The 57,377-nt window shown below is 60.9% G+C and carries 55 protein-coding genes (2 of these 55 cut by a window edge); 29 read left to right on the top strand and 26 right to left on the bottom strand.

The window, feature by feature from the left end; translation table 11 throughout:
- Window positions 1-324: the 5' portion of a hypothetical protein gene (locus tag KUV46_15220; GenBank protein QYJ00664.1), read on the bottom strand. It extends 4,017 nt beyond the left edge of the window; only the first 324 of its 4,341 coding nucleotides appear in the window; it begins with the start codon at window positions 322-324; the stop codon falls past the left edge of the window.
- Window positions 325-508: 184 nt separating this feature from the next.
- Between KUV46_15220 and KUV46_15215 the strand changes: the two genes are divergently transcribed.
- A complete protein-coding gene (locus tag KUV46_15215; GenBank protein QYJ00663.1) occupies window positions 509-1,942 on the top strand; it encodes an amidase in 1,434 nt (477 codons plus the stop codon).
- Between the two features lie 61 nt (window positions 1,943-2,003).
- A complete protein-coding gene (locus tag KUV46_15210; GenBank protein QYJ00662.1) occupies window positions 2,004-2,282 on the top strand; it encodes a hypothetical protein in 279 nt (92 codons plus the stop codon).
- Between the two features lie 16 nt (window positions 2,283-2,298).
- Here the strand turns inward: KUV46_15210 and KUV46_15205 are convergent, their stop codons facing one another.
- Complete coding sequence (locus tag KUV46_15205; protein QYJ00661.1) at window positions 2,299-3,495, bottom strand: indoleamine 2,3-dioxygenase; 1,197 nt, start codon at window positions 3,493-3,495, stop codon at window positions 2,299-2,301.
- Between the two features lie 102 nt (window positions 3,496-3,597).
- Window positions 3,598-5,316, bottom strand: a complete 1,719-nt coding sequence (locus tag KUV46_15200) for a M20/M25/M40 family metallo-hydrolase (GenBank protein QYJ00660.1) — start codon at window positions 5,314-5,316, stop codon at window positions 3,598-3,600.
- Between the two features lie 202 nt (window positions 5,317-5,518).
- Here KUV46_15200 and guaB point away from each other — a divergent pair, with 202 nt between their 5' ends.
- A complete protein-coding gene (gene guaB / locus KUV46_15195) occupies window positions 5,519-6,973 on the top strand; it encodes an IMP dehydrogenase (protein QYJ00659.1) in 1,455 nt (484 codons plus the stop codon).
- Here guaB and KUV46_15190 read toward each other — a convergent pair.
- A complete protein-coding gene (locus KUV46_15190; GenBank protein ID QYJ00658.1) occupies window positions 6,955-7,569 on the bottom strand; it encodes a GNAT family N-acetyltransferase in 615 nt (204 codons plus the stop codon). The two genes, guaB and KUV46_15190, sit on opposite strands and share 19 nt — an antisense overlap.
- Window positions 7,570-7,582: 13 nt before the next feature.
- The gene (locus KUV46_15185; GenBank protein QYJ00657.1) at window positions 7,583-7,951 is read right to left on the bottom strand and encodes a hypothetical protein; all 369 of its coding nucleotides are present in this window, start codon (window positions 7,949-7,951) and stop codon (window positions 7,583-7,585) included.
- A 76-nt stretch (window positions 7,952-8,027) separates the two neighbouring features.
- On the opposite strand from KUV46_15185, the gene KUV46_15180 reads away from it, so the two are divergent.
- From KUV46_15180 to KUV46_15170, 3 genes are read left to right on the top strand one after another with little or no spacing between them, the layout of a single operon-like run.
- Window positions 8,028-9,335, top strand: a complete 1,308-nt coding sequence (locus KUV46_15180) for an RsmB/NOP family class I SAM-dependent RNA methyltransferase (GenBank protein QYJ00656.1) — start codon at window positions 8,028-8,030, stop codon at window positions 9,333-9,335.
- 36 nt (window positions 9,336-9,371) lie between these two features.
- Entirely contained in the window at window positions 9,372-9,890 is a 519-nt protein-coding gene (locus tag KUV46_15175; GenBank protein QYJ00655.1) for a hypothetical protein, read from the top strand.
- Entirely contained in the window at window positions 9,887-10,327 is a 441-nt protein-coding gene (locus KUV46_15170) for a hypothetical protein (GenBank protein QYJ00654.1), read from the top strand. Before KUV46_15175 ends, KUV46_15170 begins: the two co-directional genes overlap by 4 nt.
- Here KUV46_15170 and KUV46_15165 read toward each other — a convergent pair.
- The 3 genes from KUV46_15165 to KUV46_15155 form a co-directional block, all read right to left on the bottom strand.
- Entirely contained in the window at window positions 10,324-11,313 is a 990-nt protein-coding gene (locus KUV46_15165) for a hypothetical protein (protein ID QYJ00653.1), read from the bottom strand. The genes KUV46_15170 and KUV46_15165 overlap by 4 nt on opposite strands.
- A gap of 135 nt (window positions 11,314-11,448) precedes the next feature.
- Window positions 11,449-12,639: an aspartyl/asparaginyl beta-hydroxylase domain-containing protein gene (locus tag KUV46_15160; protein QYJ00652.1), complete on the bottom strand. Its 1,191-nt coding sequence runs from the start codon at window positions 12,637-12,639 to the stop codon at window positions 11,449-11,451.
- 142 nt (window positions 12,640-12,781) lie between these two features.
- Complete coding sequence (locus KUV46_15155; protein ID QYJ00651.1) at window positions 12,782-14,224, bottom strand: amidohydrolase family protein; 1,443 nt, start codon at window positions 14,222-14,224, stop codon at window positions 12,782-12,784.
- Between the two features lie 85 nt (window positions 14,225-14,309).
- Between KUV46_15155 and KUV46_15150 the strand changes: the two genes are divergently transcribed.
- The 7 genes from KUV46_15150 to KUV46_15120 all read left to right on the top strand — a co-directional run bounded on the left by KUV46_15150 (window position 14,310) and on the right by KUV46_15120 (window position 22,989).
- Window positions 14,310-14,549 (top strand): hypothetical protein, encoded by a 240-nt coding sequence (locus KUV46_15150; protein QYJ00650.1) that lies wholly within the window; start codon window positions 14,310-14,312, stop codon window positions 14,547-14,549.
- Between the two features lie 18 nt (window positions 14,550-14,567).
- A complete protein-coding gene (locus KUV46_15145; protein ID QYJ00649.1) occupies window positions 14,568-14,981 on the top strand; it encodes a hypothetical protein in 414 nt (137 codons plus the stop codon).
- A complete protein-coding gene (locus tag KUV46_15140) occupies window positions 14,978-15,166 on the top strand; it encodes a helix-turn-helix transcriptional regulator (GenBank protein QYJ00648.1) in 189 nt (62 codons plus the stop codon). The genes KUV46_15145 and KUV46_15140 overlap by 4 nt, the downstream gene beginning before the upstream one ends.
- 87 nt (window positions 15,167-15,253) lie before the next feature.
- The gene (gene guaA / locus KUV46_15135) at window positions 15,254-16,837 is read left to right on the top strand and encodes a glutamine-hydrolyzing GMP synthase (protein QYJ00647.1); all 1,584 of its coding nucleotides are present in this window, start codon (window positions 15,254-15,256) and stop codon (window positions 16,835-16,837) included.
- A gap of 294 nt (window positions 16,838-17,131) precedes the next feature.
- Window positions 17,132-18,397 (top strand): tyrosine-type recombinase/integrase, encoded by a 1,266-nt coding sequence (locus tag KUV46_15130; protein QYJ00646.1) that lies wholly within the window; start codon window positions 17,132-17,134, stop codon window positions 18,395-18,397.
- 780 nt (window positions 18,398-19,177) lie between these two features.
- On the top strand, window positions 19,178-22,285 hold the full coding sequence (locus tag KUV46_15125) for an SAM-dependent methyltransferase (GenBank protein QYJ00645.1): 3,108 nt from the start codon (window positions 19,178-19,180) through the stop codon (window positions 22,283-22,285).
- Window positions 22,282-22,989, top strand: coding sequence for a Fis family transcriptional regulator (locus KUV46_15120; GenBank protein QYJ00644.1), 708 nt, complete (start codon window positions 22,282-22,284; stop codon window positions 22,987-22,989). Before KUV46_15125 ends, KUV46_15120 begins: the two co-directional genes overlap by 4 nt.
- A gap of 9 nt (window positions 22,990-22,998) precedes the next feature.
- On the opposite strand, the gene KUV46_15115 is transcribed toward KUV46_15120, so the two are convergent.
- Genes KUV46_15115 through trbB form a run of 12 tightly spaced genes read right to left on the bottom strand, consistent with a single transcriptional unit; the run spans window position 22,999 to window position 32,989 of the window.
- Window positions 22,999-23,349, bottom strand: a complete 351-nt coding sequence (locus KUV46_15115; protein ID QYJ00643.1) for an AlpA family transcriptional regulator — start codon at window positions 23,347-23,349, stop codon at window positions 22,999-23,001.
- 12 nt (window positions 23,350-23,361) lie between these two features.
- Window positions 23,362-23,676: a DUF736 domain-containing protein gene (locus KUV46_15110; GenBank protein QYJ00642.1), complete on the bottom strand. Its 315-nt coding sequence runs from the start codon at window positions 23,674-23,676 to the stop codon at window positions 23,362-23,364.
- A 5-nt stretch (window positions 23,677-23,681) separates the two neighbouring features.
- Window positions 23,682-23,918, bottom strand: coding sequence for a DUF2274 domain-containing protein (locus KUV46_15105; GenBank protein ID QYJ00641.1), 237 nt, complete (start codon window positions 23,916-23,918; stop codon window positions 23,682-23,684).
- Window positions 23,915-25,192, bottom strand: a complete 1,278-nt coding sequence (locus tag KUV46_15100) for a conjugal transfer protein TrbI (GenBank protein ID QYJ00640.1) — start codon at window positions 25,190-25,192, stop codon at window positions 23,915-23,917. The genes KUV46_15105 and KUV46_15100 overlap by 4 nt, the downstream gene beginning before the upstream one ends.
- Before the next feature lie 4 nt (window positions 25,193-25,196).
- Window positions 25,197-26,243: a P-type conjugative transfer protein TrbG gene (gene trbG / locus KUV46_15095; GenBank protein QYJ00639.1), complete on the bottom strand. Its 1,047-nt coding sequence runs from the start codon at window positions 26,241-26,243 to the stop codon at window positions 25,197-25,199.
- Window positions 26,240-26,932, bottom strand: coding sequence for a conjugal transfer protein TrbF (locus KUV46_15090; GenBank protein QYJ00638.1), 693 nt, complete (start codon window positions 26,930-26,932; stop codon window positions 26,240-26,242). Before KUV46_15090 ends, trbG begins: the two co-directional genes overlap by 4 nt.
- A 3-nt stretch (window positions 26,933-26,935) precedes the next feature.
- On the bottom strand, window positions 26,936-28,252 hold the full coding sequence (gene trbL, locus KUV46_15085) for a P-type conjugative transfer protein TrbL (protein ID QYJ00637.1): 1,317 nt from the start codon (window positions 28,250-28,252) through the stop codon (window positions 26,936-26,938).
- A 6-nt stretch (window positions 28,253-28,258) separates the two neighbouring features.
- Complete coding sequence (trbJ, locus tag KUV46_15080) at window positions 28,259-28,978, bottom strand: P-type conjugative transfer protein TrbJ (protein ID QYJ00636.1); 720 nt, start codon at window positions 28,976-28,978, stop codon at window positions 28,259-28,261.
- A 12-nt stretch (window positions 28,979-28,990) separates the two neighbouring features.
- Entirely contained in the window at window positions 28,991-31,462 is a 2,472-nt protein-coding gene (locus KUV46_15075; protein ID QYJ00635.1) for a conjugal transfer protein TrbE, read from the bottom strand.
- On the bottom strand, window positions 31,456-31,710 hold the full coding sequence (locus KUV46_15070) for a VirB3 family type IV secretion system protein (protein QYJ00634.1): 255 nt from the start codon (window positions 31,708-31,710) through the stop codon (window positions 31,456-31,458). Before KUV46_15070 ends, KUV46_15075 begins: the two co-directional genes overlap by 7 nt.
- A complete protein-coding gene (locus KUV46_15065; protein ID QYJ00633.1) occupies window positions 31,710-32,045 on the bottom strand; it encodes a TrbC/VirB2 family protein in 336 nt (111 codons plus the stop codon). The genes KUV46_15070 and KUV46_15065 overlap by 1 nt, the downstream gene beginning before the upstream one ends.
- Window positions 32,042-32,989, bottom strand: coding sequence for a P-type conjugative transfer ATPase TrbB (trbB, locus tag KUV46_15060; GenBank protein ID QYJ02427.1), 948 nt, complete (start codon window positions 32,987-32,989; stop codon window positions 32,042-32,044). The genes KUV46_15065 and trbB overlap by 4 nt, the downstream gene beginning before the upstream one ends.
- A 314-nt stretch (window positions 32,990-33,303) precedes the next feature.
- Between trbB and KUV46_15055 the strand changes: the two genes are divergently transcribed.
- From KUV46_15055 to KUV46_15045, 3 genes are all read left to right on the top strand, one after another.
- Window positions 33,304-34,152, top strand: a complete 849-nt coding sequence (locus KUV46_15055; protein ID QYJ00632.1) for a DUF2285 domain-containing protein — start codon at window positions 33,304-33,306, stop codon at window positions 34,150-34,152.
- A gap of 358 nt (window positions 34,153-34,510) precedes the next feature.
- Window positions 34,511-37,291 (top strand): lactate dehydrogenase, encoded by a 2,781-nt coding sequence (locus KUV46_15050; protein QYJ00631.1) that lies wholly within the window; start codon window positions 34,511-34,513, stop codon window positions 37,289-37,291.
- Window positions 37,288-37,905 carry a hypothetical protein gene (locus tag KUV46_15045; GenBank protein QYJ00630.1) on the top strand — a complete coding sequence of 206 codons (618 nt, stop codon included), beginning with the start codon at window positions 37,288-37,290 and terminating at the stop codon, window positions 37,903-37,905. The genes KUV46_15050 and KUV46_15045 overlap by 4 nt, the downstream gene beginning before the upstream one ends.
- 51 nt (window positions 37,906-37,956) lie before the next feature.
- Here KUV46_15045 and KUV46_15040 read toward each other — a convergent pair whose 3' ends face one another.
- Window positions 37,957-38,310 (bottom strand): hypothetical protein, encoded by a 354-nt coding sequence (locus KUV46_15040; GenBank protein QYJ00629.1) that lies wholly within the window; start codon window positions 38,308-38,310, stop codon window positions 37,957-37,959.
- Here KUV46_15040 and KUV46_15035 point away from each other — a divergent pair.
- The 11 genes from KUV46_15035 (at window position 38,273) to KUV46_14985 (ending at window position 50,959) form a co-directional block, all read left to right on the top strand.
- Window positions 38,273-40,360, top strand: coding sequence for a DEAD/DEAH box helicase family protein (locus KUV46_15035; GenBank protein ID QYJ00628.1), 2,088 nt, complete (start codon window positions 38,273-38,275; stop codon window positions 40,358-40,360). The genes KUV46_15040 and KUV46_15035 overlap by 38 nt on opposite strands.
- Entirely contained in the window at window positions 40,353-41,534 is a 1,182-nt protein-coding gene (locus KUV46_15030) for a GIY-YIG nuclease family protein (protein ID QYJ00627.1), read from the top strand. The genes KUV46_15035 and KUV46_15030 overlap by 8 nt, the downstream gene beginning before the upstream one ends.
- Window positions 41,535-41,771: 237 nt before the next feature.
- On the top strand, window positions 41,772-42,338 hold the full coding sequence (locus tag KUV46_15025; protein QYJ00626.1) for an antirestriction protein ArdA: 567 nt from the start codon (window positions 41,772-41,774) through the stop codon (window positions 42,336-42,338).
- A 1-nt stretch (window position 42,339) separates the two neighbouring features.
- Window positions 42,340-42,816, top strand: a complete 477-nt coding sequence (locus tag KUV46_15020; GenBank protein ID QYJ00625.1) for a hypothetical protein — start codon at window positions 42,340-42,342, stop codon at window positions 42,814-42,816.
- 48 nt (window positions 42,817-42,864) lie between these two features.
- Window positions 42,865-44,637 (top strand): ParB/RepB/Spo0J family partition protein, encoded by a 1,773-nt coding sequence (locus KUV46_15015; protein QYJ00624.1) that lies wholly within the window; start codon window positions 42,865-42,867, stop codon window positions 44,635-44,637.
- Between the two features lie 504 nt (window positions 44,638-45,141).
- The gene (locus KUV46_15010) at window positions 45,142-45,465 is read left to right on the top strand and encodes a DUF736 domain-containing protein (GenBank protein QYJ00623.1); all 324 of its coding nucleotides are present in this window, start codon (window positions 45,142-45,144) and stop codon (window positions 45,463-45,465) included.
- Window positions 45,466-45,632: 167 nt separating this feature from the next.
- Window positions 45,633-45,866 (top strand): helix-turn-helix domain-containing protein, encoded by a 234-nt coding sequence (locus KUV46_15005; GenBank protein QYJ00622.1) that lies wholly within the window; start codon window positions 45,633-45,635, stop codon window positions 45,864-45,866.
- A complete protein-coding gene (locus KUV46_15000) occupies window positions 45,863-46,363 on the top strand; it encodes a S26 family signal peptidase (GenBank protein QYJ00621.1) in 501 nt (166 codons plus the stop codon). Before KUV46_15005 ends, KUV46_15000 begins: the two co-directional genes overlap by 4 nt.
- A gap of 218 nt (window positions 46,364-46,581) precedes the next feature.
- Complete coding sequence (locus KUV46_14995; GenBank protein ID QYJ00620.1) at window positions 46,582-48,507, top strand: DUF3363 domain-containing protein; 1,926 nt, start codon at window positions 46,582-46,584, stop codon at window positions 48,505-48,507.
- A gap of 114 nt (window positions 48,508-48,621) precedes the next feature.
- On the top strand, window positions 48,622-50,580 hold the full coding sequence (locus KUV46_14990; protein QYJ00619.1) for a conjugal transfer protein TraG: 1,959 nt from the start codon (window positions 48,622-48,624) through the stop codon (window positions 50,578-50,580).
- Between the two features lie 4 nt (window positions 50,581-50,584).
- Window positions 50,585-50,959: a hypothetical protein gene (locus tag KUV46_14985; protein ID QYJ00618.1), complete on the top strand. Its 375-nt coding sequence runs from the start codon at window positions 50,585-50,587 to the stop codon at window positions 50,957-50,959.
- Window positions 50,960-51,432: 473 nt separating this feature from the next.
- Here the strand turns inward: KUV46_14985 and KUV46_14980 are convergent, their stop codons facing one another.
- Window positions 51,433-51,771 carry a YnfA family protein gene (locus KUV46_14980; protein ID QYJ00617.1) on the bottom strand — a complete coding sequence of 113 codons (339 nt, stop codon included), beginning with the start codon at window positions 51,769-51,771 and terminating at the stop codon, window positions 51,433-51,435.
- Window positions 51,772-51,827: 56 nt separating this feature from the next.
- On the opposite strand from KUV46_14980, the gene KUV46_14975 reads away from it, so the two are divergent.
- A complete protein-coding gene (locus KUV46_14975) occupies window positions 51,828-52,007 on the top strand; it encodes a hypothetical protein (protein ID QYJ00616.1) in 180 nt (59 codons plus the stop codon).
- A complete protein-coding gene (locus KUV46_14970; protein QYJ02426.1) occupies window positions 51,941-52,117 on the top strand; it encodes a hypothetical protein in 177 nt (58 codons plus the stop codon). Before KUV46_14975 ends, KUV46_14970 begins: the two co-directional genes overlap by 67 nt.
- Here the strand turns inward: KUV46_14970 and KUV46_14965 are convergent.
- The 4 genes from KUV46_14965 to KUV46_14950 all read right to left on the bottom strand — a co-directional run.
- Window positions 52,114-52,344: an isoprenylcysteine carboxylmethyltransferase family protein gene (locus KUV46_14965; GenBank protein ID QYJ00615.1), complete on the bottom strand. Its 231-nt coding sequence runs from the start codon at window positions 52,342-52,344 to the stop codon at window positions 52,114-52,116. The genes KUV46_14970 and KUV46_14965 overlap by 4 nt on opposite strands.
- A gap of 282 nt (window positions 52,345-52,626) precedes the next feature.
- Window positions 52,627-52,917, bottom strand: coding sequence for a copper-binding protein (locus KUV46_14960; GenBank protein QYJ02425.1), 291 nt, complete (start codon window positions 52,915-52,917; stop codon window positions 52,627-52,629).
- 128 nt (window positions 52,918-53,045) lie between these two features.
- Window positions 53,046-56,252: a CusA/CzcA family heavy metal efflux RND transporter gene (locus tag KUV46_14955; GenBank protein QYJ00614.1), complete on the bottom strand. Its 3,207-nt coding sequence runs from the start codon at window positions 56,250-56,252 to the stop codon at window positions 53,046-53,048.
- 1 nt (window position 56,253) lies between these two features.
- A protein-coding gene (locus KUV46_14950) for an efflux RND transporter periplasmic adaptor subunit (protein QYJ00613.1) crosses the window boundary here: on the bottom strand, window positions 56,254-57,377 show its 3' portion. 721 nt of this gene lie beyond the right edge of the window; 1,124 of the gene's 1,845 nt are visible here — the last part of the coding sequence; its start codon lies off the right edge, out of view; the stop codon is at window positions 56,254-56,256.

Below are 57,377 nucleotides of genomic sequence, written 5' to 3'. Positions count from 1 at the left end.
ATAACCGATGTCGGCCTCTGACCGCCACTCGTTGAATAGGCGTTCTTGCTCAGGCCGCAAACACTCTTCGAAGGGTATTTCCGCGAGTTCTTCTATAGCGAAAAAGAGTCCCAATGATCCATTTGCCTGAAGTTCCGCTGCCTTGCTTTTAAACTCTTCAGTCTTTCCACTTCCGGCACTGGCAAGAACTACAACCTTCGAATGTTTGAGCAGGTCCTCCCAAGAATGCTCACCCGTGTGCTGCTTGGAATACAAAAGGTAAGAGTAATCATCTTCCTGTTTGCCGGGTCGTCCAAAAGAGCGCTGGAGTTGGACATATTGCATAGACTTAAAGCGCCTTCGTTCCTTAAACCAAGGATTTAGAACAACCGATGTTGACCAGAGTCGCAACCTTTGTTGTTCCGCCTGTCACCAACCCCACACTTGCCGCCGTCCCCCACTTCCGCCAAGCTTCCTCTCAAAACAGCGTCTGCCCATGAAGGTCGGCGCGTGATCAGGAGGAAAGCCAATGACCATCGAGAATTATGCAGAGCTTGATGCCACGGCGCTGGCGGGGATGGTGCGCTCTGGTGAGGTGAGTGCGCTGGAGGTTCTGGAAGAGGCGATTGCCCGGGCCGAAGCGTATAATCCAAAGCTCAATGCCATCACCTACAAGGCCTATGACGAGGCGCGGGCGGCGGCGTCTGGCAGCGGGCTGGCGGAGGGGCCGTTCCGGGGTGTGCCTTTCCTGATCAAGGATATTGCGAGCCCGGTGAAGGGCTGGCCGCAGACGAGCGGGTCCCGCTTTCTGGGCGATGACATTGCGCCTGAGGATGGCGCGCTGACCCGGCGCTTTCGCGAGGCGGGGCTGAACCTGTTCGGCAAGACCAATACGCCTGAGTTCGGCATCACCGGCACGACGGAGGGCGCGTTTCACGGGCCCTGCCGCAACCCGTGGAATACCGACTATATTACGGGCGGATCGTCCGGCGGAGCGGCGGCGAGCGTGGCGGCGGGCGTGTTGCCCATGGCGCATGCGAGTGACGGGCTCGGCTCTATCCGCATTCCGGCGGCGTGCTGTGGCCTCTTTGGCATGAAGACGACGCGCGATCGCAACCCGAACTCGTCCTATGATGATGCGGCCGCGATCGGCATGACGGTGGAGCATGTCGTCTCTCGCAGTGTGCGAGATAGCGCGGCGCTGCTCGATGCGACGGGGTATCCCGAACCGGGGGCGCCCTTTGCCTATCCGGGCAAGACGCGGCCCTATGCCGAGGAGGTCGGCGCGCCTGTCGGGCGGCTGCGCGTGGCTTTCCACTCCGAAACGCCGAGCGGGCGGCCTGTGCACCCTGAAATCCGTGCGGCGCTGGAGGAGACGACAAAGCTGCTCGAAGCGCTTGGCCATGATGTCGAGGAGCGGGGGTTGGGCGTTGATTACCGGCGGCTCTACCTCGCGCAGCGGGCCGTTTCGGGTAGCAACTTTGCAGCGACGGTGGATGGGCTGATCGAGGCGAAGGGGCGGGAGCCGGAGGCCGGTGAGATGGAGGCGCTGACATGGCGCAACTATCGCGGCTCAAAAGGGCTGACGGGGTCGCAGGCGATGGCAGGCTGGGCGACGCTGCGCAGTATGAGCCGGGAGATCCTGTCGCTGCATGAGACGTATGACGTGATCCTGTCGCCTGTGTTGGCCGAGCCTGTGCCGAGGGTGGGCGAGATCGACCCGGTGAACATGGCGCCGCGCGATGTCGACAAGCGCCAGGCCGAGGTGTTCCCGTTCACGCCGCCGCAGAACTTTACCGGTCAGCCGGCCATGTCCGTGCCGATGGGGCTCGATGGCAATGGCCTGCCGGTGGGGATGATGTTTGCCGGGCGGTACGGCGATGAGGGTACGCTGTTCCGGCTGGCGGCGCAGCTGGAAGAGGCGCGGCCCTGGCAGGCGGTGCGGCCTCCGCTCTGGGGGTAGTTGGCTGGCTCTGGCGGGCCAACTCTAGCGGGGATGCGGGGTCTCGTGCTATTCTGGCGTCATGTCCTATGACGTGAATGATGGCGATCTGGTGCTGTGCGTGAACGCTGCGCCGAACCATGTGACGGGCGAGCCTGTGCCGCTGGTCGAGGGCGAGACCTATCGTATCTGGGGCGTGTGGGAGTTCATGTGCCCGTGCGGGCGCGCCGACGCGCTGATCGATGTGGGCGTTGGCTTTGCCTGGTGCCAGTCGCGCTTTCGCCTGCTGCCGAAGCCGAAATCCCGCAAGAAGGTCGAGCGCAAGGTGAGCGCGCCGAAGCCGCTGGAGCCGGTGGAGTAGGGGCGGCGGTCCTGCTCTAGCTGACGGGTGCGCTTTCGACGCCCAGCAGGTGCGCTTCGGCTTCGTCGCGGTGCTTCTTCAGGTATTTCATGAAGGGCGTGCCGCCGGTGCCGACATCGGTGTCGTTGCCGGGCGAGTTGCCGGCCTGCTTGTTGATATAGGTCGCCGCATATTCGAGGTGGCGGGTGCGGAAGCGCGCAAGCTTCATGACATTGTCATTGTAGAGCTGGCGGATGGCCGCGTCGCCATGCTGGCTGACCCAGCCCCGCAGCGTGGAGGCAGCGCGCACATCCTCGATGAAGGCGCGGTGGCCCGTCGGGCGATAGGCGTGCAGCTCTTCGAGGTAATGGCGCAGCGGGTCGTCGGCGTGACTGATGGAGAGGAAGGCGTCCATGGTCGGCACGATGGAGGATTGTGAGCCGGTCTGGCCGCGGAAGGCCTGGGGCTTGTTCTCACCGGCCGGAACGCCCTCATAGATGAGGCCATCGCCAAGGGCGGGATTGTCCTTCCAGCCATGGATGTAGGGGCGCACGCGATTGAAGTAGATGTAAGGATCGCAGCGCTCCGGCATGCGGTCGAAGATGGCGTTGACGGCGTCCCAGCCCTCCGACATGCGCGCAAGGCCCGCAGTGACGGCGGGCGCGTCATTGGCCTCGCAGGCAGCGATCACTTCGGGGATGGTGGCCAGCATGTCGCCTGCGCGTGCCTCAATGGCGACGTGGACAAGAACGAACCAGGCCTCGTCCTCACCGGAGAGGAAAGGCTGGATCATGTAGACGTTGGAGAGGTCCACCGGCCCGTCCGCGTCAATCTTGGCCCAGTTGTCGAGGACGTAGGTGGCATAGGTCAGCAGCGGCTTGGAATCGAGCGCGTCGGCGAGCTGCCAGGCAGGCTTTGCGAGGCATTCGGGCAGGGAGGCCGGCGCGTCACGCTCGCCCCAGACCCAGGACTGGATCATGAAAGTGTAGTGCACGAAGGCCTTGCGGATCTGCTCATCGCTGGCGGTTTCGCAGAAGCTGGTGAGGTCGATGACGGGCAGGCGGGCGAGGATCTCACGCACGCGGCCTGTGACGATGGAGTGGGGGAGGGCCATGGCCGCGTCCACGGCGGGCTGCAGCTCTGCCGGAAGGGTGACGGCGCCCGCATCATGGCGGCAGAGAAAGCCGCGATCGCGCGAGATGTCGTACTGGTCGAGTGGTTTGAGCGTCGTCATTGTGTCCCCTTGATAGTTTCGTTTGAAACTATCTCACATCGAGTCGACGCAAGGTAAAGCCCCAGCCTTCAGGCCGGGGCTTTGATGGGGGGCGACGGTGTCCTAGTTGCGCGCGGCAGCGCTCTCATTGCGGATGTCCACGAACTCGGAGGTTTCCTTGATCGCGGGCCACTGCGTGGAGTTTGCAAGCTGGCGGGTCATCTCGAGGATAAGCTCAACATCCTGAGCGGCGCCGCGAAGGTCCCAGTCGGGGTCCCAGGCGTCGTTCTGGTTGTGGTAGCGGTTGGCGATATAACCAGCGACCCACGCTGCGCCGGCTTCGCGCCCGCCCTCGACGAGGTCAGGCCCGCCTGCAATGCCCATGATAAGGATGACCGGCACGCCGCGCCGGGCGAGCGAGAAATGGTCTGCGCGATAGAAGAGCCCGTTCTGCGGCAGGCCTTCGGGCGAGACATAGCGGCCCTGTGCGTCAGCGGCTTCGGCCATCATCTCTTCAAGCTCGCTCTGGCCTTCGCCGACCTGAATGACATCCTTTGCAGGACCGGCCGTGTTGAGGATGTCGAGCGTGAAGTTGGCGACCGTCGTTTCCAGCGGATAGATCGGATCCTGCGCATAGGCTTCCGAGCCGAGGAGGCCGCTTTCTTCAGCGGTCCAAGCAGCGACGACGACCGTACGCTCCAGCGGTTCACCGGCTTTCAGGATGCGGGCGATCTCCATGATGCCGGCCATGCCGAGCGCGTCGTCATTGGCGCCGGGCATGACGGTGCGGCCCTGCGCGTCAGCGATGCCCTTGCCATAGGCGTCCCAGTGGCCAGACAGCATGATGGTCTCATCCGGGCGCTCTGTGCCCGTGATCTTGCCGAGGACATTCTGGCTTTCGATCCACTCCACCTCGAGGCCGAGGTCTGCATTGAAGGTGAGGCCCTCAAGCGCGAAGGCTTCGAAATCCTCGCTGCGGGCGGCGACGCGAAGGGCGTCGAGGTCCTGACCAGCCGCTTCCATCCACTGCTTTGCCATGTCGAGGTGGAGCCAGCCCTGAAGGTCGACCGATGGTTTGCCGGATCCGTCGCTGGCGACGGCGTAATTGTCGCCCGGCCCGGAGGCGGCGACGTTCCAGCCATAGCCTGCGGCTTCTGTCTCATGGATAACGAGGGCAGCAGCAGCGCCGCGGCGGGCAGCCTCCTCGAACTTGTAGGCCCAGCGGCCATAATAGGTCATCCGGTTGCCACCAAAGCGGCCAGCCACCGGGTCATCCTCTGCAACGCCGAAATCAGGATCGTTGACGAGGAAAAGGGCGACCTTTCCGGTGAGATCGATATCGCCATAATCGTCCCAGTCGCGCTCCGGCGCGCTGGCACCGAAGCCGACAAAGACGATGGGCGCGTCAGTGATTTCAATCGTCTCGCGCGGATTGGCGGAGCTGATTTCGATGTCGCGGCCCTGACGCATATCGAGCGTCGTGTCCTCTGCCTCAACATTGAGGGTGCGAAGGTCGACGACGCGCGAATGGAGCAAGGTGACAGGATCGGTCCAGCCGCCATCGCGTCCACCAGGCTCCAGGCCGATTTCTTCGAACTGCTCGATCAGGTATTCGACCGTCTTTGTTTCACCTGGCGTGCCGGGGGCGCGGCCTTCAAACTCATCGGAGGCGAGCACCCTGACGATTTCAGAGAGGTTCTCGGTGCTGACGGCTGCGGCTTCGGTGGCGGCGTCGTCCGGTTGCGGGGCGGCGGCGGATTCGCTCTCTGGCTCATTTGCGGGCTGGGAGCAGGCGGCAATGAGGGCTGCCATGCCTATTGTGCTGATGAGTGTCCTGATCATCGGTGAAACCTCCGCTTGCGACCCGTCCGGATGGGTCAAACCACGAAGGTGTAACGGGTTTTTCGTGCGGGCCAAACTCCGGGCTGAGGTTTGATCGAAGCAAGCGGAAAGTCTTGGCCCCGATCGGTTTCAGTTTTCCTTGCAAAAGGGGGTTCCAGAAAGGCCGCGACTCTATTAAGGGGCCAAAAAGGGAGCTCCCCACATGAAAATCCGACAAGCCATTACTTTCGATGACGTGCTTCTGCAGCCCGGCCCGAGCGAAGTCATGCCCGCCAATGTGGACACGTCTACCTGGCTGACCAAAGCCATCCCCCTCAATATTCCGCTACTGTCCGCCGCAATGGATACGGTGACTGAAGCCCGTCTTGCCATTGCGATGGCGCAGGCCGGCGGTATCGGTGTCGTGCACCGGAACCTGACCGTTGAAGAACAGGCGGGACAAGTTACGCAGGTGAAGAAGTATGAGAGCGGCGTTGTGATGAACCCCATCACCATCGCCCCGACGGCCAGCCTGAAAGAGCTGAACGATATCAAGGCCCGCACCGGCTTCTCTGGTGTGCCGGTGGTCGAGGCCGATGGCACCGTGGTTGGCATCATCACCAATCGCGACACCCGCTTTGTTGATGACCTCAACGCCAAGGTCGCAGAGTTGATGACGCGCAATGTCGTGTCCGTCACGATGGAAGAGCCGATCGAGGCCGCCCGTCAGCTGCTTCACAAGCACCGCATTGAGCGCCTCGTCATCACCGATGAGGCTGGCAAATGCGTTGGCCTGCTGACCGTCAAGGATATGGAAAAGGCGCAGCTCAACCCGAACGCTGCCAAGGATGATCAGGGGCGCCTTCGCGTTGCTGCAGCGTCTACCGTGGGCGATGCAGGCTTTGAACGTACGCAGGCGCTGATCGAGGCGGGCGTGGATGCCGTCGTGATCGATACCGCGCACGGGCATTCGCAGTCCGTGCTGGACGCAGTGACGCGTGCGAAGAAGCTCTCCAACTCCGTCCAGATCATTGCAGGCAATGTCGCGACCGGCGACGCCACAAAGGCGCTGATCGATGCGGGCGCAGATGCGGTGAAAGTGGGCATCGGCCCCGGCTCCATCTGTACGACGCGCATCGTGGCCGGTGTGGGTGTGCCGCAGCTGACGGCGATCGAGGACTGCGCCAATGCGGCGGCAAAGTCCGGCACGCCGATCATTGCCGATGGCGGCATCAAATTCTCTGGCGACTTTGCGAAGGCGCTCGCGGCGGGCGCATCGACGGCGATGATGGGCTCTGCCTTTGCCGGCACTGAAGAGGCACCGGGCGAGGTCTTCCTGTTCCAGGGTCGCAGCTACAAGGCCTATCGCGGCATGGGCTCGCTCGGCGCGATGTCACGCGGCTCAGCTGACCGGTATTTCCAGAAGGAAGTGTCCGGCGACAAGCTGGTGCCAGAGGGCATTGAAGGCCAGGTCCCGTTCAAGGGCCCGATCGGCAATATCCTGCACCAGATGGTCGGCGGCCTTCGCGCAGCCATGGGCTATGTCGGCGCAAAGACGATCACCGAGCTTCATGAGAAAGCCGAGTTCGTCCAGATTACTGGCGCTGGCCTGTCTGAAAGCCACGTCCACGATGTGACGATGACGCGGGAAGCGCCGAACTATTCGATCGGGCGCTGAGGATCCCGCCACATCGGGGCCATGGGTGGGCTTTCATTTAGGACGCTGAACTCGCCGATCTTTTCGAAGCCGAACGAGGTGTAGAAACCGTGATTGGCGGGGTTGGAGTTTTCCAGATAGACGGGCAGGCCTTCCCGGTCGGCGGCGGCGAGGACAGGCGCTAGCATGGCTTTGCCGAGGCCTTTGCCACGTGCAGCTTTCCTTGTGCCGATCGTGAAAAGATAGATGTGCGGCGCGTGCGGGTGGTGCTTTTCCAGCGCTTCGCCTGCGGCCATGCCGCGCTTCATCGCGCCTTTCTTTCCGTGGATCATCTGGGCTGCCATGAGCTGGAACAGCGACAGCGGCGGGAAGCGCAGATTGGAGTCGTGGGTGGCCCACATGGTGGCGGCCTTATCGCCGTGCAGGTGGCAGAAGCCTTCCTTCAGATAGACGTCGCGCGCCATGATGCGGAAGAGGGGGCGCAGGGCCCGCCCGCCGCCGAAAAGCCAGAGATTGAAGGGGTCTTCTGAGAAGGCTTCGGCCGTGATGTCGCCAATCTGGCGCCAGTCGCGGCGGGCGGCCGGGCGGATGGTGGGAGTCAGATTTATTTCGATCATGACTTCGCCATTCCTATGCGCTGAGCAGTCCGGCCAGCCCGAGGGCGACCACGACACTGTTGAGTATGATGATCGGAAAGCGCAGCGCGCCGAGCCCGGACTTTCTAGCAACGCCCATTGCAAGCAGCGCAATCGCAGCTGCGAAACCGGTCGCGAAAAGACCGTATCCGACATAACCGGCGGCCGCGACGGCGAACAGGATGGCAGTTGCGCCAACCGCGACGGTCGCGACATGCCACATGAAATAGGCCATCCACCTAATCTCTGGCTCTAGTGAGCTTGCTAGAAGTGGACGCACGAACTGCCGGCCACCTGCGAAGACGTGAACGCAAAGCGCGAGCGCATTGACGAGAGACGCCGCACCGAAAAACCAGACCTGCACTTTGTGCCCCCCGCTGTTTCCTCGACCGCGATTGGACGCTAGGACGGGCGACTTCGCAAGAGAGGCTTTGAAAACCATGCGCGACGGTGGACGGATAGCGGCGGCGATTGATGTGCTGGGTGATGTGCTGAACCGGCACCAGCCCGTGAAGTCGGCTGCGCGCGACTGGGGCAAGCGGGCGCGTTATGCGGGCTCCAAGGACCGGGCCTGGGTGTCGGGGCTGGTGCTGGATGCCCTGCGCAAGAAGAACTCGATTGCGCATGCGATGGGCTCTGATGAGCCGCGCGCGCTGGTGCTTGGCGCGTTGAGCTTTGCCTGGGGCTGGGGCATCATGAAGATCGACTCTGCCATGGATGAAGAGCACGCGCCGTCCAAGCTGACGCTGGAAGAGCGCGAGCGTCTTGTCATGGCGCCAGATGTAACGGCTGAGCCCTGGGTGTCGGGCGACTATCCTGACTGGATGGAGCCGATGATGGACCGCGTCTTCGGTGAGGAGAAAGTGGTCGAGGCGCAGGCCATGGCGGTGCGCGCCGATGTCGATATCCGCGTCAATACGCTGAAAGTGGACGCCGAGAAGGCGGGCGGGCCGATGCGGTCTGCCAATGCTGAAAGTTCGCCGCTGCTGAAGAATGCTTATCATATTCCGGCGCGTGATCCTTCAGAGCGCGAGGCCTCTCTGGAGAGCATCCCCGCCTATTCGAAAGGCTGGGTCGAGGTGCAGGATGCGGGCTCGCAGATTGCGGCGGCGGCATCGAATGCAAAGCCGGGCGAGCAGGTGCTGGACTATTGCGCGGGCGGCGGCGGCAAGACGCTGGCCATGGCCGCGATGATGGAAGGCAAGGGGCAGGTCCATGCCTATGACATTGATGGGCGCAGGCTGTCGGCGCTGATCCCGCGGCTGAAGCGGTCTGGTGCGCATAATGTGCAGCTGGTCCATCCGAAGGAGCCTGAGGCGCTGGAGGCGCTGAAAGGCCAGATGGACGTGGTCTTTGTCGATGCGCCGTGCACCGGGACAGGCACCTGGCGCCGGCGGCCGGATGCGAAATGGCGGCTGAAGGACAAGCAGCTCGCCAAGCGGATCGAGGAGCAGACCGAGATCATCGCGGCGGCGTCTGCCTTTGTGAAACCGGGCGGGCGGCTCGTCTATGCAACGTGCTCCTTCCTGATGGAGGAAGATGAGGACCGCGTCGCTGATTTCCTCGCTGAGCACCCTGAGTTTACCGAAGAAAGCGCAGCCGATGCGGCGATTGCCTCTGGCCTGTTGACCGATGAGGGCGCTGCAAAAGTCAAAGCGGGCGCGAAGAACGGCAAGTCAGTCCGGCTGACACCGCGCACAGCTGGCACGGACGGGTTCTTCTTTGCAGTGATGCGCAAGGCCCGCTGATAGCGCGCGGGCCGGAATCAGTGCGATATGGGCGCCATGCTGAAACCGCTTCCAGAGACTGTGCACCTGCGCGCCACGAACCGGCAGTACCTTGTGCTGGCGAGCGCCAGCGCGTTGCTGGCGGCGATGCTGGCTTTTACCAACTGGACCGGCAATGGGCCGGCGGAAGAGATCAGCGTCTGGCTGACAGTGTTCTTTGCCATGACGACGCTGGTCGGGGTGTGTGCGGCGTTGTTCAGGCATGGCTGGCTGACGCTGGACCGGGACGGATTTGAATCGAGCGAGTTCAAGTCGCTTGGCAAGATCGGCTGGTCGGAAGTGTCAGAGTTCAGCCTGCACTATTCCGGTGGCAAAGGCATGCCTGCCTCAAGGCAGGTGGCGTTCAAGCTGACCGAGGAAAAGCGCAAGGCGCTGCCGCGCCTGTCTGGCATTCTGATGTATGGGCGGGTGCGCCTGACGGAGCCTTACAAGGTGCGCGGCTCTCAACTGGTGACGCTGATGAACCGGTTTCGTGAGCGCGCCCTTGGGACGTCTGGAGCCAGTGAGGCGGCATGATGGTGTGGGTCATCGTCCTCGCTTTCCCGGTTTTCTTCGGGGCGATGTGGGTGGGGATCGTGTCCTTCCTGTCCTGGGCGAGTGGATGGCGGGCGCTGGCGCGGGTCTATCAGGCAGAGCTGCCAGAGACATTTGCTGGCAAGCGGTTGATGCTAGTCACGCTGGGCCGGGGCCGGTTTCCGCGGGTGCACTATCGCGGCATGCTTTGGGCCGAGTTCGGCGAGGACACGCTGTGGCTGAAGCCGCATGTCCTGTTTCGCTGGGCCCATCCTCCGCTGGCGATCCCGCGCAATGTCATCACGCTGGAAGAGCGAAAGGGCCTGTTGCGTCGCTATGTCGATCTGAAGACGCGGGCCGATGACAAGATCAGCTTTCACCTGCATCCAAAACAGGTGAGCTGGATTGATCCGGATACTGGGAGCGGGAAGGCCAGCTAGGCCGTTGCGAGACCGCTGGCTTCTGCTGCCTGGCGGCGCGTGTTGAAGCAGAGCATCGAGACCTGCTCATCGGTCAGCGGGCGGGCAAGGCGGACGCCCGCATAGCAATCATTCACCCAGACCACATTGCCACGCAGCCAGACGTCATCGAGCTCGAACGAGATCGCGCGGCGGCGGGCAATCCTGCCATCATGCTTGATACGAAGGCCGCCGACATTGAAGTCGACAATGGTGAGGTCGTGAATGTCTCCGCCGAGGCGGACAGGGACTTCACGATAGCAGACATGACGCTCAGCCCGCTTTTTCCAGCGGCGGATGCGCGGGCGGAACCAGTAGGAGGCGCCGGCCAGCAATGCGAGCGTCACGAGTAGCGGAAATCCGAGAGAGGCAAGCGGGCCTGCGCCACCCCTGGAGGAGGTCTCTTCAAGGCCAGGTGCCGGGCGCGCAGAAGATTGGCGATAGGCGAGGCGGGCGCTCTCGCTTTCAAATTGCAGATTGTCCGTCGCGCGGGCGGCGTCGCCTATGCTTCCCGCCTTCATGGCATCAGGGCGCAGTGTTGGTTCTTCAGTCCACTTGTCGCTGACCGAGCACGACAGCTGCTTCTCGAGGCGCGCAATTTCGGCGCGGACGAGGTTTGGCACGCCCCGGTCGAGAAGCTGAAGGGCCGCATCCCCGTCAGCGCTGTCCAGCCGCTCCATCACCATGGATAGTTCTGCGACGAAGACGATCATCGCTGTCTGGCGGACATCAAGCTCGTCGGGATCCATGTCGCCATAGAGATCAATGAGTGAAACTTCGCCCAGGGATGCTTCCAACTCACCGACAAGCGGCATCTTGGCCCGGCGCGTTGGCGCATGAGAGATTTCGAACACCGTATTCACCGTGCGCAGCAGCGGGTTCAACGAGGCACAGGCGTCGTCGGCATGAGCTGCGCTGGCACCTGCGATCGTCAGCAGGAGGGCGGATATGAGGCGTGTAGCGAACACGTTTTTTATATACTGGCGAACAGTTTATAAAATATTGTTCTAAAACAACGCAGAGGGCGCCTACACTTCTAGTTGCGAAATGGCTTATGGTTACCGGGTTCTACGAAAAGTCCGCACCCTTGGGTTAGGAAGCGTTCAGCCTGCTGAGGAGACCTGGCTTTGGCCAAGCTTGAAGAATTCGGTGATGAGGCTGCGCTGACGCTCTGACAGGTCAGGGTGCCAGATCTCGAAGATCAGGACGTAGCGTGCCTTGTCACTGCGGTTCCAGGCTTCGTGCTCGATCGTGTCGTCGAAGACGAAAACCTCGCCATCCTTCCATTCGCGCGTCTCATTGCCGACCCTGAAGCCGCAATCGCCCGGCAGGATGATCGGCAGGTGGCAGATGAGCCTGGTATTGATCTGTCCGTGATGGGGCGGGATGGCTGCGCCCGGCTCCAGCCGCGAAAATAGAACCGATGGTGCAGGGGCCGGGTTTACGGCTTCGCCAATGGCTTCGATGGCCGCCCATGTCTTCGGGCAGCGGGCAATATTCTCTTCGACACGTTTGCCCTGCTTGATGAGGTAGAAAGCGCTCCAGTCTGGATTGTCGAGCAGAGGGTGGGAGACGCCGGCGCCTTCGCGGCCAGCCGATTCGACATAAGGGGTGAAGCCAGCCTCGGCGGCAGCCTTTTCGCTGAGCAGGGTTTCAAGTTCGCTGCGGATCGTGCCGGTCTCAGCGGCGAGGGCGTCTGTCCAGCTGAAGCCGTCCAATGGGTAGAATTGCCGGTTTGGCAGGCCCGGATAGAAGTAGCGCGTTGGTTGGGACGGATAGAAGGTCGCCTTGCCCGTCAGGAAATCGAGGCTCTGGCGGAATAGGTCGTCATCGGGCGCCGTGCCGAGATCGTGATCTTTCGCAAACTTGTCGAGCGTCGCAGAGAGCTCATCGGCGGGAGAGGGCGTCTGCTCACCGGGTCCGGCAAGGAAGGTTTCGGCCGCCGTGATGAGCTGATGGATTTCCTGCGTGCGGATGAGGTGGGGCGTGATGTCTGCGAGCCCACGTCGGAAGGCGGCTTCGGCATCTTTCGGCCTGCCTGAGCCAACGAGCGCCTGACCATAGTGGAGCCGCGCGCGCACGCTGGACGGGTCAACCTGTATGGCTTTTTCAAGCGAGGCGACGCGCCCGGCCATGTCGCCCTGAAGGGATTTCGCAAAGGAGAGCGCGACCCAGATATCCGGACCCGGCCAGCCAAGATCAATCGCGCGCTGCAATGCTGTTTCAGCCGCAGGGCCGTCCTGTCGCTGAAGCGCCTGCATCCCTTGCGCGGCGAAGTCTCTGGCTTGTGTCATCGTCTGCGTCCTTCGCGCCGTTTTGTTGGCTGTGAAGTCCCCGGCATTAGCGCCTTAGAGGCGCCATGACCAGTTCACCGGATGACAGAGCGCCCGATCCCTGCTTCAGAGACCGGGCTGTCGGAAAGACGGTCTGCACGCGCTAGAAGTCTTTGACGCTTTCTTTCCAACCGCTCGTCAGATCCTCAAAAGTGTAGGCGTCGCCGTTGTTTATGACGGTATCGACCTTCCCAAGAGCACTGATGTCTTCGACCGGGCTTTCTGTCAGAAAGACAATGTCGGCTTCGAGACCCCGTTCGATACGGCCTGTGCGGTCGGCGATACCGAGATGCTGCGCGGTCGAAGACGTCGCCATCTTGAGGACGTCCCAGACCGGGATACCCGCCTGCGTATAGAACCCGGCTTCCATCGCATAATAGGGCAGGCCACCTGAGGCGTCTGTGCCGATCATGATGGGCAGGCCCGCATCATAAAGGCGTTTGCCGAATTCTAGCACGCGCGGAAACGCGGCGCGGGCGCGCTCGAAGTCTTCCGGCGTCCAGCCATAGACGCTTGCGGTAGTAAACTCCCTGAAGCCTGTCAGGATTTCCGGATGGATGTAGGGCTCCCACGCAGCCGGGATGAGGTCCGGATCGTCGGCATTATAGACGAGGTGGTTCACGATGAAATTGAAGTTCAGGACCGTCTGGTTCTCGACGAGCGTGTCGACCAGTTCCTGAAAGAGCGGACCATCATAGTCGGCGAGTTCGAACCATTCGTACATGTACTTTGAATTGGGGCCGAACCCCGCGACGTATTCCTCGCGTGCGCCGGGTTCCAGAAGGTCCGGACTGGTCGGCAGGGCGTGTTCAATCCCGTGCAAGCCAAGTGCTGCCGCGTCCGTCCAGCTGACCATGTGGAGATGGGCGATGGGTTTCAAGCCGGCGCGTTCAGCTGCGGCGACGCCCTTGGCGAGCTCCTCCTCGGTCAGGCTGACATAGAGCTTGAAGTATTCCATGCCTGCGTCCGCCTGGCGCTGGGCTTCGACGTCCCATTCGGCGTCGGTTGTCGGATAGGCGAAGGCTGCGCCGCCCATCGGTGGGGGCTGGATGACTGAGCCTGCGTGGAAGGCTTCCGGGCCGATCCATTCGCCGCTGGCGATCTTCTGGTCATAGGCCTGATTGGCGAGCGTGCCGCCGCCCGGATTGCGCACTGTCGTGATGCCGAAGGCGAGGGCCATGCGGGCATTGAACTCAGTGATGTCGTCCCGGCTCTCAATCGTCACGAGCGGCGCGCCGTCGACGAACTTCGTCTCATGCGGCCCGGATGTGATGTGGGCATGCGCGTCGATCATGCCGGGCAGGGCGTAGAGGCCCGTCATGTCGTGTGTCTGAGCGAAAGTCCGGTCCGGCAGATCGCCTGTACCCGTCGCCGTGATCGATGAGCCGTCCACAATGACCCACGCATCCTCAATGACCTGTTCGCTGACCGGATCGACATGGGAAAAGCCGTAATAGAGCTCTGCGGTCTTGGGGGTGGAATTGGTCTGGCAGCCAACGAGCATCAGTGCACCGATGGCGGTACCGGAGAGGAGAGGTTTGAACATTGAGGGCTCCTTTGTTTGTAAAGAGCTCTTGACATCATGCCGAGCTGTCTGCATGTCAAGAGCTCTTTACAAAAGGAGTTTTGAAATGGGTTGGAAATCGATTGCGCTGAGTGTGATCTGGGCTCTGGTTATCGCGGCGTGGGTTGGCGTGTTTGCCTATAAGGCGACAGATCCATCGACCGAAGCGCTGGTCATCGCTGTGACAGCCCTTGCAGTTGGAACCGAGGCTGGCTTCTGGCTCACGGCAGGGATTCTGGGTATCGGACTTCTGGAGAGCCGCAAACGTGTCTTCGCGATGGTCTCACGACCGTTCAGACGCCAGTAGAGCAAAGGCAGGAATGACATGGATCCGGAAACGCAATCCTTTGAGGCAGGCCGGCGGCGCCAGAGCGCGATCTACTGGCTGACGGAATGCGTCATGGCGCTTCTGTTTCTCGGCGCGCTCATGGCCTCGCAGACTTGGTCGACAGGGGAGCAGTCGGTAAGCGATGTTGCCTTGGCGCTCCTGCCGGTTTTCGTGATTACGGTCTGGGGCGGCCTGGCGGCGCGAAGGGTGCTGGCGCTTGAGGAGTTCGAGCGCCGTGTGGCCGTCAATGCGCTTGCCATCAGCCTGCTGGTGACGGTGTGGCTTGTCACGGTCTGGTCGCTGCTGGCGCAGTTTGCCGGCATTCCGCCATTTGCGAGCATCTTCATCGCACCTGTCGCCGCGGCGATCTGGCAGGTCAGCTGGTTTGTCCTGCGGGCCCGCTACCTATGAAGAACCGGATGAAAGAGCTGCGGACCGAACGTGAGTGGAGCCAGGCAAAGCTCGCTGAGCTGCTTGGCGTCTCGCGGCAGAACATCATCGCGATCGAGAAGGAAAAGTATGATCCAAGCCTCGCCCTGGCGCTCAAGATTGCGAGGCTGTTCGAAACCTCTGTTGAAAGCATCTTTCTGGAATAGTGGACGCGCGATGACGTCTGCGGCGGCGCGCATGCTTACCGGCACGAAGGCCCTTCCAGCCCCCGCCATTAGCGGTTAGGAGGCTGCATGGCCAGTTCACCCGATTCCGTTGCAGACAAGCACGAGCACGTCCTGATTGTCGATTTCGGCTCACAGGTTACCCAGCTGATTGCGCGGCGCCTTCGCGAAAGCGGCGTCTATTGCGAAATCCACCCGTTCAACAAGGTGGATGGCGCGTTTCTGGACGGCTTTGAGCCCAAGGCGATCATTCTGTCCGGCGGACCTGCGAGCGTCACATGGGATGACAGCCCGCGCGCCGATCAGGCGGTGTTTGAGCGCGGCGTGCCGGTACTGGGCATCTGCTATGGCCAGCAGGTCATGATGCAGCAGCTTGGCGGGCGCGTGGAAAGCGGCACCAGCCGTGAGTTCGGCCGCGCCTTCATAGAACAGGTGACGGATAGCGAATTGCTGGAAGGCCTGTTTGGCGGTGAAGACGGCAAGGAAGAAGTCTGGATGAGCCATGGCGACCATGTCGCTGAACTGGCGCCGGGCTTTGGCGTCATCGCAAAATCGCCGGGTGCGCCGCTCGCCATCATCGCGGACCTTGATCGCCGTTTCTATGGCACGCAGTTCCACCCCGAGGTCGTGCACACGGTGCATGGCCGGGACATGCTGCGCAATTTCACGCACAAGATTGCCGGGCTTTCCGGCGACTGGACGATGGCGGCCTATCGCGAGGAAGCGATCGAGAAGATCCGCAAGCAGGTCGGCGACGGCAAGGTGATCTGCGGTCTTTCAGGCGGCGTGGATTCGTCTGTGGCTGCGGTCCTGATCCATGAAGCGATCGGCGACCAGCTGACCTGCGTCTATGTCGATCACGGCCTGATGCGGCTCAATGAGAGCGAGGAAGTCGTCGGGCTCTTCCGCGACCATTACAACATTCCGCTCGTTCATGTGGATGCGAGCGAGACCTTCCTCGGCGCGCTTGAGGGGATTTCCGACCCCGAGAAGAAGCGCAAGACGATTGGCGGGCTCTTCATCGATGTGTTCGAGGAAGAGGCAAAGAAGATTGGCGGGGCGGATTTCCTCGCGCAGGGCACGCTCTATCCGGATGTGATTGAAAGCGTGTCTGCGATTGGCGGGCCGTCCGTCACGATCAAGTCCCACCACAATGTTGGCGGTCTGCCTGAGCGCATGAACATGAAGCTGGTCGAGCCGCTGCGCGAGCTGTTCAAGGATGAGGTACGCGCGCTTGGCCGTGAGCTTGGCCTGCCGCAGAGCTTTATCGGGCGCCACCCATTTCCAGGCCCGGGCCTTGCCATCCGTATTCCGGGTGAGATCACGCGCGAGAAAGCCGACACGCTGCGCAAGGCGGACGCGATCTATATCGAAGAGATCAAGAATGCCGGCCTCTATGATGAGATCTGGCAGGCTTTCTCTGTGCTGCTGCCAGTGAACACGGTCGGTGTCATGGGCGATGAGCGTACATATGAGGCCGTTCTGGCGCTGCGCGCTGTGACGTCCACCGATGGCATGACAGCGGATTATTACCCCTATGACCACGCCTTCCTTGGCCGTGTTGCGACCCGCATCATCAATGAGGTGAAGGGCGTGAACCGGGTCGTCTATGACGTGACCAGCAAACCGCCCGGCACGATTGAGTGGGAATGATTCCGCGTCTCTCGCGGGCTATCGCGAGAGATCAATAAATCAAATAAATACAATAGCTTGACGCCGGTTTTCGTTCGGTATCTATCGCCCTTTATCGCGGGCCAACGGAACATGCTGACGGTATCGCCTGACGGTATACAAATTGCCACTTCCTGCCTAAAGTCAAAATACCGTCAGCCCTTTTTAGCGGCCTGACGGTATTGTTTCGGCGTAACGCATTGAAAAACAAGCGTTTCGTTGTCAAAAAATGGCCATTTTGGCCTGACGGTATTTTGGTTGAAATGGAGGTATTCTGTGCTGACAGATATTGCTATCAAGTCATTGAAACCGAAGGAAAAAATCTACAAGGTGGCTGATCGCGACGGCCTGTACGTCGCAGTGACGCCTGCAGGCAGCAAGATTTTTCGGTACGACTACCGTGTGAATGGCCGTCGGGAGACTCTCACCATCGGTCGTTACGGGCGGTATGGCATCTCATTGGCAGTTGCTCGCGAGCGACTAATTGATGCGAAGAAGCAGGTGGACGAAGGCATCTCGCCGGCCAAAGAGAAAAAGCGGGCAAAAGGAAAAGCCAAAGCAGAAGGGACCTTCGGAGAGCTTGCTCAGCGCTGGCTCGTTGAGAGCGAAATGTCAGATTCGACCCGCGACATGCGTCGTCACATTGTCGACCGTGATCTGATCCCGTCGCTGGGGAACTATACGCTGCGTGAAGTGACCAGCGAGGATGTCCGTCAGCTCTGCGACAAGATCAAGAAGCGGGGCGCGCCTTCAACGGCGCTTCATGCCCGTGAGTTTATCAAGCTGATCTACGCCTTCGCCAACTTGCACGGCATCCGCGTCGAAAATCCCGCAGAGGAGGTCGATCCCCGTTCGATTGCGCGGGTCCGGCCCCGCGACCGCTCCCTGACGCCGCTGGAGATCCGGGTGCTTTATCGCGTCCTTGAAGAGATCACCGCCAATCCGACGCTGAAGCTCGGCGTGAAATTCATCCTGCTGACGATGAAGCGCAAGACCGAGGTTGCCCATGCGACCTGGGACGAGGTCAGTTTCCAGGATGCGGTCTGGACCATCCCAAAGAAGCGAATGAAGACGGGCCTCGATCACAATGTCTATCTCTCGAACCAGGCGCTCGACATTCTGGTGGCGCTGAAAACCTGCGCAGGCGGATCAAAATACGTCTTCCCGTCGCGCTATGACACGTTCCGCCCGATCTCGAATGCGACGTTCAACCGGATCACCGACAGCGCGCACAAGCTGGCGAGCGAGATGGAGCTGCCGCTTGAGCCCTTCACGGTTCATGACCTGCGGCGTACCGGATCGACGCTGCTCAATGAGCTCGGCTTCAATCGCGACTGGATCGAGAAGAGCCTCGCCCATGAGGACCGGCGTTCATCGCGCGGCGTCTACAACAAGGCTGAATATGCCGACCAGCGTCGCCACATGATGCAGGAATGGGCCGACATGATCGACGCGTGGGCCGCCGGCGAAAGCCGCAAGCCGAACATCATCCCGGAGAGCATGGCGGTCTACGCGGCTGATCCGAGGGTGGGGTTCAAATAGAGGAGGTGATTTGTCCGATTTGGGCCAACGGTCAGATTTCGCGGCGTATTTCTTTACCTTTGGAGTCGGTCCACAATCGAACTTGACCTAAAGAACGGGCATGATACCCGTTCTCCAGTTTTAGTTGGGTACGATACCCATTCCGAGGGAGTAGCCCACTGCGATACGTTCCGACACAAGTGGCGTCCGAACTTACCGGCCTTTCGACGGATAAACTTCGCGAGTGGACCAGTAGGCGTGCGCTGATACCAGCCGATGTCCGACCACAGAAGAAGGGGTCACCTGCCAAATTCACTTGGCAGACGATTCTAGTGTTGAGAATTGCGGTGCTTCTGCGTGAGAGATTTCATCTTGAACTGCAAGCGCATAGAACATCGTTTATCAATTTGCGGTCGGATTTGCGAAAGCGATCCTTCATTACTTTGTGGGGACATCGGGTGGCTGTAACCCCGGACCAGTGGATGATCGTCGATGAGGAAGCCCCCATAGCACAAGATGATGCTCTACTGATCCGCCTTGATCCACACTTGCGCGTGCTGCGAACTGGATTTGCGCTCCCTGATGTCACCGCAGGCCGCGGACAACTCGACCTCTTTTCTCTGCCAAACCTGCAACGCGCTGACTGCTCGAAAGCACCAGGCAAAGCAGCTGAATTTAGCCGGAGGCGTTCAGCATGAGGGTTGACGGAAATCTGCCAAAGTCGATTTGGCAAACTCCTTTGTCAGACTTATATGTTCCGGTTATGTTCTCGCTTGGCGAGACTTCGGATGAGCAATAGCTATGAGCGCGGAATCGATGCAGAATTGGCTAGATAGGCTCGGCTACAATGCTGAACCTGCCGTCTTGCATCGTCGCGGCGATGACGTTCCCGAAACTCATCCATATGCACTTGAACTCAAGACCCTCCTGAGACCGGAAGGCCCAATACGTGCTCACGCCGTCTTTGACGTGGAGGGGGTGCCTACAGTCGTGTTCGTAGGAGATGATGGAGATCCTCTTTCGTCTCAAGCGCTCGACGAAATCCGCAAACGTGTCTGGAATCAAAATCTTGCTACTATAGTTATTGAAATTAAAGGCGACACGGCCCTAGCTGTGCCTGCCCGAAAGCTGCGCAACGCAGGCCAACAGCTTATCCTTGATGACGCCCGACCGGACGGTCCTTTCTCTGCGCTCGACATAGCCTCTGCCAATGTCTCCCGGCGCGTTCCCAACTGGTTCGATGTAAAGGCGCGAGTCGACCGAAAGTTGCTCGCGAACCTCTCCGCTGTCGTCTCACAGCTTGCCGATCAGGGACTCTCGGGAGCATCGAAGGATCACGATCGCCGTCATCTGGCCGAGCTGCTTATGGGCCAGATTCTGTTCCTCTCCTATTTGGAACATCGCGAGATTGTCGGCGCCACTTACCGCGATCGCCGGCAAGTCTCTCAACTCCATCATCTGATCGACGAGAAAGATCGGGCTGGACTCAGAAGACTGATTGACGCACTTCGATTGGATTTCAATGGCGACTTCATGGGGGATGATCGCCACGATCCCTGGACCAAACTCACGGATAACGGCTTCAACCTGATCAATCGCTTTCTACAGCGGACTGATATGCGAACCGGCCAAGGTGATTTTTGGAACTACGATTTTAGTTATATTCCGGTCGAGTTACTTTCTGGTCTCTACGAGTCTTTCTTATCGGATGAACAGCAGGCGAAGGACGGCGCGTATTACACGCCACGTCACCTTGCTATGCTCGCGGTCGACCAGGCGTTCACGAATTCATCCGACCCACTCTCTGAAACGATTTTTGACGGTGCGTGCGGCTCCGGCATCCTCCTGACCACGGCCTATCGTCGGCTGATCGCGCTGTCAGAAGCACGGGAAGGGCGCCAACTGAGTTTCCGCGAACGCGCAGACCTGCTCCGAGGTCATATTTTTGGCGGCGACATCAATTTTATGGCCTGCCGTGTCACAGCGTTCAGTCTCTATTTGTCGCTCCTGGAAGGCCTAAATCCTGCCGACATCATGGAAGCGCAGGAACGAGAGGGGACAAAACTGCCGTCATTGAACGGCTCAAACCTAACCTATGGTGAGCACGCAGCAGACTTTTTCCGCGATGATCATGCTTTCAGCGGTAAGCGCTTCTCGCTCATTATCTCGAATCCACCATGGGCCGAACCTGAAGGCTCCTCTAAGACGAGCGCAGACGCTTGGGCAGAACGTGCCGAAGCTCCATTTGTGCGCCGCCAGATAGCCGGCGCGTATGCGTTGCGCGCGATAGACTTTCTGCAGGCGGGGGGACAAATCTGTCTCATCTTGCCAATCGGGCAGTTTCTCGGACCGTCCAGTGCGGGGTTCGTTTCGCATCTGCTAGAACAGTATCAGCCGTCACGATTGATCAATTTTGGTGATCTCCAGGGGCTTCTTTTCCCTACTGCAGAGAATACCTGTCATGTCTTCCTTGGCATTGTACGGCCAGAACGGCTTCCGAGCAGAATCCCCTTCGATGAGACTTTCGAATACTGCGTGCCTAAAGCAGATATGAGTCTTGCTCTTGGCCGGCTGACAATGCAATCCGCCGACAAACATCATCTTCAAACGCGCTCAGTGGCGGAAGACCCCCAACTTCTCGTGACTATGATGTGGGGCGATGCAAACGACCTTTCAATTTGGGCGCGTCTGTCCGCACACGGCACATTTTCTGATTTCTGGCGCGGACCCCACGAATATCGTCGCTGGATATACCGAAAGGGGATCCATCTGAACGACAGGAGTCGCGAGCCGGTCAACGCCGGACCGCTCCGCGACAAGCCGTTCATACCGATAGCTGCGCTAAGCGCTGGTTCGCCTGTCTTGCACTCAGACTTACTTACATCGTGGCCAAAGGGCCAGGATACTGTTGTCGGTCTAAACGAGGCGGTGCTGAGTGTATTCGATGGCCCGCGCGTTTTGTTCCCGGATGGGTTTTCTAGGAAGCAGTTGAATGTCCGAGCGGTCTACTATGATGGACCCGCATCTTTTACCCACAGCATTGGCGTGATCTCAGGACCGAAGGAGGACGCTGAACTTCTTAGCTTCGTTGCCGTGTATCTACGCTCAAGTCTTGCGCGCTACTTCCTGATGATGCGTGGCTGGAAGATGCTGTGCGAACGCAATGGTGTCCACCTCAAGGACGTCGAGACGTTTCCGTTCTTTATGCCGGAGAATGCTCCCGACGGGGCAGTTGCAGCCGAAGCGCTGTCGAGCGTCTCTCGCCATGTGTCCGAAATCACCGAACTCCCCGAACTTGAACAAAGCGCGCGCTATGAAGAATTGAGGCCGGAGCTGGATCGGGCAGTATTTTCCTATTTTGGCCTTGGCCCCGAGGAGCAGAAGCTTGTCCGTGAAACAGTCGATGTTTTCATGCCGTCCATCCGACCACGTGGTTTCAAGAGCCTCGACACACCAGCACAGCACACTGCTCAGCGCAGAGACTTCAAGACTTATGCTCGTGCACTTGCAACATCACTTACGGATTGGCGAGCCAAAACGCATGGCAAGGGACGCTTCCACGTCGATGTGGTAACCAGCGATCCTAGGCGAGCTGGTCCATCTGGAATCGTTCGCATCTCATACAAAGACAAGCCTACCTCGGCGCCCGTCGTGGAGACGCAAGTAAGCGATGCGCTTGTCCTGCAAACGCTCGAGCAATTACGCATTTCAGGTCTGAGAGCCATTCCTCTAGGAGATTCCCTGACGCTGGTCCCAGATGCCCATATCTGGATCGATCAATCGCTTTACCTCGTGCGACCGCTTACCAAACGCAACTGGACCATACGGCAAGCACTTCGTGATGCGGAACAAATTGTAAGGACAGTACAAGCCCGCGCTGCATCCGGAAAACGGGGAGTGTCCGCGTGACAGTAGCTGACGATTGGTTTGCGGCATTCCCCATTCAGCCAGCGACCGAAGCCGTTGAAGCACTTTGCCAAGCATGGAACGAGTTGGCTGAACGGCCACGGCCTGACTTCAACCCCAAAACTAATGAAGCAGCGCTAACGAAGCGACTAAAGGTCTACATAGAAAATTACACTGCGCGGGAGCGTGGCCTGCTCGGAATGTGGGCGGCTGAGGATATCATTGGCGAGATAGATCCGGCGACGGGCGAAATGATCGAAGAACGCCGAACTGATATTGTCTATGGCTGGAACGATTCCGCCCAGGGCTTAAAGTTCGTCTTCGAATTCAAGCGCTTGGGAAGACAGAAGCGCCATCGAGACCACTATGTGCGCGAGAATGGCTTAGCTCGTTTTGTCACTGGAATTTATAGTCGGCGTCAGGCAGCTGCTGCCATGGTCGGTGTTCTTCTTGATCCTGAGCCGGATGTAGTTCCCCCCATTCGGGAAATGCTAGGTCAGGAAGAAATGGTGGCCGAACTCAAGCTCCGGCCAGCTGCAGATGGCTCAGCCATTACCCAACCATCCGCTTTGTTCAACGCCGCCGACTTTGACACAGAGCATGAGAGAGACCCCTCTTTAGCACCTACTCATGGACATATACGTGTTGCCCACTTTTTTCTGCCGTTCGGGTATCCGACGACTACCCGGAAAACGTCCGCAGCGTAGCCCTCATATTCACCGCATCCGATAATCCGGATGAGGCCCGCAGCCATCTCGGCCCTTGCGCCGTTGGGCGTCGATCCACTCCAGCACTTCGGCGAGGGGCCACACGACGCAACGGGGCGTGAGGTAGAAGCGCTGTGGGAACTCGCCCTTCTGTTCGAGTTCGTAGATTGTCGTGTCGGAGAGCGGCACGAGCTTGCGGAGTTCCGGCCGCCTGACGGTTCGTCGCCGGAAAATATCCGCAGGCGTGATCCGTTCAGGATCGGTTGACGTGACGGGGGCAGGGGCCTTTGGGGGCGGGTTCAGGTCCCGCGCGAAATCCTTAAGCCCTGTGCGCCCGCCCTCCTTTACGCGATGCAACATGACGCACTCCGATTATCCCGTCTTTGCCCGGTTCCAGACCATGACGCCGGTGCCGTCCTTCTCGTTCTCGAAGAAGGCTGCGCGCATGGGGCCTGCGAAGCTCGGATCGTCGAGCTTGACGGCAAGATACGGCGTTTCGCCTTGCTTGCTTTCCTGACGCCAGGCTGCGCCGAGTTCGGCCCCGCCGGCATAGAGCCGGAAGTCGGGCGCGCCGTCTGAGGCCTTGTCCGTATTGGGAACAAGCTGGGCTTTGACGTTGATGGTCATGGTACGGATGGTGCCGGTATAGCTGCCATCCTTCAGGGTGAACGTGCCGATCTGTGCCATGGGCTTCAGTCTCCTTTGCTGGCATTGTCGTGAAGGGCGCGGCGCGCCCGCTTGAACCCGGCATCTGATGCCAGGAAACTTTCGATCATGGCCGGGATCAGCGTTTCGGGCTTTTCCTCCGCGCCATAGGTCTGGCGGTAAATTTCGGCGTAATCGCTGAGCGCGCTGGCGAGGTCCGGATCGACCGAAAGACTCATGCGCACCGGTGTGCGGTCGGGAAGGCGATCGAGGCGAAGGGTCATCGTGTGGCTCCTTGGGGATGGGGTCTGAGGATGAGATCGCGGGTGACGACCACGCGTACCGGCCAGCCGGGCCGCACACGGATCGTCGGCTGGATGCCAAGGTTGCGCTCGACCACGCGTTGACCTGCCTGGTTCACTGTGTCGGTGGTGCCGCGCCGGATGGCGCGCTCGAGATCGCCGTCACCGTCTGCGCCAAGCTCTGCGCCGACACCGAGGATTGTCGCGAGGCCTGCCGCGATGAACACGCGGTCCCAGTGATGGTCGGTCCGGTCAGAGAGACCGGCAAAGCCCTGCGCGTCCGAGCCGGGTGCGGAGATGACAATGGACGAGCCGTCCGGGAAGATGATCCGGTCCCAGGTCACCAGGGCGCGGTCCTGACCGAACGAGACTTCGGACTGGTAGCGTCCGATGAGGCGTGAGCCCTGCGGGATAAGGAGATACTGGCCTGTGACCGTGTCATAGACGGGCTGGGTCACCTGCGCGACGATCGTGCCAGGAAGGTCCGAGTTGATGCCGGTCACCAGCGAGGCCGGGATCAGCGTGCCGGCCATGACCTGATACGGCGAGGCCGGGTCTTCGACCCCATGCAGATTGTAGATGTCGCTATCCGTACCCTCCCTGGCGAAGGCCAGTTTGCGGGACTGGAGATTCGTGTCTGAAGGTTGGCCGAATCCCGACGGCGCACCCTGCGGCAACGCGGCGAGCGCCAGGAGTTCGGATCTGAGGTCGCCTGAAGGATCGCGCCACGCGGGGTCGGAGGCAGATACGGACTGACCTCCTGTTTCAGACTCAAGCCGGAAAAAGACCGGTGCGCGGGCCGCTTCGTCTGCAAGCGCTGCCTCGCGCATGCGCCGGGCGCGTTCAGCTTCGTCCGCCGGGTTCGGGCGGAAGTCATCCTCGAACCGGCTCACATATTCCGGCTCGATGCCCAGCTCTCGCTCGGCCCGCAACATGGTTGCGCCGAGATCGCCGGAAAGCGGTGGACCTAGTCGGGTGACAGGTTCGGGTTCGGACCTCAGGTCACTGTAGCTTGCTGGAAGCGTGGAGAGGCCTTCGGGCTTTCTTGTGTTGGTCGTGTTGTAGAGCTCGCGGCGGGCATCCGGATCGACGGCGGTCGGCGGCTTGAGGGCTATACTCATCGCCGCGAACAGGGCGAGCACGCCAAGACCTGCGCCGGCCATCAGGACCTTGCGGTTGATCCGCGTGACCGGCTTCGGGCTGGATCGGATCTTCAGCCGCTCGGCATGCTCGTCAAAGGGAATGGGCTCGGACATCGGCTCAGTTCCCGAACAGGCCAGCGAGCGGCGAGCGGCGCTCGTTCCTGGAGATGCGGACAATGGTCTGGTTCCGCTCGCCAAGCCGCAGTTCCGCCGCGCGGAACAGCCGGTCGACGACATAATAATTGCCGCGTACGCGGTAGTTCACGAGTTCGGCGTCGCCATCCGCGCCGAGCACGAAGAGTGGCGGCATGTCGGTCGTGGCGATGGACTCCGGCATCTGGATGAACACCTGGCGGCCATCATCGAACACGCGCACGGGCTTCCAGTCCGGGCTGTCGCCGGTCATGCGGTAATCGAAGTTCAGGCCTTCAAGCGCCAGGCCGCGCTCAATGCTGCCCGCGTCCCGCGCGATTGCGCGCTCATTGCGGGCGGTGAGGCCCGCCAGCTCGTCTGCGGGATAACGCCAGGAGAGCGCGGCCATGTATCCGCCATCCGTACTTTCGAGTTCGAGGTGATAGGTGCGCCGGTCGGTGGCGATCATCAGGTTTGTGCGGATGCCGGAGCTGATCGGCTTGACCAGCACATGGGCGCGGGCGGTCGCGCCGGAGCCCGAAACCGTGTCGCCGACCACCCAGCGGACCGTGTCGCCCGCCGATACCGAGACCAGCTCTTCGCCCGACTGGAGGGCAATATCGCTGACCTGGCCGGGGCTTGCGTAGAGCCGGTAAAGCGCGCCTTCTGTATAGGGATAGACCTGGATCGCGTTCACATAGCCATCGACCGAGGGCTCGATCAGGGCACTGGTGCGGCCCTGCTGGATAGCTTCAGCCGGTGAGACGGTTGGCGTGCTGACCGTTCTTGTAAAGGTCCGGGTCACGCTGCCATCGGCATTGGTGGTAACTGTTGCGCCGACCGGCATCATCTGACCGGGCAGCGGCAGCGGAACGGCGGTTTCCACGATCTCGACAGGATAGTCGGCGCGATCTTCGACGGGCGTGGCCGCGACAAAGGCGCTGTCGTCAATCGGTTCGAGCTCAGTCGTGGCGCAGGCCGTGGTAAGTGCGAGGGCCGAAGTGGCGAGGATAAAACGAAGCATGGGGATCATTCTCCTGTGACAAGGTCCTGACCCCAGTTCAGGGCATGGACATAAAGGCCGAGCGGATTGGCGCGCAGGGTCTCTGCGTCGGTCGGCGGCTGGGTGATGAGCGTGAAATTGCCGGTGAACCGCTGCGCCCGGACCAGCGCGCCATTCTCATAGGTCTTCTCGATCCAGCGTGCCTGAAAACTGTCATCGGAGACGCGCACGACGCTGACCACATCCACGGTGCGGGATTTGCGCCCCACATCCGCAAAGGGATCATTGGCCGAGGCGTATTCGTTGAGCGTGGTGGCCGCGCGGTCCGTCACGAAGTCATAGGCGCGCAGCCAGTTCTCGCGCACGACGACGGGATCGACGCTGAGGCCACGGACATGGGTGATGAAGTTCGCCAGGTGATGGGCGATCTGTGCATCTGTGGGCGTGTAGCGTTCCGTTACCGGAGCGACGGCCCGCGCGGCGCCGGTCTCATCGACCTCGACCACATAGGGCGTGACCGTCGACTGCATGCTCCGCCAGACCAGTGCGCCGGACGTGACGAAGCAAAGCCCGAGGCATCCAAGGGCCATGAGCCGCCAGTTCTTCGCCTGCACGCGGGCCGAACCGATGCGGTCGTCCCAGATTTGACCCGCCTTCTGAAAAGGCGTTTCGGGAAACGGGCTTGGTCCATAGCTGGAGGAAGATCGCTTGAAGGCCATCGTCTAGTCGTCCTTGTCTTTGAGAGTGGGGTTTGCGCCGGACGCGCCGCGATCGCCGTCGCGGATCGAATGCGCGGCCATCTGACCAGCCTGGCCCATGCGCTGACTGGTCTGCATGCGCCGCGCCCAGCCGGGGCTTTGGGACGAGGATGATCCCGAGGCAGAGCTTTCCATGGAAGCGGTTTCAGACCCGCCCGTGGCGCGCCAGGCGCCCTGGCTGCCTCGGGCATAAGCCTCGCGCATCGATCGGGCGGGACGGCTTGCAGCGCGGCGCATCGCATCGCCGCCTGCGCGCGCGACACCGGCAAGACCTGCTGCCACACCTGCCGCGCCTGATGCACCGGAAGCGACCGACCCCAGCGTGTAGGAGGTGCGTGCTGCGCCGGCCATCGAGGCGCCCGCCTTGACGGCTGAAGACGCACCGCCCGCGACAGCGCCGAAGGCGGCGCGGCCCCCCATGCCGGCAACGTAAGTCCCGGCGGCCACACCGGCCGCAGCGCCTGCGGCTGAGCCTGCGCCAAGCTGCGGTGCGCCAGTGATGAGGCCGGAAGCGATGCCCGGCGCGAAGATGCCCATCCAGAAGAAGACGATGGCGGCGAGCACCGTGCCCATGACCTGAGCCAGCGTGACATCCTCGCCGGTGCGGAACGCGTCGGTCACGGATGAGAACAGCGTCGAGCCGATGCCGATGATAACGGCGAGCACCATGAGCTTGATGCCGGAGGTGATGACATTGCCGAGGACGCGCTCCGCAAGAAAGGTCGTCTTGTTCCAGAGCGCGAAGGGCACGAGCACGAACCCAGCCAGCGTCGTCAGCTTGAACTCCAGAATTGTGATGAACAGCTGAACGGCCAGAACGAAGAAGGCGACCATGATGATCGCCCAGGCGACGAACATGACCGCGATCATGATGAAGTTATGGAAGAAGGAAATCGGCCCCAGCATGTCGGAGATTTCTTCCAGCAGCGGCTGACCGGCATCGAGGCCGACACTGGCGATGAAGCCGGGGCGCAAGAGATCATCGGCGGTCATTGTGCCGCCGCCTGCGGTCACCCCAAGTTCGGCGAAGCTGTCGAAGACGATCCCGGCGAGGAGTGAGAAGTTGCCGATGATGAAAGCGAAGAAGCCGACATAGAGCACCTTCTTCAGCAGCCCGGCGATAATGTCGGTGTTCTGAGAGAGGGCCCAGAACAGGCCCGCCAGCGTGATGTCGATGGCGATGAGGGTGGTCGACAGGTATGCGACATCGCCCGCCAGCAGGCCGAACCCGCTGTCGATATAGGCGATGAAGGTCGCAAGGAAGGTGTCGATCACGTCCATGGGCCATCAATCTCCGAGGAAGGCCCGGGTGCGGGCGCGGCCACGTTCGGCCTCGACGAGCTGGCGGGCGCGCTCCAGCGCCTCGGCGCGGTAATGGGCCGCCATCATGGCTTCCATCTGCATAAGCTGTTCGGTCTGCAGCGCATCGATCTGGTTTCCGGCCTGGGCGACCTGGAGATTGCCGACGGCGGACTGGCTGTCCGCGATCAGCCGGTCGAGGCTTTCAGAATCCTCGCGCGCCGATGAGACGACTGAGGCTGTGACTTGCAGACTCTCGCGATAGGCTGTGCGGGACTGTAGCCAACGGGCGCGCGCTTCTTCGACGAGGACGGCCTGACGCGGCGGCTCGGCGCCATAGTCTTCCGGGTACACCTCTTCATACTCGTGCTCGATCTCCTCGACGCGGTAGCCGATGCCTTCGGCATCACGCATCAGATCATCGATGCGCCGCATACGGCGCAGGATATCATCGGCAATGGAGTCGGGCAGCGTTTCGAGATCGCGCGCCATGTTCTCCAGCATCTGGATCTCATGGGTGAGCTGCTGGATCTGCTGGTTGATTTGCTGCAGGGCGCGGATGGCCTGAAGGATGTTTTCAGCGTGATTGGCCGGATCGTAGACAATCCCTCCGCCGAACAGCTGGGCGCTGGCTGGCGGCGCGGTGAGGGCGCTCAGCGGCAGGGCCGCAATAGCGACAGAAGCAAAGAGGACGGCGGGACGTTTCATGGGGACAGGCTCCTATTCGGCGGCGAGAAATTTTGAGGGCTGGAAAGGCGCGTCTGCGCCAGGTTGGGGCGCATGGCCCGGCCATCGATCGAGAAGCTCTGCCGCCCAGGGCAGCGCCTTCTCGATCAGCCAGCAGGCCGCGAACCCGTCCCCTTCGGTCTCTGCCCAGATGCGGTCCATGCGGATCTGATCTTCAGGTGAGGATGCGCCACAGACAGAAAGTGTGATCGGTCCCAGACCGAGATCGAAGACGCGCGCACCGAGCGGGGACTGGTAGTAATAGTCGCGCTTGGGCGTGGCTCTTGATATCAGTTCGATCTGGCGCGCATTCAGGCCGAAGCGCTGATAGGTTTCGCAGGCCAGCGGTTCCTGCGCGCGTTCATTTGGCAGGAAGATACGCGTCGGGCAGGATTCCACCAAGGCTGGTGCGATCGACGAGTTCGCGATGTCAGCCAGGCTTTGGGTCGCGAACACGACGGACACGTTTTTCTTTCGCAGGGTCTTGAGCCATTCGCGGAGGCGCGCGGCAAACATCGGATCATCTAGAAAGAGCCAGGCTTCATCGAGGACGAGGAGCGTCGGTCTGCCGTCGAACCGCGCTTCGAGCCGGTGGAAGAGATAGGTGATCACGGGCGCCACAGCGCCCTTTGCATGCATCAGCGCTTCCATCTCGAAACAGACCGTGTCGGCGAGGGCTAGGCTTTCATGATCGGCATCGAGCAGCCGGCCATGCGGGCCTTCCAGCGTGAAAGGGTGCAGAGCGGATTTAAGGGTTTCGTCCTGCAGCATCAGCGTCAGGCCGGTCAGCGTGCGCTCGGTTTCAGGCGCTGAGCTGAGAGACTGGATCGCTTCCCAGAGCCGGGCTTTCAGGTCCGGCGTCATGGCGACGCCTTCATTGGCGCACAGGCCCGCGAGCCAGTCGGCGGCAAAGCTTGCGCCGTGTTCGGAGTCGATGTCCTTTAGGGGTTGCAGGCTTGGAGCTTTGGAGCTGCCGAGATCAACATGCCTGCCGCCCATGCAGAGCGTTGCGGCTCGGGCAGAGCGCCCCTTGTCGAATATGAAGACCTGAGCGCCCTCGTAACGCTTCCATTGCAGGGCGAGCAGCGAGAGCAGGACTGACTTGCCCGCGCCGGTCGGGCCGACCACCAGCGTATGGCCGACATCGCCAATGTGCAGGTTCAGCCGGAACGGTGTGGTGCCATCAGTCTGCGCCTGGATCAGCGCTGGGGCTTGCAGGTGCCGGTTGGTCTCTTCGCCCGCCCAGACTGCAGACAGCGGCACCATATGGGCAAGGTTCAGCGTGTGCAGGATCGGCTGGCGGACATTGGCGTATGGATGGCCGGGCAGGCTTCCGAGCCAGGCATCGACGGCGTTGAGCGTCTCACGGATCGCCGTGAAGCCGCGGCCAGTCACGATGCGCTCGGCGATCCGGATATGTTCGTCGACGGTGCGCCGGTCGGGATCTGCGACCGTGATGGTCGTGGTGACATAGCCGTAGGAGACAAGGTCGGCGCCAAGTTCCTGAAGGGCGGCATCGGCATCACCGGCCTTGTTGTCAGCGTCATTGTCGACGAGCGCGGCCTGTTCATTGAACATGGTCTCGCGCAGCACCGCGCCGATGGATTTACGTTTGGCGAACCAGTGACGGCGCTTCTTGCCCAGAACCTTCTCGGCTTCGGCCTTGTCCATGGCGATGAACCGTGTCGCCCAGCGATAGGCAAAGCCCTGCCGGTTCAGCTCATCGAGTATGCCGGGCAGGGTTGAGGCCGGGAATCCGAGAATGGTCAGGGTGCGGAGGTGCGCCTCGCCGATCATCGGCTCAAGGCCGCCCGCGAAGGGCTCGTCGGCCAGCACCGCGTCAAGAAAGACGGGGAGCTCGGGCGTGACAACCGGATGGCGCTTCGTCGAGATGGTCGAGTGCAGGTAGATCAGCGTCTCATCGTCTGAGAGCTTTGCGATTTCGGCGAGACAGGTGGAGAGAAGGTCAAAGACTCTGTCCGTTTGTTGCTGGAACGTTTCCAGCCGGTGGCGCCAGGTCGCGGCGTCTTCTGTCTCGGCGCGCTGGATCAGCGCCTTCTCCGCGCGGCCCGTGGCGTCCGCCGGCGGCAACCACAAAAGGGTGAGGTAATAGGCGCTCTCAAAGCGGGCGCCGGATTCCTCAGCCTGTAGCGCGCGTTCCTGATCGATCAGCCAGGAGAGCGCGTCGGGAAACTCCGCTTCCGGATAGTCATGCACTTCATTACGCTGCGCCTCGAAGAACAGCGCCCAGCCCGAGCCGAACCGGCGCAGCACATTGTTGACCCGCGCCATGACGGAGACGAGTTCTTCCTCGGTCGAGCTTTCAAGGTCAGGGCCGCGATAGCGGAACGTGGTCTGGAACGAGCCGTCCTTGTTGAGGACGACGCCCGGCGCGACGAGACAGGCCCAGGGAAGATAGTCTGCGAGCAGTTTTGGTGTGTCTGCGTATTCCTTGAGGTTCAGCATGTCAGATGCTCCTTGTGGCGTGTTGAACGGCTCGCAACGGCCATGAAATCCGGATCGCTTCGCGCCACGAACACTGCCGCCGAATGCCCGACCGCCCAAATGACGAGGCCCGGTATCCAGAGCTGGAGGCCAAGGCCGATCGCTGCGGCGAGCGTCCCGATGGCGATGGCGGCCGTGCGCGGCGCGCCTGCCATCAGGATCGGCTCGGTCAGCGAGCGGTGGAGCGGGATTTCGTAGCCTTCTGCCATCACACCAGCGCTCCGCCGCCGAACGAGAAAAAAGTCAGGAAGAAGCTGGTCGCGGCGAAGGCAATGGACAGGCCGAAAACGATCTGGATCAGCTTGCGCATGCCGCCACTGGTCTCACCAAAAGCGAGGGTCAGGCCGGTGATCGTTATGATAATGACCGCCACAATCCGGGCGACCGGGCCCTCGATCGAGGTCAGGATCTGATCGAGCGGGCCTTCCCAGGGCATGCCGGAGCCTGCGGCGTGGGCCGGACCCGCGATCATCAAGCCGAGACCGATACAGGCCGCGACCTGGACCGTTCGGTTCACGGTCTGGAGGTGTTTGTAGAGCGTCATGGGAGTTCTCCGTGTTGGACGAGTGAGAGAGATCGGGAGACGAGCGGCTGGGTCTGGTAGCCCTCCTCGCCAAAGCCGGTGACGCGGAGCGCCTCTTCAACGCGGCGCTGACCGCCCGCGCGACTCATGAAGACGACAACGTCGATCGCTTCTGCAATGAGGTCGAAGGGCGCGCGGGGCGTCGCCTCCAGCGTCAACTGTTCAAGGCGGGTAAGTGCACCGTGGGCGGAGTTGGCATGCAGCGTGGTGATCCCGCCCGGATGGCCGGTGTTCCAGGCCTTCAGGAGATCGAGCGCTTCAGCACCGCGTACCTCGCCGACAATGATCCGGTCGGGGCGCAAGCGCAGAGTCGAGCGGACAAGGTCCTGCAGGCTGGTGCTGCCGCGATGCGTGCGAAGCTGGACCACATTGGGCGCGGCGCAGCGAAGTTCGCGCGTATCCTCCAGAATGAGGATGCGGTCGTCATGGAGCGAAGGTTCGGCAAGAAGCGCGTTCGTGAAGGTCGTCTTGCCGGATGACGTGCCGCCGGCGATCAGAATGTTCGCATGGTTCGCAATCGCGTCCTGGAGTGCGGCAGCCAGTGCAGGGGCGAGCGCGCCTTGATCGACATAGTCGCCCAGCTCGAACGGCGTCGTCGCGGGCTTGCGGATCGAAAAGCAGGGCGCGGTCGAGACAGGTGGAAGAAGCCCCTCAAACCGCTCGCCACTGCCGGGGAGTTCGGCAGAGACGATTGGGGAGTTGCGGCTGGCAGCTTCTCCCACCCCGGACGCCACGAGCCGGATGACGCGCTCGCGGTCTGAAGGGGCAAGAGTGTGATCGGACACGATGAGCCCGATCCCGGCCGTCTCGATCCAGACAGAGCCGTCCGGATTGGCCATGATCTCGATCGTATCGGGCGCTTCCAGCGCCTCGCGCACCACCGGGCAGAAGGCCGTGCGCAGCATCGCTGTGCGGCGGGTTTCGGTCTCCAGGTGGTGCGAGGGAGGTGACATGGAACGGGGCCTTTCGTGGACCCCTCAATCATCCCAGCAGCACCGCTGCCGCATCAGTTCGAATGCGAGCCAATGAAAGCAAAACGCAGCAGGCTCCCGCAAACCTCTGCAAGGCGCGAAATAAATAGACACGCAAAGGCTGAACCCATCCGGAGCGAATCCAGTCCGATTGGATGCGCCATTATCCTTAAGTTGGGCGCGTGCCGAATGAATCGCGCAAAAGTGGAACGAATTTTGCTCTTTCGTCTGCAAGTGGAGGAAAGAGCATGAAGACCTTTGCGCTTGAAACCAATGCGGAAACAGCCGCTTACGACTATCTCTCGCATCTTTCAGCGGACCGCTGGGCCTGGGAATATGTTCGCCGCAATGATGATTTTCGCGATGACGCGGCGACTCGCAAAGTCGACGACATTTCTGAAAAGAAGGCCGATTGCGCCGACATCCGCATCCTGCGTTCGCGCGTGCCGCAGACCCTTGCCGAGCGCTGGGGCCTCATCTTCATGCCGGACCCCGATCTCAACGGCTTCGAGGCCGACGCCGTCTGGAGCCACTATGTCTTTCCTGACCAGGTCGAGGTGAACTGCACACCGCGCAAGCCGGGGCAGGGATGTGACATCTGGGATCGAACCGTGCCTCATTGCGACATCACGCACATCACCGACAGGGCGGGCCGGGAATATCTCCTGCTTCGAGGAAATGACTGCGTCGTGCAGGTGCGCTGCACGGGCATGTCGCTGCTTAGCCTCGAGCCCGTACGCATGAAGCTGCAGATTTCGGACATGGTCGCCTATGAGCGCAAGCTGAAGCTCCAGAAGGAAGCCTTCCGGCTTTACGGAAGAGGACCGAACACATCGGCGGCACGCTGGACGAAGACGACCCAGATCTTGCGCAATGGCGTCATCGCGCTTGATTGCCTGAAGGCCGGCATGAGCCAGCGGGAGATCGCCGCACTGCTCCACGGGCCGAAGGCGGTCGCGGAGGAGTGGGGCGTCGATGGCAGTTCGCTGCGCGCATCCGTGCGCTATGTCATCTCTAAGGCTCAGGGCTTGCGCGACGGCGGGTATCTGATGGAGCTTCTCGGTGCGCGCCTGGGCGGGGATCGTCAGGCGGCCTGAGTCATTTGCGGCCTGCCCGCGCCAGTGGCGCGGGACTGTTCGCCCGGCTGGATAGCTTCTCTCTGAGGCTCAAGGCGGTCCGGGCCCATCGCCGACCTTCGCCCGGCGCTCACCCCGGAGCCGCGGGGCCGTCATGCGCCGACCGGCCCGGCGAGGCTCAATGAGGGTCCGGATGTTCGTCTTGAGAACGTGGTTCTGGGTCTCGCCGGCTGGCCGCGCGCCCGCGCTTCCCACTGGCTGGCGCCAGAGGGGTCACGGGCGCTGACTTGCGGGCGTCGATCAAGCCGACGTGCCCCGAATCGCTTCATTTAATGGTCTATCTGCGCTTAAAGACCTGTTTGAGGTCTGAAACTGATTCATGAACGCCGTTGAGATTGAAGAAGCCATATCTGAACTTGCTTCTGCACCCTTTGATGCAGAAGAGTTTCCGCGTGCTTTCCTTGAAGCCTTCAACAACAAGCCGACGACGGTAAAGCGCCTGCTGGCGAGCGCAGCGAAAAATTCCGACGTTGAGGGCGGCGTCCTTCAGTACAAGAATATCCATCTCGCCGTTGCCGAGCCGGGCAAGGTGAACGCGAAGCTCGCGGAACTCCGTGCCAGCCCGAAAACGACGACAGGAAAAGTCCGCTTCATTCTGGCGACCGATGGCCAGACACTTGAGGCCGAAGACCTTGTCGAAGGCGACATCCGCGTTTGCGACTACCGCGACTTCCCGAACCATTTCGGTTTCTTTCTTCCGCTCGCAGGCATCACGACCGTCAAAGCGATCAAGAATAACCCGATCGATATCCAGGCGACCGGGCGTCTCAATCGCCTCTATGTCGAACTTCTGAAGGGAAATCCTGACTGGGCTACGGATGAACGCCGTCACGACCTCAATCAGTTCATGGCGCGGCTGATCTTCTGCTTCTTCGCGGAAGATACGGGCATCTTTCTCGGGGAGAACCTGTTCACCCGCACGCTCGAACAGATGAGCGATCGCGACAACGCGCACGACATTATCTCTGAGCTGTTTCGCGCCATGGACATCCCGAACAGGGAACGTGCCGGGGCGGGCCTCAGGCCTTGGGCAGATGCGTTTCCTTATGTGAATGGCGGCCTGTTTGCCGGATCGAACGAAGTGCCGCGGTTCTCCAGGATTGCCCGCAGCTATCTTCTGCATGCCGGGAGCCTCGATTGGAAGTCGATCAACCCCGACATTTTCGGGTCGATGATCCAGGCCGTCGCCGAGGATGAAGAGCGCGGCGAGCTCGGCATGCACTACACCAGCGTGCCGAACATCCTGAAAGTGCTGAACCCGCTCTTTCTGGATGATCTGCGCGCGCAGCTTGAGGAGGCTGGCGACAATCCCCGCAAACTCCTCAATCTGCGCAAGCGGCTGGGGCGCATCCGCGTTTTCGACCCGGCCTGTGGCTCAGGCAATTTCCTCGTCATCGCCTACAAGGAGATGCGCGCGATCGAGGCGGAAATCCTCTCGCGCCGCCTGAAGGTTCTGAGCGCAGACTCAAAGGATCGCGAAGACCTGCGCAGCGTCATCCCGCTGAAGAATTTCTACGGGATCGAGATCAAGGACTTTGCCTGCGAGATCGCACGGTTATCGCTGCTGATTGCCGAGTATCAGTGCGACGTCGATGCCATGGGCCAGGAACGCGCAGGCGAGATCGTCCTGCCGCTAAAGGAAACGGGGCGGATCAAGCACGGCAATGCGTTGCGGCTCGATTGGCTGGAGGTTTGCCCGCCGCCGGAACAGGCGTCAGCGGTCGAGGAGGACCTAGCGGGGCCGACGGGACGGCTGGCTCTGGAGCCGGGCGATGGCGGGGATTGGGAGACGTATATTTGCGGGAATCCGCCTTACTTGGGCTCGACTTGGCAATCCAAACAGCAAAAGGACGAGATCAAAAATGTCGTCGCCGGGCGTATGAATTCTCCGGGCTTTCTCGACTATGTATCAGGCTGGTTTCTGAAAGCGGCGGCCTATATCGAGAAAACGCCGACAGTTGCCGCCTTTGTGACTACGAACTCGATTTGCCAAGGTCAGTCGGTTCCTCTGCTTTGGCCAATGCTTTTCGCTTCTGGTTGCGAAATACGGTTTGCTCATACGTCTTTCAAATGGACTAACCTCGCAAGCAATAATGCCGGTGTAACGGTCGCTATTGTCGGAATAGCCAGGATCAGCGGCTCTTCGAAATCAATCTATGAAGATGATGGAAGCGGTCGCACAACAAGGCGACAGGGTACTGGAATTTCTCCGTACCTTACGCTTGGCACCGAAGTGGTCGTGACAAAGACGCGGCAACCAATTTCGGATATCGCTGAGATGGAATTCGGCAACAAGCCAACAGATGGGGGCCACCTACTGCTTGATCGAAGTGAAATACCGTCATTGTCGCTGAGCGATCAACAGAGGGCGAAATTCATTCGTCGAATTTTTGGCTCCGGAGATTTCATAGGTCATGGTTTTCGTCATTGCGTATGGATCAATGACAATGACTTGGAGGAAGCTCTGAAAATACCTTCGCTCCGGACGCGTATCGAAGCCGTGCGTGACGTACGGCTTGCGAGCCGCGACAAGGGAGCCAATGCGCTTGCGGCCCGCGCTCACCAACTGAAGTTGATGCGGATTGGGGACGTGCAGACTATCGTCGTACCGGGAGTGTCGTCTGAGCGCCGCGAGTATCTGCCTGCCGGACTTGTAGACAATAAAACAACGCTCACAAACCTAGCCTTTGGTCTTTACGACGCGCCGATCTGGAATTTGGCCTTGGTCGTCTCCAAACTTCATCTCGTTTGGATCGCAACGGTCTGCGGCAAAATGAAAACCGATTTCCGCTACTCCAACACCCTCGGCTGGAACACTTTTCCGGTCCCGGCGCTGACGGAGAAAAACAAGGCTGATCTGACCCGCTGCGCCGAGGACATCCTGCTGGCGCGGGAGCATTACTTCCCCGCGACCATTGCCGACATGTATGACCCCGACCGCATGGACGAGGAATTCCCCCTCGTGCGCGAGGCCCATGAACGCAATGACGAAACGCTTGAGCGCATCTATATCGGCCGCCGCTTCAGGAACGACACAGAACGCCTCGAAAAGCTATTTGATCTCTACACGAAAATGACAGCGGCGGAGGACGCCGCATGATCGAACTGACAGATCTCATAGTCGCCGGAATTGGCCTCGCAGGTGTCCTGCTTGGTAGCCTTATCGCCGTTTCGAAGGACGCATGGGCGTCTTCTCGGCAACGTCGCCGCGACGGGTCGTACGCGGCGATTCGGTTGGCCTGCCTGCTCGACGAATACGCAGACAAGTGCATCGATGTCGTTCAGGATGACGGCACCGCTTATGGTCAGCCTGCTGGGCGCACAAGTGACGGCCAGGAATATCTTCAGGCACAAGTCGCAACACCTGGTCCGCCGGACTACCCCGACGATATCGCTTGGCGCAGTCTCGACGAAAAGCTGATGCACCGGATCCTGGCACTCCCGAACATGGCGCGAAGCACGGACCGCCATATCGACGCGGCCAGCGATTATGCTCATCCACCTGATTTTGATGAGGTGTTTGAGGCGAGGCAACAAGGCTATGCGCGCATCGGTCTTGAATCACTGGAAATTGCGTCAGCGTTGCGAAAGCGGTTCGAAATCGAGTCCGTTGGTCGTGTTTCGAATAATCCTGACTGGAATCCAGAGGCCTGCTTTCGAGAAACTCTGCAGAAGTTTGAGGCGCGCCGGAAGTCGATGGAGGACGCAGCATGACCAATGTTCTTGCTTTGTGCCGCGACTCGCTTCAAGAACGGAATTCTATAGCTAGGAGTCCCGATCCATGCCCCGCAACACTGAAAGAACAGGGAAGTCGGCTGCCAGCGCAGCGTCCAAAACCCTACGCAGCTCCTCTGCATCAAGATCTGCAAAGTCTGCTGCAGGTTCAGCGCTGGCCCAATCAAAGACGTCGAAAGTCAGCTCGGCCAAAGCGGCATCGACAGCAGCAAAGACGCTGCAGTCAAAGTCTGCCAGCAAGGCGGCGAAATCTGCTGCGGCGTCGACACTCACACAACGACCGAACCGCAAGGGCAAATAGTCAAGCCTATTGGCGGCGGCCCGTACTTCAAAAGGGCACATCGCCATGACCGCACCTCGTAACGTCCCTTCCGTCTCGGTCACCTACAAGCGCACCGGCGCGACGAACAAGTCGAACGAGCTCGGCATGCGGCCGATGCAGGAGCGTGCCTATGAGCGGCGCGGTGAGCAATATCTGCTCATCAAGTCGCCACCGGCCTCGGGCAAGAGCCGGGCGCTGATGTTCATCGCCCTGGACAAGCTGCACAATCAGGGACTGTCCCAGGCCATCATCGTTGTGCCGGAGCGGTCGATTGGCGCGAGCTTCAACAATGAGCCGCTGACCAGATGGGGCTTCTGGGCGGACTGGGAAGTCAGGCCGCAATGGAACCTCTGCAATGCGCCGGGGGCGGATGACATCCGCGTCGCGAAGTCCAAGGTTAAGTCTGTCGGTGCTTTTCTGGCGAGCGGTGATCCGGTTCTGGTCTGCACCCATGCGACCTTCCGCTTTGCGGTCGAGGAGCTGGGGATCGAGGCGTTCGACAATCGCCTGATCGCCGTGGATGAATTCCATCACGTCTCGGCCGATGATGACAATGTGCTGGGGTCGCAGCTGAAGGCCTTCATCGCACGCGACAAGGTGCATCTCGTCGCCATGACGGGGTCGTACTTCCGCGGCGATGCTGTGCCGGTCCTGATGCCGGAAGACGAGGCGCGCTTCGCGACCGTCACCTATACCTATTACGAGCAACTCAACGGCTATGAGCATCTGAAGGCGCTCGATATCGGCTACTTTTTCTACAATGGTCCGTATGTGGATGACATCGCCAAGGTGCTCGATCCGGACCAGAAGACCATCGTCCACATCCCGAACGTCAATTCGCGTGAAAGCACACAGCGCGGCAAGACGACCGAGGTGAGCGAGATCATGCATGCGCTCGGTGAGTGGCAGGGAAAGGACTCAGCCACGGGCTTTGACCTTGTGCGCCGTCCCGACGGCCGTGTCTTGCGTATTGCCGATCTCGTCGATGACGGACCTGAGCGGCATTCATTGGTGGTCGCGGCGTTGAAGGACCCGGCGCAGAAGAACAATCGTGACCATGTCGATATCATCATCGCCCTCGGCATGGCCAAGGAGGGCTTTGACTGGATCTGGTGCGAACACGCTTTGACGGTCGGCTATCGCTCCAGCCTCACCGAGATCATCCAGATCATCGGGCGTGCGACGCGCGACGCGCCCGGCAAGGAACGCGCGCGCTTCACCAACCTGATCGCCGAGCCCGACGCCTCGGAAGACAAGGTCACCGAAGCGGTCAATGACACCCTCAAGGCCATCGCGGCCAGCCTTCTCATGGAACAGGTGCTCGCTCCGAAGTTCAATTTCGTCCCCAAGGGCGCTGGCGAGGACACGGACTTCGACTATGGCGAGGAAGGTTACGACGCGTCCCGTACGAATGTCGGGTTCAATGAGGAGCGCGGTGAGTTCCAGATCGAGATCAAGGGCCTCGTGCAGCCTGAATCCGAGGAAGCAACCCGCATCTGCCAGGAAGACCTGAACGAGGTCATCACCGCCTTCGTCCAGGACAAGAAAGTACTCGAAACCGGCCTGTTCGACGGTGACCATGCCGGCGGCGATACGCCCGCAGAGGAACTCACCCTGGTGCGTATGGGGAAGATCGTCAGAGATCGCTATCCTGAGCTGTCAGAAACCGACCACGAAGCGATCCGCCAGCGCGCGGTTGCCGCGCTCGCCCTGACGCAGGAGGCGGCCAAGGAGGCTGCAAAAGCCGCAGCCAATGGCGGCGACGGAACCAAGGCCAATACCGCGCTGATCGATGGCATCCGGAAGATCGCGATGGATGTGCGTGATCTCGATATCGATCTCATCGACCGGATCAATCCTTTCGGGGCTGCTTACGCTATCCTCGCCAAGGCGATGAGTGAAGACAGCCTCAAACAGGTCGCGGCTGTTATTGCGGGCAAAAAAATCGCGCTCACCGAGGAAGAAGCCATGATGCTTGCCGAGCGTGCTAAAGCCTTCCTGCAGGAGCGTAACCGTCTGCCGTCGCTAACATCAAACGACCCTTGGGAACGCCGGATGGCTGAGGGTATCGAGTACCTCAAGAGAAAAGTGAAGGCGGCGCGTGATGCCTGAAAAGACCGCTGAAGAACTGCTCGCCGAACTCGGTGTCGAAATCGATGAACCAAAAGCCGCAGCCCGCTCGCAGCAGGAAGAGCGGATCATTGCGGGCTTTGAAGACATCCAGCGCTTCTTTCAAGAACATGGGCGCGCGCCACAGCACGCTGAAAATGGCGACATATTCGAGCGGATGTATGCGGTTCGGCTCGACCGCTTGAAGGCACTTCCTGAGGCACGGTCTGTGCTCGAGCCCATCGATCATCAAGAGCTGTTGGGGGACGCGGCACCCGCCCCCCAGACCAATGCGACCGACCCGGAAGCCTTGCTGGCAGAACTCGGCGTAGACGCCGACGCCACCAACGATGTCACCACACTCAAACACGTCCGGCCCACGGCTGAACGCAAAGCTGCAGAAGAAATAGCCAATCGCACACCGTGCAAGGATTTCGACAAGTTCCGTCCCCTGTTTGAGAGCGTGAAGCAGGATCTCGATGATGGGATACGTCAGACCCGCGCGTTTGAACTCAAATCCGAAATCGAGCCAGGACGCTTCTTTATCGTTGGAGGCCAGATCGCCTATGTCGCCGATAAAGGTGATGAGTTTACGCAGGAATATGGTGATCGAGATGCCCGCCTCCGGGTGATCTATGGCAACGCCACCGAGAGCAATGTCCTGATGCGGTCTCTCCAGCGGGCCCTGAATAAGGATGATGCAGGACGACGCATCACCGATCCAACGGCAGGGCCGCTCTTTTCAGACAAGGCCGGCGAGGACGATACGGAAAGCGGGACGATCTATGTTCTGCGCAGTCACTCATCCGATGCGCGGATCGCGGAAAATCGCGATCTGATCCACAAGCTGGGCGTGACCGGCGGCAAGGTCGAGACCCGCATCGCCAATGCGGCAAACGACGCAACATATCTTCTCGCAGATGTTGAAATCGTCGCGACCTATGAGCTTTTCAACATTAATCGCGTCAGGCTTGAAGCGCTCTTGCACCGGTTCTTCTCGGAAGCACGGCTGGATATCGAAATTTTAGACCGGTTCGGCAAACCTGTGCGCCCACGGGAATGGTATCTCGTGCCCCTGGATGTCATCGACGCTGTCGTGAAGGCTATTCAGGACGGCACTATCAGTACCCTGAAATACGATCCTGGTTCCGCCGCTCTGATCCAGCGGAACCGGTAAGGGCACCCCAGCCTCTCTCCGCCTCAATATCTGTTCCCATCAGTCAGGTGGGCGGACGGTGCGTCTGCCAGAGCGCGGTCGCCGCGCAAGGGGGCGGGACTTTGTCATCTTTGATCGTGTTTAGGCGTCATACCTACAGCTGCCCCTTGCGCGGAGCCCTTTTGCGCTCCGGCTGAGCACCTCCTCGCCGCCCACCCGACTGTCGGGAAAAGAACGCGGGCGGGGAAGGAGACTGACATGACTGACCAACTCGCCACCACTGCACCGCTTGCAGCCACCGCTGCACCCGCGCGAGCCGATAGACCGCGCATCTACGTGGCCTGCCTTGCAGCCTACAATAATGGCTGCCTGCACGGCCGGTGGATCACCGCGACCACCCCTGACGAGATCATGGAACAGGTGCGCGCCATGCTGGCGGCATCGCCGGAGCCGGACGCCGAGGAATGGGCGATCCACGATTATGAGGGCTTCGAAGGTGCAAACCTGTCCGAATACGCCTCATTCGAGACAGTGTGCGAGCTTGCGGACTTCATCGAGGAGCATGGCGAGCTTGGCGCGAAACTGCTGAGCCATTTCGGCGAAGACCTCGCTGAGGCGCGCGCCGCCTTCGACGAATACGCTGGCGAACACCGCAGCGCGGCAGACTTCGCCGAGAGCCTGCACGAGGACACCGGAACGCAGATTCCCGAAAGCCTTCGCTATTACATCGACTGGCAGGCGCTGGCCCGCGACATGGCGCTAAATGGCGAGATCATGGTGTTCCAGACGGGCTTTGACGAAGTCCATGTGTTCTGGAGCCGCTGACATGCCGTTCACGGAACGCTTCCAACCCTTCGTTTGTGAGGGCGACAGCATCAGCTGCGAGGTTGCAGGCTTCGAGATCATCGCGCGGATTGTGCGCGATGATTGCCCCGATGCACCAGACGAGCGCCAAGACGGATTCTGGCCATCGCTCTACAAGGACGCGCCGGGATTTATCGGCCCCGGCCCAAATCATCGCCAGCGTTTCGCCGAGGCGCAGGCCAAGGCCGAAGCCGTCATGGAGGCATGGCGAAAGGATGAATGGTTCTATTGCGGGATCGTTCTGTCCGTCGCGTTGGAAGGCGTCACGCTGGACGCCCATGCCGCCAGCCTTTGGGGCATCGAAGCCAACTATCCGGATGGCGATAACGCCTATCTGACCGAGGTCGCGCAGGAGCTTCTGCCCGAGGCGCTGCACGCAGGCCGCACCGCCGCCCGCCGCGTTTGCGCGGCGCTGGAAACCAGCGGGGCGCGCGCCTGACGGCGCGCCCCCAATCCACAAGCCAATCAATCAAGAAGGAGCCAGATCATGGCCCAGCCCATTCTCAAAACCGTCCCCCTGTCCGAGCTTCGGATTTCCAAACTCAACATGCGCCACAGCCGCAAGAAGCCCGACGTGTCCGACATCTTGCCGTCAATCCGTGAGGCAGGAATCCGGCAGACACTTCTGGTCCGCAAGGAAGGCGATCACTACGGCGTCGTCGCCGGACGGCGCCGCTACTTCGCCCTGAAAGAGATCGAGAAGGAGACCGGCGAGACCCAGCATGTGCCTTGCGCGATCATGACCGAGGAAGATGCCGCGAGCGCCATCGCGGCCTCCGTCATCGAGAATGTCGGACGCTTGCCAGCCTCGGAAATGGAGCAGTACACGGCCTTCAAACGCCTGCACGATGAAGGGCGCAGCGTGGACGAGATCGCTGCCTTCTTCGGCGTGACTGAGTTGCTTGTGCGACGGGTTCTGGCGCTGGCCTCGCTCGCTGAACCTATTCGCAAACTCTACGCCGAGGACGAGATCGACCGCGAGACGATCCGCGCCCTGACGCTTGCGACTGACGAGCAGCAGGCCGAATGGCTGCAGCTCTATGAAAGCGAGGACGAACGCGCGCCACGTGGCCGAAACTGCAAGGCATGGATCACAGGCGGGGCGGTCATCACCACCGACAAGGCGCTGTTCGAGCTTGAGGGCTTTGACGGCCAGATCACTGCAGACCTGTTTGGTGAGCATGGCGTCTTCGCAGATCCGGACGCCTTCTGGAAGGCGCAGTCCGCTGCCATCGTGCAGCGTATTGACGATTATATCGCCGATGGCTGGAAGGACGTGGTCTGCCTTGAGCGCGGGGCGTTCTTCCACCGCTGGGATCATCAGACGCGCACAAAGAGACAAGGCGGCAAGGTCTATGTCGAGCTCCGCCATGACGGCACGGTGACCTTCCACGAGGGCTATATCTCACAGGCCGAGGCGCGGCGGCAGGAGAAGGCGAAGTCCGGTCAAGACGATGCGCCGAACGCGCCCGTCAAACCGGAAATGTCCGGCCCGCTGGCCGAATACATACTCCTGCATCGCCATGGCGCAGCGGCGGCAAGCCTTGCCGCGCAGCCCGCCATCGCGCTGCGCCTGATGGTGGCCCATGCGATGACGGGCAGCGCGCTCTGGCAAGTCCGCGCCCATGAATGCGCCAGCCGGAAGGACGACACACGTGCCAGCCTTGAAGGCTCGAAAGCCACCGCCGAACTGGAGGAAAAACGCGCCCGTATCTCGTCTTTGTTCGAGGCGTTGGGCGTGAATGGCGAGGCGCGGCGCAATGGCGACGCCTACCGGCTTTGCGAAATCTTCGCCGCCTTGCTCGCCATGTCGGACGAGGAAGTCATGGAGGTTCTGGCCTTCACCATGGCGGAGACGCTGGAAGCAGGCGGGACGGTGGTCGAGGCCGTACTGCATGTCTGCGGGACGGATTTGGCTGCTTACTGGAAGCCAGACGCAGCCTTCTTCGACCTCTTACGCGATAAGCGGGCCATCAATGCGATGGTCGCTGACATCGGCTCGAAATCGCTCGCGGACAGCTGCGCTGGCGACACCGCCAAGGTCCAGAAGCAGGTCATCGGCAACCGGATCACCGGCAACGGATGCGAGCCCAATCCCGACTGGCGTCCGGGCTGGACGCAGACCCCGCCGACCCGACTTGTCGAGGGTGCAGGCTCACCGCCCGCCGATTCATGGGCGCGGATATCGGGTCTGTTCGAGGAGCGTGAAGACATTGATGGGGCCGCGACGCAAGCCTTCGATCAGCCAGACGCCGCCTGACGATTCAGTCTCCTTGTCAGGTGGATGATGGAGCCGCCCGGTGACCTTCGCCGGGCGGTTTTCCGCGTGCTGATGGCTGCTGCGGGGGCTGAGGTTTATCGATTGAACCGCGCCCTAAAAAAATCGCCCATCTTTGGGTCCCGCTTGGCTTTCCGAACTATCGGTCATCGATGGTTCATCCGTTTCCAACTGATGCGCTCCGACCCCCTTGTTCCCGTCTCATGCCGTGTGACCTGGACGACGCCTGACGGGCCCTGAAACCGGCCCTTGCGAAGAATTTTCCCCGCCGCTTTGCGGCTCCTCGCGGATCAAAATTCTTCTCCGGGCCGGTGCTCCACTTCGTTTCGCCCCGCCTCGCGGCTCGCCCGAAAAGTGGAAGCCACTTTTCGGATAAGCGAGCGCGCAAGAGACCGGGTTCAGGCCCGTCCTGCGCCGTCCTGACGGTCCGGCGTCGACGGGGACAAGGGGTCCCCCAAGACACATGGAAACGAAAGGAACCACACCATGGCCAACGCACTCGGATATGTCAGCGAAACCAAGACCGGCTTCGAAGGCGCTCTTGCAATGATGAACCTCTCGGCTGCCATCCGCATCGAGAAGAATGCGGAGAAAGCCGCCGACGGACAGCCAGACTATCGCATCTTTGCCGGAGAAACCTCGACCGAGATCGGCGGCGGATGGCTTCGCAAGGCCAAGGCATCGGGACGCGAATATGTCTCGATCACGCTGGCAGACCCGCAAATCGGCCCGCGCAAGATCTACGCGAACCTCGCCCCCGTGAAAGGCAAAAAGGGCCGCCACGTGATCCTCTGGAACCCACGGGACTAGGGGGGCGATCCATCGCCAGCGAGCCGCTCCGGAGATCACTCCGGGGCGGCTTTTGCGTGTTCAGGAAGGGGGGGGAGAAAATGCGCGGGCGCGATTTTCTCCGTCCAAACCGGCGCAGTTCGCGGCAAGTCTTTGCCAAGCCAGCAGAACGAAAAGGAGCGGCTGCAATGACACGAAACAGACGGAATGACGATGACTGGCCCGAGCTTCTCTCCGTCACAGAGGCGGCGGAATTCCTGCGCCTGACACGCTCGACGCTCGATCACTATCGTTGTGAAGGGCGCGGCCCGATCTATCGCAAGCATGGCGCACGGGTCTTCTATCCGAAGCCTGAACTCATCGCCTGGTCGGAGCGCAATGCCTATGCCTCCACCTCCGAGAAGATCAGGACATCGAAATGAGACGCCGCGCACTTTTCCTGACCGGTGCAGGCATTGGCCTTGCGCTGTTCGGGCTCGCTTTTTCTCCCACAGATCGCCTGATCTGGAACCGGACGGGCAGCGCGCCGCAAGGGCTTTACTGGCTGAGCGACGAGCCATTCACCCGTGGCCGATGGGTCGTCGTCTCGAGCCAAAGCGCTGAAGCGCAGTGGGCTGAGGAGCAGGGATTTGTCGGCCGGGACTGGCCTTTGCTGAAGCAGATTGCCGGGTTTCCCGGCGATGAAATCTGCCGGAACGGCGGCGCGGTTTCGATCAATGGAAGGATTGTCGCTGAAGCGCGGGAGGTCGATTCCAGAGGCCGCGCGCTGCCAGTCTGGCGGGGCTGCAAGGTCCTGGGGCCGCATGAATTCTTCCTGCTGACGCCGCATCCGGACTCCTTGGACGGGCGCTATTTCGGGGCCATGGAACGCAGCGATCTCATGGGCGTGGCGATCCCGCTCCTGATCTCGGATGAGTGAGGGGACTGCACGGCCATGCAAAGCGATACAAGGCGGTGCAGCGGGAGGATAAGCGGACCCGGTAGGGCGAGATTAAAGCAGTGGCACCACATGCCACCTAACGCCTTGTCTGCACATCTCTTTTTTGGAACCCTTTGCACAGCATTGCGGTGCGCAGGATTTGCTCAGTCCTATGAATTCCTTGTGCTTTTTCAGGTGCACAGTGTCGGAGCGCGCCGTTGAGCGAGGAGACGCCCTTCACCCCGCGCCTCGGACGGATCGGCGACCAGGGCAGAGGTTCGGGACGGCGGGCTGCACGCAAGCTGCGCAGGGCGATTGCAAAACTGCCCAAGGCGACACGGCCCGCCTTCACAGGCGCACGCTCTGGCGCCGGGCGGGCATTTGGCACGAGAGGACCGAGGACCGGTCGTCTGGCGCGGATGCACATGCGCCGCGTCGTGGTGAAGGTTCATATCGCGCGCGGCGGGCGCTCCGGGCCAGGCCTTTACCGCGCCCATCTTAGCTATCTCCAGCGCGACGGCGTCGACCGGGATGGCGAAGGTGGCGTTCTTTATGATCGCGACAGTGACAGCGTCGATGCGCGCGGGTTTCTGGAACGCAGCGAGCAGGACCGCCACCAGTTCCGCATCATCGTCTCGCCTGAGGACGGTGCGCGCCTTGGCGACCTCAAGGAGCCGACGCGCGAACTCATGGCCCGGATGGAACGCGATCTCGGACGGCGGCTCGACTGGGTCGCGGTCGATCATCACAATACCGGCCACCCCCATACGCATATCGTCATTCGCGGGCGCGATGCGCGCATGCGCGATGTGGTCATTGCCCGAGACTATCTGATGAACGGCCTGCGCCAGACGGCAGAAGACCTCGTCACCCGGCGGCTCGGACCAAGGCGGCCGCTGGAGATTGCGCAGGCGCGCGGCAAGGAAGTCATCCAGGATCGCTGGACCGGTCTCGACCGGGAGATCGACGCGGGGCTCGAGGGCAGGCGCATCGCGCTTGGCGAGGCAAGCGGCAGTGGCGCGCGGTTCGAACGGGACCTGAAACTGCAGCGGCTGCGGCATCTGGAATCCCTTGGCCTTGCGACGCGGCGCGATGAGCGGGCTTTCGAGATGAAGACCGGCTGGCAGGACAAGCTGAAACGCGAAGGCCGGCGGGGCGACATCATCCGCACGCTCGCGGCTGACTTTACCCGGCAGGGAAGAACGATTTCCTTCATCGAGGAGCTGAAGCCCGAGACTGACCGGATCCGGGGGCTTGTGAAGGCCTATGGTCCCGAGGATGAGCTGCGCGACACGCGCTTTCTTCTGGTCGAGGATTTTGAGGGTCGGGTCTGGCATGTCCCGGGAGGCGCAGTCGATATGGCGGCGCCGCCAGCCAAAGGCGCAGTGGTGGAACTCAGGCGTGCAAGCGCCATGGCCCGTGCCTCCGACCGGGACATCGCCGCAGTGGCGGACGCGGCGGGCGGCGTCTGGTCGGAGGAGCTACATGGGCACCACGATCCGGGCTCGAAACCGGATTACCGTCTCTCCCTGAAACGCAGGCTCGAAGCCCTTCGCCGCGCCGGGATCGGCGCGCGGCTTGCCACCGGTGAATGGCACATCGGTGAAGACTTCCTGGAGCGGGCGGCGGCGCATGCGGCGCAGCGCGCAGGCGGGGTCCGGCTTGCGGTCCTGTCCTGGGCGCCGCTGGACAAGCAGGTCACGCTGACCGCCGAGACCTGGCTCGACAGGGCGACTGAAGAGGACGCGCCGCTCGCTTCGGCCATTGGCAGGCTTCGGGCGCAGCGACAGGCCTGGCTGCGTCAACAAGGTTATCTCGGCGAGGGGCAGGACCGGTTGTCGGACGATCAGCGTGCACGCCTTCGGGTCATGGAGCTGACACGCGCCAGCGCCGCGATTGCGGCGCGCTCGAACCGCGAGGCGCTGACACTGCAGCCGGGCGATCGGATTGAAGGGCGGCTCGAAGGCCATGTCGATCTCGGGGCCGGGCGCATGGCGATTGTGGGCAATGCGACAGAGTTCACCCTCGTGCCCTGGCGCGATGCGCTCGGCCGCCAGATCGGCCGCGAGCTGAGCATCCAGCGCACCGCGCGGGGCGTATCCTGGAGCCTTGGAATGGAGCGGTCGCGGGGCCTGTCGCGCTGAGACGCTGCACGCCTTTGCAGCGAGTTGCAAGTATTGGCCCGCAATGCGGCTCGGCGCGCGCACAGGAGGGCGGTCATTCTGGGCGCACTGATCATACCTACGGAAGGACCCGCCATGACCGGCACGAAAATCCTCATCGGCCAGATCGCGGTGGTGTTCGCTCTCATCATCGGTGCGCTCTGGCTCGCCACGCAGATGACGGCGGCGGCGCTCGGCTATCAGGCTGCGCTCGGTGCGCCCTGGTTCTATGCGGGAGAGACGCCTGTCTACAAACCCTGGCGGCTCTTCCAATGGTGGTACGCCTATGAGGCCTATGCGCCGGAAGTGTTTGCGCGTGGCGGTTTGGTCGCAGTGTCCGGCACCGGGCTCGGCATTCTGGCGGCGATTGTCGGCTCGGTCCTGCGCAGCCGGCATGAGCGAAATGTCACGACCTATGGGTCGGCGCGCTGGGCAGGCCTTGCAGACCTGAAACGAGCCGGGCTTCTGGGATCGGACGGCGTGTTTCTCGGGCGATGGCGCAGCAAGTATCTCCGCCATGCAGGGCCCGAACATGTCATGGCCTTTGCGCCGACGCGATCCGGCAAGGGCGTGGGGCTGGTTGTACCGACGCTCCTCTCCTGGACCGGAAGTGCAATCATTCACGACATCAAGGGTGAGAACTGGGACCTCACCTCCGGCTGGCGTGCGCGGTTCTCGCGCTGTGTCCGGTTCGATCCGACGGACCGGAGCAGCCCGCGCTACAATCCCCTGATGGCGGTCAGGCGGGGCGAGCACGAGGTGCGCGACGTCCAGAACATCGCCGATATTCTGGTCGACCCGGAAGGCTCGCTCGAACGCCGCAATCACTGGGAAAAGACAGGCCATGCGCTGCTGGTCGGCGTCATTCTGCATGTGCTCTATGCCGAAACCGACAAGACGTTGTGCGGATGCGTGCGGTTCCTGTCCGATCCGAAGCGCCCCTTCACCGTGACACTGCGCGCCATGATGACGACGCCGCATCTGGGTGAGAAGGGCGTGCATCCGATCGTGGCGCAGGCCGCGCGGGAGCTACTGAACAAGTCGGAGAATGAGCGCTCTGGCGTCCTGTCCACCGCGATGAGCTTCCTGTCGCTCTACCGCGATCCGGTCATCGCAGAAGTGACCGGCCGCTCGGACTGGCGCATCGAGGATCTGGTCGGGGCAGGGGAGCCCCTGTCGCTCTATCTCGTTGTTCCGCCTTCTGACCTGTCGCGGACAAAGCCGTTGATCCGGCTGATCCTCAACCAGATCGGACGCAGGCTGACAGAGGAACTTCCGGGCAAGGAACAGCGGCGGCTCCTGCTTATGCTGGATGAGTTCCCGGCGCTCGGGCGGCTCGACTTCTTCGAGAGCGCGCTCGCCTTCATGGCAGGCTATGGCATCCGCGCCTATCTCATCGCCCAGTCGCTGAACCAGATCGAGAAGGCCTACGGTCCGAACAATTCGATCCTCGACAACTGTCATGTGCGCATCGCCTTTGCGACCAATGATGAGCGCACGGCAAGGCGTGTGTCGGATGCGCTCGGCACGACGACGGAACTTCGCTCCCAGAAGAACTATACCGGCCACCGGCTTGCCCCCTGGCTCTCTCACATGATGGTCTCGCGCCAGGAAACCCAGCGGGCGCTGGTCACGCCCGGCGAGGTCATGCAGCTCGCATCGACCGATGAGATCGTAATGGTGTCGGGCGCGCCGCCGGTTCTGGCGAAAAAGCTGCGCTATTTCGAGGACCGGAACTTTACCCGGCGGGTCTTGCCCGCCGCTGCCGTCGAATGGCGTTGGGATCGGGCGCCGGAGAACTGGACAGGGAAGGTTGCGGCGCCGGTCGCTGCGGATTTGGGTGAGCAGCACGCCGAGACGGACGGCCTGTCTCTGAAACTCACGCAAGAACCCGAGCATGAGCTCGAGGCAGAGCCGGCACCCTTGGTCCCCGAACCCGATGTGTCTGCAGACATTGAGGAGGCTGCGGATCCCTCCGACGACCGCATCCTGGAAACAGTCCGGCGCGCGGTCGCCGCCGATCGCGGTGATCCTGATTTTCTGCCGGAGTTCTGATCCCATGGGCAAGCCACGCGTGAACATACGGATTTCGACCAAGCTCTATGCCCAGCTCTGCGAGGCGGCGGACAGGCCAGGCGCGACCAAGACGGCTATCGTGGAGGACGCACTCAGGGCCTGGTTCGATCCCGAAGCGCGGACGGTTCTGGAAGAGCGGCTGATGGCAAGGGTGGATGCCTTCGACCGGCGGCAGGCCGAGATCGAGCGCGATGTCGCCTACACCTATGAGACGCTCGCCCACTATATCTATTATTGGCTCACGCGCACCGAACCGATCCCGGAAGGCGAGCGCGATATCGCCCACGCGCTCGGCCAGAAACGGTTCGATCACTTCATCGGACAGGTTGCTCGGAAGATCGGAGAAGCAGCCAAGTAGCGATTGGTGTGGTCTCAGCTGCACAATGGATGCTCACGAAGTGGGAGACTTCCCCGAACTCACATTCACCGCTTCTATGAACTCCGGATCAACAGGCTTGGTTCGGCGCCGATCCGCCCCGCGGCGCCATCATGTCCGATCTCGGGAGTGAAACCGAGCATTGCCTGAGTCTGGCGATGCCCTACTGGTGGCTTCGGCTCATGCCCCTAACTCTCGTCGCGATTTCCGGCTCGTGGGACATTCTTTTTGACGGGCTGCAAATGATTCTACCAAGCACGCGCTTGAAGGGTTTCGAGCCTTCAGGGACTTCGGCGACAAGCTTAACTGAATTCATGCTACATTATTGCAAGACTGGCTTGCCATTTAGGTTCAAGCCCTTAGTTGAAGCGACCAGCCTCGGCTAGAAAAGGCTGCCGATCGCGGGATGATTTTCGGGCCTGTGCAATTTATTGTTCTAGGGTGCGTGGAGAAAATCAGGTGGACGTGCGAGCCGCAGCGATGATGATGGCGGCTCCGATGAGGCAAACACCGGCGCCAATCAGGTCCCAGCGGTCCGGTCTGACACCCTCGATCAACCACAGCCAGGCGAGCGAACTCGCGATATAGACCCCTCCATAAGCGGCATAAGTGCGTCCCGCGGCGGAGCTGTCGACCAGTGTGAGCAGGTAGGCGAACAATGCCAGTGACGCCATGCCCGGAACAACCCACCAGACTGGCTTGTCGAGCCGAAGCCACGCCCAGAACGCGAAGCATCCAGCAATTTCGGCGATCGCGGCGACAATATAGGCGGCGATGGTTGGCATATTAATCATCCACATCTTGACTGATTGACGCCTGAATCGCGGCAGACATCAACGCCTGTGAAACCTTGATCGATCTGCCCGAAAGGGTGCAGGCAGTGCTGCTGGCCAACAAAGCTTTTGATGCGGACCGCATACGTGGCCATGAACGGAGCGGCGTGAAGTCCGTCATTCTTCCGCGCTGGGACCGCAAGACATTGAATTCTGTCGCCAACGTAAGTGCATTGAGCGCGCGTTCGGCGATCTGAAAATCAATCGCTCCGTCGCCAAGCGTTGTGATCAGCTCACCGAGAGCTTCCTATCCATGCGGCACATCGCCTTAGCGCGATGCTGGCTCAAATTTGTCCATGCAGCCTAGACCCATCTCCGGGTTCGGCGGCAATAATCCTCATAATGACGACCGAAGAGTTCACGCAAAACGCGCTTCTCCAGTTTAATCTGCCCTTCGGTCATGACCATTACAAACGCGCCGGGGACGAAAAGAGCGGCCAGATTTCCGAGCGCCAAAGAGCCTGCTGTCAGAAGCAAGGCAAAGCTGAGATACATTGGATTGCGGGTGTATCGGTAGAGCCCGCCGGTAACCAAAGTCGATGCGGCCTCTGATGGAGCGGGAGGAAAGATAAATTAATACAAAGGCTTATTGGTCGTCGTGTGCGCTCCCTGTACAGTAAGAATTCGCGATGATGCCAAAAAAGTCCGATGAAGGAGGGCGGTTTGGATTGCTAAGGCAGACGGTGTATTCTCTCAAACGCCAAGCACCCAATGGAGGACAGAGAGTATGTGAAACCGCCTCTCAGACCAGACGGTTTCATACTGACTTCGTGACGATGAGTCTGGAAGTAGCTCTTGGGCTATTGAGCCCTTGACTTAGTCAGCGAAGCAATCGGTATCGCTCTCGTCGGCATTACAGATGTTTATGATCCGGAAGGAGCCATCGCGGCCACGTTTGACTTCGAAGGACACCCGGTCCCCTTCGGAAAAGCCTACCAGGTCGGCTTCGCCCATCAGGGCGAAATTCATGGTCATGGCTCCCATGCCAATACCTTCAAACGGTCCGTGATCAATCGTGACGGAGCCACCATCTGAACCGATCGATACGATGTTGCCCATTGCACGGCCTGTGTCCTGGTTCCTTTCATTTGGACTAAGAGTTGGCATCCGGGCTGCATCCTCCATATTGATGGACATGGTCTGCGTTTCTGGCTGCAAACCTTGTGTGTCGGCGGGTTCACACGCAGCAGTGGCTACAGCTAATACAGTTGAAGCAAAGAGAGGGACGAAACTCTTCACGATGGTTCTCCTTCGTTTTGTAGGTATGTTGTATGAGCACGGCGCTCGTTTTGCGCTGCAAGCTGAAGCCCGACGCGGATGTAGTAGATGGCCGGAATCACGACCAGCGTGAGGAGCAGGGTTGATGCCATGCCGCCGAGCATCGGCAGAGCGATCCGGCGCATCACATCGGATCCCAGACCATCCGTCAGAAAGATCGGCGCAAGACCGGCAAATATAGTTGTGACGGTCATCAACTTCGGGCGGACACGCATTGCGGCGCCCCTGCTGACGGCAGCCAGCAGCTCTTCCCGGTTTTGCGGGCGTGTCCTGCGAACCTCGCTATCGATGTAGAGAAGCATGACCACGGCTGTTTCGACGGCAATGCCACCGAGCGCGATAAAGCCAACGGCTACCGCAACCGACAGGTTGTAACCGGCAAGCCAGACCGCCCACATGCCTCCGATCAGACCAAAAGGGAGGCTGGCCATGATGATCAGGGTACGATCCAGCCGGCCGAAGTGCAGCATGAGGAGCAGGAAGATCAGGGCGACCGCGGCGGGGATGGCGATTTGCAGGCGCTCATTCGCCTCCTGCATCTGCTCGAACTGGCCAGAAAATTCGACGGCATATCCGGCTGGAAGCTCTATAGTCTCGGCGATCACCTGCTGTGCTTCCGCTACATAGCTTCCGATGTCCCGGTCCGCGATGTCGATGAATACCCAGCCGGTCAGGCGGGCATTCTCCGAGCGGATCATTGGCGGGCCCTCCATGTAGGAGATGTCTGCGAGCTCACTGAGCGGTATGTGCGCGCCTGAAGGTGTCGGGACGAGTATCTCTTCAAGATCATCGGCGCTGTCGCGGAAGGGACGGTCGTATCGCAGCATGATGTCATAGCGCTCACGGCCTTCAACCGACTGGCTGAGCGCCATGCCGCCGAGTGCAGTCTGGACGACCGACTGAAAGGCAGCCATGTCGATGTTGCGTCTGGCGAGTTCGCTTCGGTCGGGCGTGATTTCGAGATATTTCCCGCCCATCACGCGATCGGCGAAGGCAGATCTGGTTCCGGGTACGTTTGAGACCGCCGCCTCGATCTGGCGGGCGATGGCTTCGATTTCTGTAAGCTCGTCGCCTGTGACCTTGACGCCAATTGGAGTTCTCACCCCAGTCGAGACCATGTCCATCCGGATCTTGATCGGATAGCCCCAAGAATTGACGAGCCCTGGCATTTGCAGTTTCGCATCGAGTTCATCGGTGATGTCATCGACGTTAGTCCCTGGCCGCCATTCTTCCTTTGGCTTCAGTTTGATCCAGGTCTCGATCATAGTCAGCGGCGCCGGGTCCGTTGCGGTATCGGCACGGCCTGCCTTGCCGAAGACCCGGTCCACTTCCGGGACCGTCTGAATAACCCGATTTGTCTGTCCGAGAATCTCTCGCATCTTGGTCGCCGACACGCCGGGCAGGGTGGTTGGCATATACAGCAGTTCGCCTTCGTAGAGGGCCGGCATGAATTCGGAACCAATGCGTTGAACGGGTACAATAACGCTTGCGGTAAGCGCGAGGGCGATCGCAATGGTTATCCACTTGAAGCGCAAGGCGATGTGTAGAACAGGCATGTAAGCCCAGACGAAGAAGGCATTGACCGGATTGGCTTCCTCGCGGCGAAACCGACCCCGCATCAGATAGAGCATCAGGACCGGAACGAGGGTCACCGACAGGATCGCCGCGAAAGCCATGGCGTAGGTTTTTGTGTAAGCGAGCGGGCTGAACAGCCTGAAACTTTGCCCTGTGAGCGCAAAGACTGGCAGGAAAGAAACAGTGATGATCAGGAGCGAGAAGAAGATGCCAGGGCCGACTTCCTGGGCAGCCTCCACCAGAGCCTGACGGCGAGCTTTCGGGTGGGGTTTGGCCCCGAGATCAGCCAGTTTCCGGCTTGCATTCTCGACGAGAACAATCGAGGCATCGACCATCGCCCCAATCGCGATGGCGATGCCTCCAAGCGACATGATGTTCGCGGTGACGCCCTGCCACGACATGATGAGAAACGCGCCCAGAACACCAAGCGGGAGCGTAATGATCGCCACAAGCGATGAGCGCACATGGAGCAGGAAGATGAGGATGACGAGCGCAACCGCGATACCTTCCTCGATGAGCTTGTGGGTGAGATAGTCGACAGACCCTTCGATGAGTGGAGCGCGATCATAGACGGTGACAATTTCGACCCCTTCGGGCAGTCCGCGCTGCAGGCTTGCCAGCTTTTCTTTCACCGCTTTGATGACGGTCAGGGCGTTTTCGCCGTCACGCATCACGACAATGCCAGACACCGTCTCGCCTTCGCCGTTTAACTCGACGATACCGCGGCGCAGGGCCGGGCCTTCCACAATCCGGGCGACATCACTGAGTTGAACGGGTGTGCCATCCTCGGCCTTAACGACGACCTGTTCGAGGTCGGGTTTCTCATCGACATAACCCGATGAACGGATCACGAACTCTGTCTCACCCTGTTCGAGGACCCGGCCGCCGACCTCGCTCGATGCCGCGCGAACGGCATCGCGGATGCGGGCGATTGAGAGGTCGTAGCTGCGTAGGCGATTTGGGTCGATGAGGATCTGGTACTCACGCACGAAGCCTCCGACAGATGCGACTTCTGCGACCCCCTCAACGCCTGCGAGTTCGAGTTTCAGAAACCAGTCCTGCAGTGACCGCAGTTCGGCGAGGTCAGTGTTTCCAGTCTTGTCGACAAGGGCGTATTGATAGACCCAGCCCACGCCCGTCGCATCCGGCCCGATTTGAGGCACGGCGCCTTCCGGAAGCTCTGAACCAAGCCTGGACAGGGCCTCGAGCACCCGCGACCGAGCCCAGTAGAGATCTACATCGTCGTCGAAAATGACGTAGACGAAGCTGGTGCCAAACATGGACGAGCCGCGCACGTCCTTCGTTCGCGGCAGACCGAGCAGGTTGGTCGACAGGGGATAGGTGACGAGATCCTCAACGATCTGAGGGCTCTGACCGGGAAAGTCAGTGCGGATGATGACCTGGGTATCGGTGAGATCTGGTACGGCATCTAACGGCGTACGCTGCACTGCCATCCATCCGGTTACAGCGAGTGTGGCGGCCAGCATCAGCACGATGAGCTGATTGGACACAGACCAGGAAATCAGCTTGGCGACCCATGACTTGGAAGGATCGCGCCCGGCGAGTTCGTCTCTTTCCAGCTCTGTCATATCAGCGGTCCCGGCCCTGCGGCTTCTGCGCGTCGGCAGAATTGTCGCTTTCAGAATTCATCGACATGGCCGCCATCGGGTCTGGCCAATTGATCAGTTCCGCCGTTTCACCGCCGTAAGGATTGCTGGGCGAGTTGCCTTGCTCCAGCCAATAATGGCCGCTGGCTTCATCCCGGTAGAGCGACAGCCCGGCATCCCGGTAATGGCTTGGTGCCCCCTCCAGCAGCCAGGGACGTAGCGCCTGCATAAGGCGGGAGAGTGCGATGCGCAGCTCTTCGGTGTCGTTTGCCTCCTGAGCACGCAGTAGAGCGTCCTTGGAGCTATCGATAACTGGCTCAAGCCCAGTAGTCGCAAATTGCGACCTTAGCTTCGCTGCGAGGCCGATCGCCGGCTCTACAAAGAGGGGATCAATCTCATAGGCGTCCGTCAGCGCCTCATGGAAATAGAGCGCCATGTCGGTGAAATGGTCGATTTCGGCAAGAGTTTGCGCATTTATCGGAATTTCGGAAAGCGGCGCATCCGGGTCTGTCAGTGTGTCCGCCGGCGCTTCAAGTTTCGAGAGGCCCTCCCTCAGATTGGCTTCGCTATCAAGCAGGAATTGGCCGCTTGCAACGATCATCTCGCCGCGCTGAAGACCTTCGAGGATTTCTGTGCGGCCATTGGAGGAAACGCCGGTTTTTACAGCGCGTCCTGAGAACCTGCCTTCGCCCTCCGCGACGATGACGCGGGCGCCCTCGCTGCCAATGACTATGGCTTCGCTGGGGACAGACAGGCGTGGCTGGCCTCCGACATTGAGTGTAATATCGGCATAAGCTCCAGGGCGAAGATAGCCTGAGGCATTGTCGACTTCTATCCGGACATCAGCTGTTCGCGTCTTCGGGTCTATCGTCGGATAAATATAATCTATCCGGCCCTCGTCAGGCGCTTCCGGCGCACTGGGAAAACTAAGACGGACTGGAACACCAGTGTCCACCAATGGAAGGTCGCTTTCCGGTATGGATGCAATGATCCAGACGCCCGAATAGGACTGCAGGCGGAGGATGGGTGTGCCCGGTTTGACGTAGTCGCCATCGCGCACCTGAAGGTCGGCCACCGTACCGCCCGCCTCTGCATAGACAGGCACGC

The sequence above is a fragment of the Thalassovita mediterranea genome, from assembly GCA_019448215.1.
In the GTDB taxonomy this organism is placed as follows: domain Bacteria; phylum Pseudomonadota; class Alphaproteobacteria; order Caulobacterales; family Hyphomonadaceae; genus Henriciella.
Note: the sequence above shows the minus strand (reverse complement) of the source record. Positions and strands in the feature narration are given on the sequence as shown.

Bases quoted from the DNA above. Each gene is read 5' to 3' on its own strand.
- KUV46_15215 (QYJ00663.1), top strand. From the start codon at position 509: ATGACCATCGAGAATTATGCAGAGCTTGATGCCACGGCGCTGGCGGGG.
- KUV46_15210 (QYJ00662.1), top strand. From the start codon at position 2,004: ATGTCCTATGACGTGAATGATGGCGATCTGGTGCTGTGCGTGAACGCT.
- KUV46_15205 (QYJ00661.1), bottom strand. From the start codon at position 3,495: ATGACGACGCTCAAACCACTCGACCAGTACGACATCTCGCGCGATCGC.
- KUV46_15200 (QYJ00660.1), bottom strand. From the start codon at position 5,316: ATGATCAGGACACTCATCAGCACAATAGGCATGGCAGCCCTCATTGCC.
- guaB (QYJ00659.1), top strand. From the start codon at position 5,519: ATGAAAATCCGACAAGCCATTACTTTCGATGACGTGCTTCTGCAGCCC.
- KUV46_15190 (QYJ00658.1), bottom strand. From the start codon at position 7,569: ATGATCGAAATAAATCTGACTCCCACCATCCGCCCGGCCGCCCGCCGC.
- KUV46_15180 (QYJ00656.1), top strand. From the start codon at position 8,028: ATGCGCGACGGTGGACGGATAGCGGCGGCGATTGATGTGCTGGGTGAT.
- KUV46_15175 (QYJ00655.1), top strand. From the start codon at position 9,372: ATGCTGAAACCGCTTCCAGAGACTGTGCACCTGCGCGCCACGAACCGG.
- KUV46_15170 (QYJ00654.1), top strand. From the start codon at position 9,887: ATGATGGTGTGGGTCATCGTCCTCGCTTTCCCGGTTTTCTTCGGGGCG.
- KUV46_15160 (QYJ00652.1), bottom strand. From the start codon at position 12,639: ATGACACAAGCCAGAGACTTCGCCGCGCAAGGGATGCAGGCGCTTCAG.
- KUV46_15155 (QYJ00651.1), bottom strand. From the start codon at position 14,224: ATGTTCAAACCTCTCCTCTCCGGTACCGCCATCGGTGCACTGATGCTC.
- KUV46_15150 (QYJ00650.1), top strand. From the start codon at position 14,310: ATGGGTTGGAAATCGATTGCGCTGAGTGTGATCTGGGCTCTGGTTATC.
- KUV46_15145 (QYJ00649.1), top strand. From the start codon at position 14,568: ATGGATCCGGAAACGCAATCCTTTGAGGCAGGCCGGCGGCGCCAGAGC.
- KUV46_15140 (QYJ00648.1), top strand. From the start codon at position 14,978: ATGAAGAACCGGATGAAAGAGCTGCGGACCGAACGTGAGTGGAGCCAG.
- guaA (QYJ00647.1), top strand. From the start codon at position 15,254: ATGGCCAGTTCACCCGATTCCGTTGCAGACAAGCACGAGCACGTCCTG.
- KUV46_15125 (QYJ00645.1), top strand. From the start codon at position 19,178: ATGAGCGCGGAATCGATGCAGAATTGGCTAGATAGGCTCGGCTACAAT.
- KUV46_15115 (QYJ00643.1), bottom strand. From the start codon at position 23,349: ATGTTGCATCGCGTAAAGGAGGGCGGGCGCACAGGGCTTAAGGATTTC.
- KUV46_15110 (QYJ00642.1), bottom strand. From the start codon at position 23,676: ATGGCACAGATCGGCACGTTCACCCTGAAGGATGGCAGCTATACCGGC.
- KUV46_15105 (QYJ00641.1), bottom strand. From the start codon at position 23,918: ATGACCCTTCGCCTCGATCGCCTTCCCGACCGCACACCGGTGCGCATG.
- KUV46_15100 (QYJ00640.1), bottom strand. From the start codon at position 25,192: ATGTCCGAGCCCATTCCCTTTGACGAGCATGCCGAGCGGCTGAAGATC.
- trbG (QYJ00639.1), bottom strand. From the start codon at position 26,243: ATGATCCCCATGCTTCGTTTTATCCTCGCCACTTCGGCCCTCGCACTT.
- KUV46_15090 (QYJ00638.1), bottom strand. From the start codon at position 26,932: ATGGCCTTCAAGCGATCTTCCTCCAGCTATGGACCAAGCCCGTTTCCC.
- trbL (QYJ00637.1), bottom strand. From the start codon at position 28,252: ATGGACGTGATCGACACCTTCCTTGCGACCTTCATCGCCTATATCGAC.
- trbJ (QYJ00636.1), bottom strand. From the start codon at position 28,978: ATGAAACGTCCCGCCGTCCTCTTTGCTTCTGTCGCTATTGCGGCCCTG.
- KUV46_15075 (QYJ00635.1), bottom strand. From the start codon at position 31,462: ATGCTGAACCTCAAGGAATACGCAGACACACCAAAACTGCTCGCAGAC.
- KUV46_15070 (QYJ00634.1), bottom strand. From the start codon at position 31,710: ATGGCAGAAGGCTACGAAATCCCGCTCCACCGCTCGCTGACCGAGCCG.
- KUV46_15065 (QYJ00633.1), bottom strand. From the start codon at position 32,045: ATGACGCTCTACAAACACCTCCAGACCGTGAACCGAACGGTCCAGGTC.
- trbB (QYJ02427.1), bottom strand. From the start codon at position 32,989: ATGCTGCGCACGGCCTTCTGCCCGGTGGTGCGCGAGGCGCTGGAAGCG.
- KUV46_15055 (QYJ00632.1), top strand. From the start codon at position 33,304: ATGAAGACCTTTGCGCTTGAAACCAATGCGGAAACAGCCGCTTACGAC.
- KUV46_15050 (QYJ00631.1), top strand. From the start codon at position 34,511: ATGAACGCCGTTGAGATTGAAGAAGCCATATCTGAACTTGCTTCTGCA.
- KUV46_15045 (QYJ00630.1), top strand. From the start codon at position 37,288: ATGATCGAACTGACAGATCTCATAGTCGCCGGAATTGGCCTCGCAGGT.
- KUV46_15035 (QYJ00628.1), top strand. From the start codon at position 38,273: ATGACCGCACCTCGTAACGTCCCTTCCGTCTCGGTCACCTACAAGCGC.
- KUV46_15030 (QYJ00627.1), top strand. From the start codon at position 40,353: ATGCCTGAAAAGACCGCTGAAGAACTGCTCGCCGAACTCGGTGTCGAA.
- KUV46_15025 (QYJ00626.1), top strand. From the start codon at position 41,772: ATGACTGACCAACTCGCCACCACTGCACCGCTTGCAGCCACCGCTGCA.
- KUV46_15020 (QYJ00625.1), top strand. From the start codon at position 42,340: ATGCCGTTCACGGAACGCTTCCAACCCTTCGTTTGTGAGGGCGACAGC.
- KUV46_15015 (QYJ00624.1), top strand. From the start codon at position 42,865: ATGGCCCAGCCCATTCTCAAAACCGTCCCCCTGTCCGAGCTTCGGATT.
- KUV46_15010 (QYJ00623.1), top strand. From the start codon at position 45,142: ATGGCCAACGCACTCGGATATGTCAGCGAAACCAAGACCGGCTTCGAA.
- KUV46_15005 (QYJ00622.1), top strand. From the start codon at position 45,633: ATGACACGAAACAGACGGAATGACGATGACTGGCCCGAGCTTCTCTCC.
- KUV46_15000 (QYJ00621.1), top strand. From the start codon at position 45,863: ATGAGACGCCGCGCACTTTTCCTGACCGGTGCAGGCATTGGCCTTGCG.
- KUV46_14990 (QYJ00619.1), top strand. From the start codon at position 48,622: ATGACCGGCACGAAAATCCTCATCGGCCAGATCGCGGTGGTGTTCGCT.
- KUV46_14985 (QYJ00618.1), top strand. From the start codon at position 50,585: ATGGGCAAGCCACGCGTGAACATACGGATTTCGACCAAGCTCTATGCC.
- KUV46_14980 (QYJ00617.1), bottom strand. From the start codon at position 51,771: ATGATTAATATGCCAACCATCGCCGCCTATATTGTCGCCGCGATCGCC.
- KUV46_14960 (QYJ02425.1), bottom strand. From the start codon at position 52,917: ATGCCAACTCTTAGTCCAAATGAAAGGAACCAGGACACAGGCCGTGCA.
- KUV46_14955 (QYJ00614.1), bottom strand. From the start codon at position 56,252: ATGACAGAGCTGGAAAGAGACGAACTCGCCGGGCGCGATCCTTCCAAG.